This window comes from Zeaxanthinibacter enoshimensis (assembly GCF_004362865.1).
GTDB classification, from domain to species: domain Bacteria; phylum Bacteroidota; class Bacteroidia; order Flavobacteriales; family Flavobacteriaceae; genus Zeaxanthinibacter; species Zeaxanthinibacter enoshimensis.
Genome location: NZ_SNYI01000003.1, coordinates 57672 through 115342, shown reverse-complemented (window position 1 = coordinate 115342; position 57671 = coordinate 57672). Strand labels below are relative to the sequence as shown.

The 57671-nt window shown below is 46.7% G+C and carries 61 protein-coding genes (2 of these 61 cut by a window edge); 16 read left to right on the top strand and 45 right to left on the bottom strand.

Translation table 11 applies throughout. From position 1 onward, the window contains the following. The 3 genes from CLV82_RS12210 to CLV82_RS12200 form a co-directional block, all read left to right on the top strand. Positions 1-92: the end of an RNA polymerase sigma factor gene (locus CLV82_RS12210; protein ID WP_133644634.1), read on the top strand. The gene continues 427 nt to the left of window position 1, outside the view; 92 of the gene's 519 nt are visible here — the last part of the coding sequence; the start codon falls outside the window, past its left edge; it ends in the stop codon at positions 90-92. 177 nt (positions 93-269) lie between these two features. Then, positions 270-1199 (top strand): FecR family protein, encoded by a 930-nt coding sequence (locus CLV82_RS12205; protein WP_133644633.1) that lies wholly within the window; start codon positions 270-272, stop codon positions 1197-1199. A gap of 16 nt (positions 1200-1215) precedes the next feature. Beyond that, a complete protein-coding gene (locus tag CLV82_RS12200) occupies positions 1216-3738 on the top strand; it encodes a TonB-dependent receptor (RefSeq protein ID WP_243744213.1) in 2523 nt (840 codons plus the stop codon). Between the two features lie 153 nt (positions 3739-3891). On the opposite strand, the gene argS is transcribed toward CLV82_RS12200, so the two are convergent. After that, positions 3892-5673, bottom strand: coding sequence for an arginine--tRNA ligase (gene argS / locus CLV82_RS12195; RefSeq protein ID WP_133644631.1), 1782 nt, complete (start codon positions 5671-5673; stop codon positions 3892-3894). 114 nt (positions 5674-5787) lie between these two features. Here argS and CLV82_RS12190 point away from each other — a divergent pair, with 114 nt between their 5' ends. Together CLV82_RS12190 and CLV82_RS12185 are read left to right on the top strand one after the other, a co-directional pair. Next, positions 5788-6213, top strand: coding sequence for a hypothetical protein (locus CLV82_RS12190; protein WP_133644630.1), 426 nt, complete (start codon positions 5788-5790; stop codon positions 6211-6213). Positions 6214-6250: 37 nt separating this feature from the next. Beyond that, positions 6251-7702 carry an SDR family oxidoreductase gene (locus CLV82_RS12185; protein ID WP_133644629.1) on the top strand — a complete coding sequence of 484 codons (1452 nt, stop codon included), beginning with the start codon at positions 6251-6253 and terminating at the stop codon, positions 7700-7702. 30 nt (positions 7703-7732) lie between these two features. Here CLV82_RS12185 and ctlX read toward each other — a convergent pair whose 3' ends face one another. The 38 genes from ctlX to rpsL form a co-directional block, all read right to left on the bottom strand. After that, positions 7733-8668, bottom strand: coding sequence for a citrulline utilization hydrolase CtlX (ctlX, locus tag CLV82_RS12180; RefSeq protein ID WP_133644628.1), 936 nt, complete (start codon positions 8666-8668; stop codon positions 7733-7735). Between the two features lie 92 nt (positions 8669-8760). After that, on the bottom strand, positions 8761-9675 hold the full coding sequence (locus CLV82_RS12175) for a dimethylarginine dimethylaminohydrolase family protein (protein ID WP_133644627.1): 915 nt from the start codon (positions 9673-9675) through the stop codon (positions 8761-8763). Between the two features lie 14 nt (positions 9676-9689). Beyond that, positions 9690-10973: a citrate synthase gene (locus CLV82_RS12170; protein WP_133644626.1), complete on the bottom strand. Its 1284-nt coding sequence runs from the start codon at positions 10971-10973 to the stop codon at positions 9690-9692. Between the two features lie 119 nt (positions 10974-11092). Continuing rightward, positions 11093-12640: a glycogen synthase gene (locus tag CLV82_RS12165; protein ID WP_133644625.1), complete on the bottom strand. Its 1548-nt coding sequence runs from the start codon at positions 12638-12640 to the stop codon at positions 11093-11095. Between the two features lie 156 nt (positions 12641-12796). Further along, complete coding sequence (gene eno, locus CLV82_RS12160) at positions 12797-14089, bottom strand: phosphopyruvate hydratase (protein ID WP_133644624.1); 1293 nt, start codon at positions 14087-14089, stop codon at positions 12797-12799. Positions 14090-14189: 100 nt separating this feature from the next. Further along, positions 14190-15317, bottom strand: a complete 1128-nt coding sequence (gene carA / locus CLV82_RS12155; protein WP_133644623.1) for a glutamine-hydrolyzing carbamoyl-phosphate synthase small subunit — start codon at positions 15315-15317, stop codon at positions 14190-14192. Between the two features lie 95 nt (positions 15318-15412). Continuing rightward, positions 15413-15916: a 50S ribosomal protein L17 gene (rplQ, locus tag CLV82_RS12150; protein WP_133644622.1), complete on the bottom strand. Its 504-nt coding sequence runs from the start codon at positions 15914-15916 to the stop codon at positions 15413-15415. Between the two features lie 53 nt (positions 15917-15969). Continuing rightward, entirely contained in the window at positions 15970-16962 is a 993-nt protein-coding gene (locus tag CLV82_RS12145; protein WP_133644621.1) for a DNA-directed RNA polymerase subunit alpha, read from the bottom strand. A gap of 18 nt (positions 16963-16980) precedes the next feature. Further along, positions 16981-17586 carry a 30S ribosomal protein S4 gene (rpsD, locus tag CLV82_RS12140; RefSeq protein WP_133644620.1) on the bottom strand — a complete coding sequence of 202 codons (606 nt, stop codon included), beginning with the start codon at positions 17584-17586 and terminating at the stop codon, positions 16981-16983. A gap of 103 nt (positions 17587-17689) precedes the next feature. After that, entirely contained in the window at positions 17690-18094 is a 405-nt protein-coding gene (gene rpsK, locus CLV82_RS12135; protein ID WP_133644619.1) for a 30S ribosomal protein S11, read from the bottom strand. Between the two features lie 11 nt (positions 18095-18105). Further along, positions 18106-18480, bottom strand: coding sequence for a 30S ribosomal protein S13 (gene rpsM, locus CLV82_RS12130; protein WP_133644618.1), 375 nt, complete (start codon positions 18478-18480; stop codon positions 18106-18108). Positions 18481-18482: 2 nt separating this feature from the next. Continuing rightward, positions 18483-18599, bottom strand: a complete 117-nt coding sequence (gene ykgO / locus CLV82_RS12125) for a type B 50S ribosomal protein L36 (protein WP_013621733.1) — start codon at positions 18597-18599, stop codon at positions 18483-18485. Positions 18600-18611: 12 nt separating this feature from the next. After that, positions 18612-18827 (bottom strand): translation initiation factor IF-1, encoded by a 216-nt coding sequence (gene infA / locus CLV82_RS12120; RefSeq protein ID WP_088341556.1) that lies wholly within the window; start codon positions 18825-18827, stop codon positions 18612-18614. A gap of 4 nt (positions 18828-18831) precedes the next feature. After that, positions 18832-20175, bottom strand: a complete 1344-nt coding sequence (gene secY / locus CLV82_RS12115; protein ID WP_133644617.1) for a preprotein translocase subunit SecY — start codon at positions 20173-20175, stop codon at positions 18832-18834. An 11-nt stretch (positions 20176-20186) separates the two neighbouring features. Continuing rightward, the gene (gene rplO, locus CLV82_RS12110; RefSeq protein ID WP_133644616.1) at positions 20187-20639 is read right to left on the bottom strand and encodes a 50S ribosomal protein L15; all 453 of its coding nucleotides are present in this window, start codon (positions 20637-20639) and stop codon (positions 20187-20189) included. 13 nt (positions 20640-20652) lie between these two features. Beyond that, entirely contained in the window at positions 20653-20832 is a 180-nt protein-coding gene (gene rpmD / locus CLV82_RS12105) for a 50S ribosomal protein L30 (RefSeq protein WP_133644615.1), read from the bottom strand. Positions 20833-20843: 11 nt separating this feature from the next. Further along, positions 20844-21368 (bottom strand): 30S ribosomal protein S5, encoded by a 525-nt coding sequence (rpsE, locus tag CLV82_RS12100; protein WP_133644614.1) that lies wholly within the window; start codon positions 21366-21368, stop codon positions 20844-20846. Positions 21369-21376: 8 nt separating this feature from the next. Further along, entirely contained in the window at positions 21377-21730 is a 354-nt protein-coding gene (rplR, locus tag CLV82_RS12095) for a 50S ribosomal protein L18 (RefSeq protein WP_133644613.1), read from the bottom strand. Positions 21731-21740: 10 nt separating this feature from the next. Next, entirely contained in the window at positions 21741-22283 is a 543-nt protein-coding gene (gene rplF / locus CLV82_RS12090; RefSeq protein ID WP_133644612.1) for a 50S ribosomal protein L6, read from the bottom strand. Positions 22284-22304: 21 nt separating this feature from the next. Beyond that, entirely contained in the window at positions 22305-22703 is a 399-nt protein-coding gene (gene rpsH, locus CLV82_RS12085) for a 30S ribosomal protein S8 (RefSeq protein WP_133644611.1), read from the bottom strand. Positions 22704-22721: 18 nt separating this feature from the next. Continuing rightward, complete coding sequence (gene rpsN / locus CLV82_RS12080) at positions 22722-22991, bottom strand: 30S ribosomal protein S14 (RefSeq protein WP_133644610.1); 270 nt, start codon at positions 22989-22991, stop codon at positions 22722-22724. A gap of 1 nt (position 22992) precedes the next feature. Beyond that, positions 22993-23544: a 50S ribosomal protein L5 gene (gene rplE, locus CLV82_RS12075; protein WP_133644609.1), complete on the bottom strand. Its 552-nt coding sequence runs from the start codon at positions 23542-23544 to the stop codon at positions 22993-22995. A gap of 2 nt (positions 23545-23546) precedes the next feature. Beyond that, positions 23547-23858 carry a 50S ribosomal protein L24 gene (rplX, locus tag CLV82_RS12070; RefSeq protein WP_133644608.1) on the bottom strand — a complete coding sequence of 104 codons (312 nt, stop codon included), beginning with the start codon at positions 23856-23858 and terminating at the stop codon, positions 23547-23549. Between the two features lie 71 nt (positions 23859-23929). Next, positions 23930-24298 carry a 50S ribosomal protein L14 gene (rplN, locus tag CLV82_RS12065; protein WP_129605547.1) on the bottom strand — a complete coding sequence of 123 codons (369 nt, stop codon included), beginning with the start codon at positions 24296-24298 and terminating at the stop codon, positions 23930-23932. 1 nt (position 24299) lies between these two features. Beyond that, positions 24300-24557, bottom strand: a complete 258-nt coding sequence (rpsQ, locus tag CLV82_RS12060) for a 30S ribosomal protein S17 (RefSeq protein ID WP_133644607.1) — start codon at positions 24555-24557, stop codon at positions 24300-24302. A gap of 13 nt (positions 24558-24570) precedes the next feature. Further along, complete coding sequence (gene rpmC, locus CLV82_RS12055) at positions 24571-24762, bottom strand: 50S ribosomal protein L29 (RefSeq protein ID WP_133645065.1); 192 nt, start codon at positions 24760-24762, stop codon at positions 24571-24573. Positions 24763-24780: 18 nt separating this feature from the next. After that, a complete protein-coding gene (rplP, locus tag CLV82_RS12050) occupies positions 24781-25203 on the bottom strand; it encodes a 50S ribosomal protein L16 (RefSeq protein WP_133644606.1) in 423 nt (140 codons plus the stop codon). 20 nt (positions 25204-25223) lie between these two features. Beyond that, entirely contained in the window at positions 25224-25940 is a 717-nt protein-coding gene (rpsC, locus tag CLV82_RS12045; protein WP_133644605.1) for a 30S ribosomal protein S3, read from the bottom strand. 1 nt (position 25941) lies between these two features. Further along, a complete protein-coding gene (gene rplV, locus CLV82_RS12040) occupies positions 25942-26349 on the bottom strand; it encodes a 50S ribosomal protein L22 (protein ID WP_133644604.1) in 408 nt (135 codons plus the stop codon). Between the two features lie 3 nt (positions 26350-26352). After that, positions 26353-26631: a 30S ribosomal protein S19 gene (gene rpsS, locus CLV82_RS12035; protein WP_133644603.1), complete on the bottom strand. Its 279-nt coding sequence runs from the start codon at positions 26629-26631 to the stop codon at positions 26353-26355. A gap of 12 nt (positions 26632-26643) precedes the next feature. Continuing rightward, positions 26644-27468: a 50S ribosomal protein L2 gene (gene rplB / locus CLV82_RS12030; protein WP_133644602.1), complete on the bottom strand. Its 825-nt coding sequence runs from the start codon at positions 27466-27468 to the stop codon at positions 26644-26646. A 9-nt stretch (positions 27469-27477) separates the two neighbouring features. Then, positions 27478-27768, bottom strand: a complete 291-nt coding sequence (rplW, locus tag CLV82_RS12025; RefSeq protein ID WP_133644601.1) for a 50S ribosomal protein L23 — start codon at positions 27766-27768, stop codon at positions 27478-27480. Between the two features lie 4 nt (positions 27769-27772). Then, positions 27773-28405: a 50S ribosomal protein L4 gene (rplD, locus tag CLV82_RS12020; protein ID WP_133644600.1), complete on the bottom strand. Its 633-nt coding sequence runs from the start codon at positions 28403-28405 to the stop codon at positions 27773-27775. After that, a complete protein-coding gene (gene rplC / locus CLV82_RS12015) occupies positions 28405-29025 on the bottom strand; it encodes a 50S ribosomal protein L3 (protein WP_133644599.1) in 621 nt (206 codons plus the stop codon). The genes rplD and rplC overlap by 1 nt, the downstream gene beginning before the upstream one ends. 167 nt (positions 29026-29192) lie before the next feature. Then, the gene (gene rpsJ, locus CLV82_RS12010; RefSeq protein ID WP_013073266.1) at positions 29193-29498 is read right to left on the bottom strand and encodes a 30S ribosomal protein S10; all 306 of its coding nucleotides are present in this window, start codon (positions 29496-29498) and stop codon (positions 29193-29195) included. 11 nt (positions 29499-29509) lie between these two features. Beyond that, positions 29510-31636 carry an elongation factor G gene (fusA, locus tag CLV82_RS12005; protein ID WP_133644598.1) on the bottom strand — a complete coding sequence of 709 codons (2127 nt, stop codon included), beginning with the start codon at positions 31634-31636 and terminating at the stop codon, positions 29510-29512. A gap of 8 nt (positions 31637-31644) precedes the next feature. Next, positions 31645-32121: a 30S ribosomal protein S7 gene (gene rpsG / locus CLV82_RS12000; protein WP_133644597.1), complete on the bottom strand. Its 477-nt coding sequence runs from the start codon at positions 32119-32121 to the stop codon at positions 31645-31647. 22 nt (positions 32122-32143) lie between these two features. Further along, positions 32144-32518, bottom strand: coding sequence for a 30S ribosomal protein S12 (rpsL, locus tag CLV82_RS11995; protein ID WP_013305196.1), 375 nt, complete (start codon positions 32516-32518; stop codon positions 32144-32146). Between the two features lie 456 nt (positions 32519-32974). Here rpsL and CLV82_RS11990 point away from each other — a divergent pair, with 456 nt between their 5' ends. The 10 genes from CLV82_RS11990 (at position 32975) to rlmB (ending at position 51067) form a co-directional block, all read left to right on the top strand. Then, positions 32975-36124, top strand: a complete 3150-nt coding sequence (locus CLV82_RS11990; protein ID WP_133644596.1) for a SusC/RagA family TonB-linked outer membrane protein — start codon at positions 32975-32977, stop codon at positions 36122-36124. 11 nt (positions 36125-36135) lie between these two features. After that, positions 36136-37557, top strand: coding sequence for a SusD/RagB family nutrient-binding outer membrane lipoprotein (locus CLV82_RS11985; RefSeq protein WP_133644595.1), 1422 nt, complete (start codon positions 36136-36138; stop codon positions 37555-37557). Positions 37558-37569: 12 nt separating this feature from the next. Beyond that, on the top strand, positions 37570-38094 hold the full coding sequence (locus tag CLV82_RS11980) for a hypothetical protein (RefSeq protein ID WP_133644594.1): 525 nt from the start codon (positions 37570-37572) through the stop codon (positions 38092-38094). Between the two features lie 563 nt (positions 38095-38657). Next, positions 38658-41894 carry a SusC/RagA family TonB-linked outer membrane protein gene (locus tag CLV82_RS11975; protein ID WP_133644593.1) on the top strand — a complete coding sequence of 1079 codons (3237 nt, stop codon included), beginning with the start codon at positions 38658-38660 and terminating at the stop codon, positions 41892-41894. A gap of 27 nt (positions 41895-41921) precedes the next feature. Beyond that, positions 41922-43592 carry a SusD/RagB family nutrient-binding outer membrane lipoprotein gene (locus tag CLV82_RS11970; RefSeq protein WP_133644592.1) on the top strand — a complete coding sequence of 557 codons (1671 nt, stop codon included), beginning with the start codon at positions 41922-41924 and terminating at the stop codon, positions 43590-43592. A 15-nt stretch (positions 43593-43607) separates the two neighbouring features. Further along, positions 43608-44510, top strand: a complete 903-nt coding sequence (locus tag CLV82_RS11965) for a hypothetical protein (RefSeq protein WP_133644591.1) — start codon at positions 43608-43610, stop codon at positions 44508-44510. Between the two features lie 178 nt (positions 44511-44688). Further along, entirely contained in the window at positions 44689-48078 is a 3390-nt protein-coding gene (locus CLV82_RS11960) for a VCBS repeat-containing protein (protein ID WP_133644590.1), read from the top strand. Between the two features lie 6 nt (positions 48079-48084). Continuing rightward, positions 48085-48834 carry a hypothetical protein gene (locus CLV82_RS11955; protein ID WP_133644589.1) on the top strand — a complete coding sequence of 250 codons (750 nt, stop codon included), beginning with the start codon at positions 48085-48087 and terminating at the stop codon, positions 48832-48834. A gap of 26 nt (positions 48835-48860) precedes the next feature. After that, positions 48861-50195 (top strand): aryl-sulfate sulfotransferase, encoded by a 1335-nt coding sequence (locus CLV82_RS11950; protein WP_133644588.1) that lies wholly within the window; start codon positions 48861-48863, stop codon positions 50193-50195. Between the two features lie 134 nt (positions 50196-50329). Then, complete coding sequence (rlmB, locus tag CLV82_RS11945) at positions 50330-51067, top strand: 23S rRNA (guanosine(2251)-2'-O)-methyltransferase RlmB (RefSeq protein ID WP_133644587.1); 738 nt, start codon at positions 50330-50332, stop codon at positions 51065-51067. On the opposite strand, the gene CLV82_RS11940 is transcribed toward rlmB, so the two are convergent. Next, a complete protein-coding gene (locus tag CLV82_RS11940) occupies positions 51064-51813 on the bottom strand; it encodes a rhomboid family intramembrane serine protease (RefSeq protein ID WP_133644586.1) in 750 nt (249 codons plus the stop codon). The two genes, rlmB and CLV82_RS11940, sit on opposite strands and share 4 nt — an antisense overlap. A gap of 91 nt (positions 51814-51904) precedes the next feature. Here CLV82_RS11940 and CLV82_RS11935 point away from each other — a divergent pair, with 91 nt between their 5' ends. Further along, entirely contained in the window at positions 51905-53182 is a 1278-nt protein-coding gene (locus CLV82_RS11935; RefSeq protein WP_133644585.1) for a replication-associated recombination protein A, read from the top strand. Here CLV82_RS11935 and CLV82_RS11930 read toward each other — a convergent pair. The 5 genes from CLV82_RS11930 to CLV82_RS11910 all read right to left on the bottom strand — a co-directional run. Further along, entirely contained in the window at positions 53179-54030 is an 852-nt protein-coding gene (locus CLV82_RS11930) for a hypothetical protein (protein ID WP_133644584.1), read from the bottom strand. The genes CLV82_RS11935 and CLV82_RS11930 overlap by 4 nt on opposite strands. Before the next feature lie 9 nt (positions 54031-54039). Further along, on the bottom strand, positions 54040-55491 hold the full coding sequence (locus CLV82_RS11925) for a DUF5723 family protein (RefSeq protein ID WP_133644583.1): 1452 nt from the start codon (positions 55489-55491) through the stop codon (positions 54040-54042). Continuing rightward, a complete protein-coding gene (locus CLV82_RS11920; RefSeq protein WP_243744212.1) occupies positions 55488-56006 on the bottom strand; it encodes a hypothetical protein in 519 nt (172 codons plus the stop codon). The genes CLV82_RS11925 and CLV82_RS11920 overlap by 4 nt, the downstream gene beginning before the upstream one ends. 92 nt (positions 56007-56098) lie before the next feature. After that, positions 56099-56776, bottom strand: coding sequence for a YjjG family noncanonical pyrimidine nucleotidase (locus tag CLV82_RS11915; protein ID WP_317128290.1), 678 nt, complete (start codon positions 56774-56776; stop codon positions 56099-56101). Between the two features lie 4 nt (positions 56777-56780). Then, positions 56781-57671, bottom strand: the 3' portion of a protein-coding gene (locus tag CLV82_RS11910) for a polysaccharide deacetylase family protein (protein ID WP_317128289.1). Its footprint extends 357 nt past the window's final position; 891 of the gene's 1248 nt are visible here — the last part of the coding sequence; the start codon falls outside the window, past its right edge; its stop codon occupies positions 56781-56783.

Below are 57671 nucleotides of genomic sequence, written 5' to 3'. Positions count from 1 at the left end.
TTGCCGACCTGGAAGGGGTAAGTGTCAAAGCTATTGAAAAAAGGATGCACCTGGCACTGAAGACGTTGCGGGAAACTATTGATGGGATTTAGTGTGGTAAGTACATAGGTTAATAGGGACAAAGGAGACAGAGAAGCGGGTCTCGGGGAACCGCGAACTGCAAACCGCGAACCTCAAACCTCAAACCTCAAACCTCAAACCTCAAACCTCAAACCAAAAGGTAGGGTATTTTAAACCTCGGTTGTTATAAAGGTGTAAAGAAAGGAATCATGAAAGAAAATTATTTGGCAAAATGGTTGAACAACGAGCTGAGTGAGGCTGAGTTGGCAGCGTTCAAGGAAACTGCCGAATATGCCACATATAAGAAGATCGTTGATGCAAGCGCCAGGATAGAAGGCCCCGCGTATGACTCCGCCAAGGCTTATAAGAACCTCCAGGCCAGGCTTGCAGCTAAACAAACTGAGACTCCCGGGAAAGGTAAAGTCATTAATATGAAGCCGGTGCGGAAGCTGATGAAAATTGCTGCAGCGATCGTATTGCTCATTGCTGTTTCTTTCTGGTTCGCCAACTCCCAGGATGAAACGGTTAGCACCTTGTATGCAGAATCTACAACCCACACCCTGCCCGATGCTTCAGAAATTATACTGAATGCCGGATCGGAGATATCTTACAGTAAAAAGAAATGGAACAAGGAACGCGTGGTATCCCTTGAAGGGGAAGCGTTCTTCAAAGTTGCCAAAGGAGAAAAATTCAGTGTTGACACCGATCTTGGGGAAGTTTGGGTTCTCGGCACCCAGTTCAATGTAGAACAAAGGGGCGATTATTTCGAGGTCAGTTGTTACGAAGGCCTGGTACGCGTGATCTTTGATGGAGTTGAAAAAGAATTACCCGCAGGTAGTTCCTTCCTGGCGATCAACGGGAAAATAATTCCTGTAGAAGGGCCGGTGACTGATGGTCCTTCCTGGTTAAACCAGGAAAGTTCCTTTAAAAGTATCCCCCTGAAGTATGTTTTAGAAGAGTTTGAGCGTCAATTCAATATCGATGTAGAAACCCGGGACGTGGACCTCAACCAACTATTTACAGGGACATTCAGCAATACAAATAAAGAATTGGCGTTGCAGAGTATAAGTTCACCTTCCAGGTTAACCTATGACCTGGATGGGGAGAATGTGATATTCTATGCCGAGGAAACCCCTTAAAAAAATTTTCTGCTTAATGCTGTTCCTGGTCTGCGGCCTCTTGTCGTCTATGGCCCAGGAAGTAACCACCCAGGGTACGGTTAACATAATTACCTACCTGCAGGAATTAGAACGCCGGTACGATGTAAAATTCTCCTACGTGGATGAAGACCTGGAAGATGTCCGGGTACAACTGCCCGCAGAAGAGGACCTGGATACCATACTTGCCCGGCTTACAGACCAGACTCAACTTAAAGTCCAGAAACTGAGTGATCGGTATTATACCCTGTCGCGCAGCAGGCTGATCGATGTCTGCGGTACGGTGCTCGACAATTATGAGAAGAACACCATAACCGGGGCATCAGTAGAAGTACTGGGAAGCAGCATCAGCATGATCACCGATTTTGACGGGATGTTCAGGCTGGAACAGATTCCCCGCGGAGCCACCCTCCGGATCCGCCATATTGGATACAAGCCCTTATACATCAGTGCCTCCGCTTTGGTTCAAAGCAATCCGTGTACCCCTATCCCCCTGGCACTTCTCTATGAACAGCTGGACGAGGTTGTGGTATACAATATCCTGACCACGGGAATTTCCGAAATGCCCGATGGTAGCCTGCAACTTGACCTGGATAAATTTGGGATTCTTCCCGGCCTGAGTGAACCTGATATCCTGCAATCCGTACAGGCTCTGCCGGGGATAAGAAGTATTGATGAAACCGTTTCGGATATCAATATCCGGGGTGGAACAAACGACCAGAACCTTATCCTGTGGGATGGAATCAAAATGTACCAGTCCGGTCATTTCTTCGGGCTGATATCGGCCTTTAACCCTTACCTAACAGAAAAGGTAACCCTAATAAAGAACGGGACTTCTGCCCAGTATGGAGATGGGGTAAGCGGGATCATCCTTATGGAGACCCATGACCGTGTTGATGACAAAATATTCGGGGGCGCTGGGTTTAATCTTATCAGCGGCGATGCTTATGCTTATCTTCCGCTCTCAGAAAAACTGGGTTTCCAATGGTCTGCAAGGCGTTCTGTGACCGATTTTCTCAATACCCCGACCTATAAACAGTTTTTCAGCAGGGCCTTCCAGGATACAGAGGTAAAGAGTGATAATGGTGCGGATACTGATATATCACAGGAAGAGAATTTTTACTTCTATGATTTTACAGGGAAACTGTTGTATGATATTAACGAGCGTCATAAAGCAAGGTTAAGCTTTATCCATATCAATAACGACCTGGACTATACAGAGACCGCTAACCAGAGTGGCCGTGAAAACCGGAGCACCCTGGACCAGACCAACCTGTCTTTCGGGGCGGTACTGCACAGCGACTGGTCTGATGACTTCCACAGCACCATCAATACCTATTATACCCGTTATAACCTGGATGCGAGAACAAGTACTAATGACGAAGAACAACAGTTATTCCAGAATAACCGGGTACTGGAATCCTCCCTGAAGCTGAACACACGGTACAAGGTCTTGACAGAGCTCAACTGGCACAACGGCTACCAGTTCTCCGAAGTAGGAATCACCAATACCACCACGGTGACCCAACCGCCTTTTAACAGCAATGTAAAAGGGGTGATCCGGACCCACGCACCCTTCTCGGAACTGGAATACAGATCGGCCGATGGAGATATGATGGCCAGGGGTGGAGTGCGGGTTAATTTTATTGAAAACCTGGATACATTTTCAGAGATCATCGTAGAACCAAGGATCAACCTGAACTATGCCCTTACCGACAGCTGGCGGATTTCCGCCCTTGGAGAATTCAAGAACCAGACTACCAACCAGGTCATAGACCTGGAGCAGAATTTCCTTGGGATCGAGAAACGGAGGTGGATACTTTCCGACAACCAGGACCTGCCTGTGACTAAGAGCAAGCAGGGATCCATGGGACTGAATTATGACAAGAATAAATGGTACCTGGGTCTCGAAGCTTTTTATAAACAGGTGGATGGGATCAGTACAGCTACCCAGGGTTTCCAGAACCAGGACCAGTTCAACGGGGAGATTGGCAGTTACGATGTCAAGGGGATAGAATTCCTGTTGAATCACCAGGCAGACAGGATCAGCGCCTGGATCAGCTATACCTACAACGAGAACACCTACACTTTTGAAGACATTGATCCAAGCCGTTTTCCGAATAACCTGGATATCCGGCATGCAGCTACCCTGGCAGGTACTTACACTTATAATCGCTTAAAACTAGGGCTAGGGTTGCATTACAGGACGGGTAAACCGTATACTGAGCCGCAGGAAGGGAATAATATTATAAACCTGAATATATTCCCAAACCAGATCAACTACCAGGACCCAAACAGCAGCAGGCTGCCGGATTATCTCAGGGCAGATGCATCGGCCATATACGAATTCCGGATTAGCCCGGGTGTTAATGCTTCCGTGGGAGCATCTGTACTGAACCTGCTGAACAAAAAGAACCTCCTGAACGTTTATTACCGCATCAATGAACAGGATGAAGTAGAAAGGATAGAGAGCGCTTCTTTGGGACTCACCCCAAATGTCAGCGCCAGGATAAGGTTCTAAGAGGGGTTCAGTTTCCAGACTGAAAATCCTGGCAGCACGATCACCATAGAGGATGGAGATCTATCATTATTCCGTATCTAAGCCAAAAACCGGCAATCCCACGAGCCCGATGATCTTTGCAGATCTTTTTTTTAGATCGTGGGCAATCGGGTATTACATCCGCTCCGGAACATCAATACCGAGAAGTCCAAAGGCCGTCTGGATGACCTGTGCAACCTTATCCGCCAGCTGTATCCTGAAGATCTTGATGTTTTCATCGGCCTCACCCAGGATAGAGACCTGCTGGTAGAACGAATTAAACTCCTTCACGAGTTCGTAGGTATAATTCGCGATCAGGGCCGGGCTGTAATTCTCTGCCGCTTGCTGAACGGCTTCCGGGAATCCTTCTAACCATTTCAGTAATTCTTTCTCCTTGGGGTGCAGCTCCAGGTCTGTGGCAACGTCCTGCTGCATACCTTCTTCCGGGGCTTTCCTCAGGATAGACTGTATCCGTGCATAGGTATACTGGATAAAAGGACCCGTATTTCCCTGGAAATCCACCGATTCCTCCGGGTCAAATAAAATCCGTTTTTTAGGGTCTACCTTCAGGATATAATATTTGAGCGCTCCCAGCCCGATCATATGATAGAGCTGTTGTTTTTCCGCTTCCGAATAATCTTCCAGCTTGCCAAGCTCGCTGGCAATAGCTCCCGCAGTCTCGCTCATCTCGAGGACCAGGTCATCAGCATCAACAACGGTTCCTTCCCGGCTTTTCATCTTCCCGCTTGGAAGGTCGACCATCCCGTAACTGAGATGATAAAGATGATCTGCCCAGTCAAACCCCAGTTTTTTCAGGATGAGGAAAAGGACTTTAAAGTGGTAATCCTGTTCGTTCCCTACCGTGTATACCATTCCGTTTATATCAGGGAAATCTTTCACCCTTTGAATGGCAGTACCAATATCCTGGGTCATATAGACTGCAGTACCATCAGACCTGAGTACGATCTTTTCATCCAGTCCCTCTTCGGTAAGGTCTATCCAGACACTACCGTCATCTTTCCGGTAAAATACACCTTGCTCTAATCCTTGTTCTACAACATCTTTTCCAAGCAGGTAGGTATCACTCTCGTAATAGAGTGTATCAAAACTGACCCCCAGGCTCTTATAGGTCTCTTCGAACCCCTCGTATACCCATCCGTTCATGGTCTTCCAAAGCTGGACAACCTCCGGATCTCCTGCTTCCCATTTTCTAAGCATTTCCTGGGCTTCCTGAAGCAGTGAAGCTTCTTTTTCTGCTTTTTCCTTCGGAGTACCCGCGGCCACCATCTCGGCAACTTCTTGTTTATACGCCTTATCAAAGGCTACATAATAGTTACCTACCAGTTTATCGCCTTTCAGACCGGTGCTCTCCGGGGTTTCCCCGTTTCCGAAGCGTTTCCAGGCCAGCATGCTCTTGCAAATGTGGATCCCGCGGTCATTTATGATCTGGGTCTTATATACTTTTTTCCCTGCAGCTTCCAGGATAAGCGATACCGAATGACCGAGCAGGTTATTCCTGATATGCCCCAGGTGTAAGGGTTTGTTTGTATTGGGAGAAGAGTATTCCACCATCACCGCGTTATCATCCTTTTGCGCTACTTTACCATAGCCTTCCTGCCCACGTACCTTATTAAAAAACTCAAGGTAATACGCGTCGCTGATCACCAGGTTAAGGAAACCTTTGATCACGTTGAATCCTGAGACCTCGGCTACTTTCTCCTGCAGGAAAGTTCCGAGCTGTTCCCCTATCTTCTCAGGGTTGCCTTTCACATACCTCAGCATCGGGAAGATCACCACGGTGATATCTCCTTCAAAATCCTTCCGCGTGGGTTGTAATTCTACCGATGGCAGTTGAACTTCGTATAATTCCTGCAGGCCGGCTTTGACCTGCTCCTGTATAACGTCTTGCAAACTCATAAATAATGGGCGAATCAGGCTGCAAAACTAATGATTTTTTGCGCTTCTATTACATAGATTAGCCCGGTTTCCGATTGGCCTGGCTTTTGGTTATCTTTATAAGAAACAGGATTTATGCTCGCCAACGTATCGTACAACAACAAAAAAATCACGGCAGAAGTAGACTCCCTCGTAGGTAAACCTTTTGCACTGAAAGAGCGATGGGCCATGGGAGGGATTGGATCCCCTAAATTGTGGATCACCGAAACCAGTATCGAGATCAGGAACCTGCTTATTCTGGACAATAACCTGGATAGCTGCAATGTTGAGATCCGTCCTAAGGGTATCATTGTACGCTTCCGCTCTTTACTGGAAACTTTTGCCCTGGTAATCCCCTACTACAAACTCACGCTTTTTAAAGGAGATGCTTTTGTATACAGCATGTATATGGATCATCATTTTATCAAGGTAAAGGCTGATAGGCCAAACATTCAGAAATTCTTTAAAAAGGTAATGGAAATTAAAAGCAGGAACACCCCTACTGCCCTGGAAGACCTCTGATCTATCCTCACAGCGAATAATCTTAATCTGACAGTTCATGAAAATATTGCTCACAGGTGCTAACGGCTATATCGGGATGCGTTTATTGCCCAGACTCCTGGAACTGGGACATGAGGTAGTATGTGCAGTCAGGGATGAGAACCGGCTCTCCGTGGACGAAGAGACCCGGGCAAGGGTAAAGATCGTAGAGGTCGATTTTTTAAAAGAACCGGATCCAGCTATCCTTCCGGATGACATAGAAGCAGCTTATTACCTTATCCATTCCATGAGTTCTTCCACCAGCGATTTTGATGAACAGGAAGCGCTCTCTGCCCAGAATTTCAACACCATGGTCGCGGGTACCGGCATTAAGCAGGTGATCTACCTCAGCGGCATCGTCAACGAGGAAAAATTATCCAAGCACCTGAGCTCGCGTAAGAATGTTGAGGATATCCTGTACCAGGGGAATTACCATCTTACGGTATTAAGAGCAGGAATCATTGTCGGTTCGGGCAGTTCTTCTTTCGAAATTATCAGGGACCTGTGTGAAAAACTACCCATCATGATCACTCCCCGCTGGGTGCTTACAAAGACCCAGCCTATCGCGATCCGCGATGTGATCAATTTCCTGACAGGGGTTTTAGGGAGAGAAGACTGTTACGATCAATCTTTTGATATAGGGGGGCCCGATGTACTTACCTATAAGGAAATGCTGCACAGGTATGCCAAGGTAAGGGGATTTAAGAACTGGATCATTACAGTCCCGGTAATGACCCCGAAACTATCTTCGTACTGGCTGTATTTTGTCACTGCCACATCTTACAAACTGGCCGTCAACCTGGTAGACAGTATGAAAATGGAAGTAGTGGCCCGCGACAATAAACTTCAGGAGATTCTGGGAATTAAGACGCATACTTACGAGGAAGCCATAAAGATGGCTTTCCGCAAAATAGAGCAGAACCTGGTGATCAGCAGCTGGAAAGACAGCATGGTCAGTGGGCGTTTCCAGCGGAACCTCGAAAAATATATCCAGGTTCCTAAATACGGGGTACTTACCGATGCAAAAAAAATACAATTAGAAGATCCCAAAGCCGCATTGCAGAATATCTGGCAGATCGGGGGAGCCAGAGGGTGGTATTACGGCAATTGGATGTGGCAGTTCCGGGGTTTCATGGACAAACTTAACGGGGGCGTGGGCTTACGACGCGGTCGTACCCATCCCGATAAGATATTCCCGGGAGACTCGCTCGATTTCTGGCGAGTGCTGCTGGCGAGTAAAGAACATAAACGACTGCTGCTATTCGCGGAAATGCGGCTCCCGGGTGAAGCCTGGCTGGAATTCCGGATAGACGATAAGAATGTCCTCCACCAGACAGCGACGTTCAGGCCAAGAGGATTGTGGGGGCGACTTTACTGGTACGCTATGCTGCCCTTTCACTTCTTTATCTTTGAAGGCATGATCAATAATATCGCTAAATCCAAGCCGGCGTCCTTTCAACCGGTTCCGTAATCCTCGTCAGTTATTATGATTTACCCCGGCTTATTCTGCCTTAGGCAGGAATATTTCGGCCATCATGCAACGGGCACTCCCACCCCCGCATGTTTCTATGGTCTCTAAAGAACTGTGTAGAATAGGACAATGCTTTTCGATACGACTGACCTGCTCCCTGCTCAGGCTGTGGTAGGCGGCTGAACTCATTACCAGGTAAGGTTGGTCATCCTTTCCCTTTACCTGCAACATATTGCCCGCGAAGCTGTGCATTTGCTCCTCGCTGATCTCTATGATCTCCTTACCAGAGTTAACCAGCTGGGCGACTACGTTCTTACGCTCTTTCTTATCATCGATTGTATCAAGACATATTACCGAGAAATTCTGCCCGAGGCACATCATCACGTTAGTGTGGTAGATCGGCATTCTCTTTCCATCGACAGACTGGTATGCAGTAAAAATGACCGGCATATATTCAAAATCTTCGCAGAACTCTATAAACAGTTCTTCATCAGCACGATCAGACAATGCGCAATAGGCTATCCGGTGTTCCCTGTCCAGAACAATACTACCCGTTCCTTCCAGGAATAAACCGTCCTCTTCTGCCGAGGTATAATCCATGAAGTTCTTAATGATAAAGCCCTCTTCCTCCAGCTTTTCCATGATATCTTCACGGCGCTCCAATCTTCGGTTCTCTGCGAACATAGGGTATAGTCCTACCGTCCCGTCACTGTGAAAGGAAACCCAGTTGTTTGGAAATATAGAATCAGGGGTGTCCGGGTCCGGGGTGTCTTCCACAACGACCACATGTACTCCTTTAGTTCTCAGTACCTGTACAAAAGCGTCAAATTCTCGCTGCGCTTTATGATTGATCGCTTCTTTCTGTAATGCGAGGTCTTCCTGGAAGTAATTGTTCACCGCGGTCTGTTCGTTCATGCGGAAACCCACGGGTCTTACCATTAAGATGGCATTGGTAATCTGCTTCATAACTCCGTTCAATAATTTTTCGGCCCGCAAATTTAATTCTTTATTTCTCTTCTGCAGACAGTCTCCTGAGATTTATATGAAGTGGAACGAACTTATTCCCGGATCAGCGGTAGTGTACTACAGCGCAGCAGGCCTTCCTGCTTTGCTATTTCTGAATAGGGAATTTCTTCTACGGTAAAACCTTGTGCACGCAACCAGTCATTCAGCCTGGTAAAACTCTTTTCAGATACCACAACCTCCGGTGAAATGGAAAATACGTTGCTGAACATCTGGTACATCTCGTCCTTGGTAATCTCGAATATGTTTTCCTTCCCGAAGAAATTAACCAACCAGTCGTATTCTTCCTGTACGAGGAAACCATTCCGGTGCAGGATCGCCTTGTCTTTCCCTACTGGCTGGAAACAGCAGTCGAGATGCAAGGCATTCTCCTTGGCATTTATGTTGGACTTTCGCAGTTCAAAGCTTTTGACTTTCTTATCAGGGAATTGGCGCTGCAGGTATTCTACGGCAGCCTTATTCGTCCTGGCCGTTATATACTCCGGGTAATCCGGTTTCGTATACGTACCGACAAATAAATAATCGTTCCACGGCATTACGTCACCGCCTTCTACGTGTACTTCCTCCGGTGGGTACAATATGTTTTCCGGGGCTATAGCATCCAGTACATGCATGATGGCCTGGAATTCGTTCTCCCTGTCGGGCAGGATATTCGCTTTTACCAGTTTATTATCGATAACAAACGCTATATCCCTGGAAAATATCTGGTTACAGTCTTTAATGACTTCCGGCCGGTATACCTTGACCCCATGCTTCTTCAACACCTGGTCAAACGCATCCATCTCGCGGATCATATCCTCTTCGGTAGGGTAGGTTCCTGCCAGGATATGCTCCAGTGATTTTGGATCATAAGCTGATTCCGGCGTAGGCACAGGCCCGGGACTTTTCGCAGTACCAAGGACTACCGCCTTTAAACTGTCGGTCTCGTTAACTACGTTTAAATGTAGCATGTAATAAAGGGGGTTTAGCGTTTTTCTACAGGAACGAATGCGCGTTTTTTGGCACCGACATAGATCTGTCTTGGCCGTCCGATTGGCTCGTTATTTAAACGCATTTCTCTCCATTGAGCGATCCATCCGGGAAGTCTTCCCAGGGCGAACATCACGGTAAACATATCAGTGGGGATACCAAGTGCACGGTAAATTATCCCGGAATAGAAATCCACGTTAGGGTATAATTTCCTCTCTACGAAATACTGATCCTCGAGGGCTTCCTTTTCCAGTCCTTTGGCAATTTCAAGGATAGGATCCTCTATTCCCAGGTCTCCTAACACTTCATCTGCTGCCTTTTTGATGATCTTCGCTCTTGGGTCAAAGTTCTTGTAAACTCGGTGTCCGAAGCCCATAAGCCTGAACGGGTCATCCTTATCCTTGGCCTTGGCCATGTATTTTTTAGTATCTCCACCGTCAGCCTCAATGGCTTCGAGCATCTCCAGTACTGCCTGGTTTGCACCTCCATGCAATGGACCCCACAGGGCAGAAATACCGGCGGATAGTGAAGCGAACAACCCGGCATGTGACGAGCCTACGATTCTTACGGTAGAGGTTGAGCAGTTCTGCTCGTGGTCTGCATGAAGGATGAGTAATTTGTCCAGAGCTTCTATTACAATCTTATTGGTCTTATAGTCTTCGTTAGGTTTTTTGAACATCATTTTATGAATGTTCTCCACGTATCCTAAAGAATTATCCCCATAATCCAGCGGGAAACCTTTTTTCTTCCTTAGCGTCCAGGCTACAAGCACAGGGAATTTGGCAAGTATGCGGATAATAGCATGGTACATATCCTTTTCCGAGGATACGTTCACTGACATCGGGTTGAACGCGATCAAAGCTGAAGTCAACGATGACAGAACCCCCATCGGGTGTGCCGATTTAGGGAAGCTATCCAGGATCTTCTTCATATCCTCATCCACATGAGACTCGGCCTTGATGTCTTTATGGAATTTATCCAGCTGCTCTTTATTGGGAAGTTCCCCGAAGATCAGCAGGAAAGCTACTTCCAGGAATGATGCATGTTCTGCAAGTTCTTCAATAGAATAACCACGATATCTTAAAATACCTTTCTCACCGTCGAGGAATGTGATGGCACTCTCACAGGAACCGGTATTCTTATAACCGGGATCAAGGGTTACGATACCCGTTTTGGCTCGTAATTTCTTGATATCTATGCCTTTTTCATCTTCTGTTCCTTCAACGATAGGAAAATCATACTTCTTGCCTTGGTATTCCAGTGTAACTTTATCTGACATGTATCTTAATCTGTTTAATTTATTCGACCGTAAATTTAAGAAAAATAGACCCATCTTAACAATTGAAAAATGGATTTAAGGGTTTATTAACAAACGCTCGGAACTACCGAAAAAACGGTTTATTTGCGCACCGGGAGTGCATAAAGGTACTTGTAATAATCATCGACTGATTTCGCCCAGGTGAACCTCATTTTTTTTGCATTGGCCTGTATCTTTTTCCATTGTACGGGATCGTTGAAGAACAGGTGTAGAGCAAGGTCAAAACTTTCCAGCATACTCGCTCGTTTTTCCTCAAATGTTTCCCCGTCAAAAGCGAACCCGGTTTCCAGGTGGGTCACCGTATCCTTGAGTCCCCCGGTATGATGCACCAGGCAAGGGGTCCCACTTCTCATCGCCAGCATCTGGCTGATGCCACAGGGTTCAAACTGGCTGGGCATAATATAGAGGTCTGCTTCCAGGTAAATGGAATCGATCAGGTCTTCTGACTGACCATTGGTAAAAATGAAGTTGGGGTGTTTGTAACTCATCTCCCGGAACAGTTGCTCATAGCCGGGGTCCCCGGTACCCAGCAACATAAATATCCCCCCGACCTTGTCCAGCCGCTCCAGCATTTCAGCCAGTAATTCCGGGGATCTCTTAAAGAAATAAAACTTCTGCTCCGTCAGCCGGGCTACACTCGCACAGACAAACCGCGGGGGCTGGTTGAGCAGTCCCACGACCTTCTCGCCGGTATGGGCCAGGAAATCGGCCTTGTACTTCTTGGATTCTTCTTGTAACCATTGGAATATAGCGCGAATGGTATTCCTGTAGATATTCTTTTTCTGCGCGGTCCGGATATTTTTATAATTAGACCCGTTGAGGATTCCGAATAACCTGCCTTCCATATCGGCGTGTTTCAGATCCTCTTCCAGACTTTCACCTCCTATGAATTCCGGCGGCCTGCTGGGCTTCAGCACATCTTCCTTATACGAAGGAGATACAGTATGAACTGCATCTGCAAGACGTATACCCGTTGCCATCAGGTTGATACAATCCTGGTAACGGTAATCTTTAAGCGCATCCCGGTCATAATCTACCTCCGGGAACCAGTTTCTAAGTGATGAATAGTTGTCATCAAAGGGTCTTATCCCTTGTATGGCCAGGTTATGGATACTGTAAACAAAGCGGTGTTTCTTTAACGAGCTGTACTGGGGATGGTAGGTCTTGAGGAAAAGCAGCAAACTGGTATGCCAGTCGTGCAGGTGAATGACGTCCAGGGACCCGAATACCTCCTGCCTGACAGCTTCGGCCACTGCGGTACAAAAGACTATAAATTTGATGGCATCCGTATAGAACGGCTCCGCAGGATCATTATGATATATATGGCCTATTTCCCCGGCTGTTATTTCCGGGTGATGTATCACGTAATGGGTCAGGTTATCGAAAGCTTTTTTGGGCGTAACCTCGTATAATTCTGCCGTATATGCCTGCCCGCGTAGCTGAAAATCCAGGTTCATGATAAATTTACCCCCAACATGTAAACGGGAATAAGCAGGAACCACCACATGTGCTGTATCTCCCCGCTCCGAGATTTGCCTGGGTACGTCGCGCACCACATCACCCATTCCCCCGGCTTTACACTTGACAAGTCCGTCGTTTTCTGCTGCTACTATAAGAAAATTGTTCATAGGTTTTAATCTAATGGATAAGGGAATCAAAAGATACTTAATAAATTATTCTCCCTGCAAACCCCAGGTTAAAGAAAGCATAAAAAAAGCCGGGGAAGTTATTTCCCCGGCTTTGATCCAAATTTTTCCTGTCGCTGCTAGGCAGGAAAATTATTTTTATGCTTTTACTTTAAAAGCATTGCCTTGCGGATAATATGCTACATCGCCCAACTCTTCTTCTATTCGGAGCAGTTGATTGTATTTCGCCATACGGTCACTCCTGGAAGCAGATCCTGTTTTGATCTGCCCGGTATTTAGAGCTACTGCAAGATCGGCGATCGTATTGTCTTCCGTTTCACCGGAGCGGTGAGACATTACCGAGGTATAACCGGCATTCTTAGCCATATTCACGGCGGCTATGGTCTCTGTAAGCGTACCGATCTGGTTTACTTTGATAAGGATAGAATTGGCAATTCCGTTTTCTATTCCTCTTGACAGACGTTCCACATTGGTCACGAACAGATCGTCCCCTACCAATTGAACTTTATCCCCCACCTTATTGGTAAGGGCCTTCCAGCCATCCCAGTCATTCTCATCCATACCGTCTTCGATAGAGATAATAGGATATTTTGCACACAGGTCTGCCAGGTACTGGGCCTGCTCTTCAGAGGTTCGTACAGCACCATTGCTGCCTTCAAATTTCGTATAGTCGTACTTACCATCCACGTAGAACTCAGCTGCTGCACAATCCAGGGCGATCATTACATCATCACCAAGAGTATAGCCTGCATTCTTCACGGCTTTCCCGATAGTATCAAGAGCATCTTCGGTTCCGTCCAGGGTAGGTGCAAATCCACCTTCATCCCCTACGGCAGTACTAAGTCCACGGTCATGGAGCACCTTTTTCAGGTGGTGAAAGATCTCTGTCCCCATCTGCATAGCATGGGAAAAGTTTTTGGCTTTAACCGGCATTACCATGAATTCCTGGAAAGCGATAGGCGCATCTGAATGCGACCCCCCGTTAATGATGTTCATCATTGGGACAGGCAGCGTATTGGCGCTTACTCCGCCAACATAGCGATAAAGGGACTGGCCCAGTTCGTTCGCTGCGGCCTTTGCAACAGCCAGGGAAACCCCCAGGATTGCATTAGCACCTAATTTTGACTTATTCTTGGTACCGTCCAGGGCTATCATTGCCTGGTCTATCTGGTTCTGCTCATAGACCAACATACCGCGAATCTGGTCAGCGATAATATCGTTTACGTTATTTACGGCCTGGCTTACACCTTTGCCCATAAATTCCTTGCCCCCATCGCGGAGTTCAACAGCTTCATGCTCCCCGGTAGAAGCCCCGGAAGGAACTGCAGCTCTTCCCATTACCCCGTTCTCGGTGATCACATCTACTTCAACTGTTGGATTTCCGCGCGAATCCAGGATCTGTCGCGCATGTACGTCTATTATGATACTCATTTGTTTTCTGTTTTATCGTAAAAAGGTTAGCTCCAAATATACAAAAGACTGCCGATGATCCCTTTCGAAGGCGGGCTATTGCGAGGAATATAACAATTAGTTAAACCGTAGCTTTATTATTAACACGAGACTGTATCAGTTCAAAGAACTGGTCAAAGAGGTAATCCGCATCATGAGGCCCCGGGCTTGCTTCCGGATGGTACTGTACAGAAAATACCGGTTTCCCTTTCATTCGCATTCCCGCTACGGTATGATCGTTCAGGTGCACGTGGGTGATCTCCAGGTCCGGGTGTGATTCTGTTTCCTCCCTGTTCACTGAAAACCCGTGGTTCTGGGAAGTGATCTCGCCCTTGCCTGTTTCCAGGTTCAGTACCGGGTGGTTGATCCCGCGGTGCCCGTGGTGCATTTTATAAGTGCTGACCCCGTTGGCGAGGGCTATAACCTGGTGTCCGAGACAGATACCGAAAAGGGGCTTGTCTTCTGCTATTATATTCTTCGCCACTTCTATAGCGCTTTTGAGGGGCTTAGGATCCCCAGGGCCGTTGGAAATAAAATAACCGTCAGGGTTCCAGGATTTCATTTCCTCATAGGTCGCGTCGTAGGGGAATACTTTTACGTAAGCGTCCCTTTTTACCAGGTTCCTCAGGATATTCTTCTTGATCCCGATATCGAGGGCTGCGATCCGGACCGGCGCATTTTCATCGCCAACGTAATACGCTTCCTTGGTCGATACTTGGGAAGCCAGTTCCAGGCCATCCATGTCCGGCACCTTTTTCAATTCCTCTTTCAGGGCATCGATCTCATCAATCCTTGTAGAGATAACTGCATTCATCGCCCCGTGTTCACGGATGTACGCTACCAGCGCACGTGTATCCACGTCAGAGACCGCGAAAAGGTTATTCTCTTCAAGGAATTGCTGCAGGCTCTTGTCTGCTGCCGGGCGGGAATAGGTGTAGCTGAAATTCTTGCAGATCAGACCCGAGATCTTTACCGAATCCGATTCTACTTCATCCTCGTTGGTACCGTAATTCCCGATATGGGCGTTAGTGGTGACCATCATCTGCCCGTAATAGGACGGATCTGTGAAGATCTCCTGGTAACCGGTCATCCCGGTATTAAAACAAACTTCGCCAAAGGCGGTTCCTTCCTTCTCTCCTACGGCCTTACCATAAAAAATGGTGCCGTCTGCCAATAATACTAGTGCTTTTTTCCTGGTAATGTACTTCATCAGTCTTCTTGCTATAAAAGTTTCACAAAGAAACACAAAAAAAGGATAAGCTTTTAGGCCTATCCTTTTTCCGTATTTTAAAAGTTCTCAACATCTTATTCTTCTGAATCGTCAGTTTTCGTCTCTTTTGTTGCTTCCGGTGCCGGAGCGGTTTCTGTCTTCTTGCTTCGGCTTCGACGGGTAGATTTCTTCTTCTTGGTCTCCCCGGCGTTGTAAAGCTCGTTAAAATCTACCAGCTCTATCATCGCCATATCAGCGTTATCTCCCATCCGGTTACCCAACTTGATAATTCGGGTATATCCTCCCGGGCGATCTGCTACTTTCTCAGCAACGGTATCGAAAAGCTCGCTAACCGCGTGCTTGTCTCTGAGGTTCCTGAAAACGATACGCCTGTTGTGGGTACCTTTTTCTGCAGTCTTATTGTTTTCTGCCTTTGATTTTGTGATCAGAGGTTCAATGAACTGCTTCAACGCTTTGGCCTTGGCCACAGTGGTATTAATTCGCTTATGTTCAATCAGGGAACAAGCCATGTTGGCCAGCATTGCCTTTCTGTGAGCTGTCTGTCTTCCTAAGTGATTGATCTTTTTTCCGTGTCTCATCGTTCTATTCTATAATAATCCCTACTCCGTCGGTAACGGGCTCAGGGCCAAATTTAATCTTTATCCAATTTATACTTTGACAGGTCCATGCCGAAGTTAAGGCCTTTGTTGATGACCAGCTCTTCTAACTCGGTCAGGGACTTCTTACCGAAGTTCCTGAATTTCATCAGGTCGTTCTTGTTGAAAGATACAAGGTCTCCCAGGGTGTCTACCTCGGCTGCCTTCAGGCAGTTAAGGGCACGTACGGAAAGATCCATATCTACCAACTTGGTCTTCAGCAACTGGCGCATATGCAGTGACTCTTCGTCATAGGTCTCTGTCTGGGCGATCTCGTCTGCTTCCAGGGTGATACGCTCGTCAGAGAAGAGCATGAAGTGGTGGATCAGCACCTTGGCCGCTTCTGTAAGCGCATCCTTAGGGTGGATAGATCCGTCTGTCATGATCTCAAAAACCAACTTTTCGTAATCGGTCTTTTGCTCTACACGGAAGTTCTCAATGCTGTACTTCACGTTCTTCACAGGAGTGAAGATAGAATCAACAGCGATACTACCGATTGGTGCATTAGACTTCTTGTTCTCTTCTGCAGGAACATATCCCCTACCTTTTTCAATGATCAACTCCATGTTGATATTGACCTTAGGATCCATGTTACAGATCACCAGGTCAGGGTTCAGTACCTGGTACCCGGAAATGAATTTCTGGAAGTCACCGGCGGTAAGCTGTTCTTTCCCGCTTACGGAGATGGAAACAGTTTCTTCGTTCACATCTTCGATCTGCCTTTTAAAGCGAACCTGCTTCAGGTTCAGGATCATTTCGGTTACATCTTCTACAACACCTTCAATGACCGAAAACTCGTGCTCTACTTTATCGATTCGAACAGAAGTGATAGCAAAACCTTCCAGAGAGGAAAGCAGAACTCTTCTGAGCGCGTTCCCGACAGTCAGACCGTATCCTGGTTCCAAAGGGCGAAATTCAAATTTCCCTTCGAAATCGGAAGAATCAATCATTATAACTTTGTCGGGCTTCTGAAAATTAAATAATGCCATAGTCAGATCTGTGTTGTTTTATTTCGAGTATAACTCAACGATTAATTGTTCTTTGATGTTCTCCGGAATCTGAATACGTTCTGGAACCGCAACAAAGGTACCTTGCATTTTTTCTGAATTCCAGCTCAGCCATTCGTAAACACTGCTGTTAGCAGCTAAAGCATCCTGGATAGTCTGCAGGGATTTGGATTTCTCCCTAACTCCTACAACGTCTCCTGCTTTCAATGAATAAGAAGGAATATTTACTACTTCACCGTTAACGGTGATATGCCTGTGAGAAACCAACTGGCGTGCTCCCCTCCTGGAAGTAGAGATTCCGAAACGGAATACTACGTTGTCCAGTCGTGATTCACACATCTGTAACAGAACCTCACCGGTAACTCCTTTACTACGGTTTGCACGTGCAAAGATGTTACGGAATTGGCGCTCAAGAATACCGTAGGTATACTTCGCTTTCTGCTTCTCCATCAGCTGGATAGCATATTCTGATTTCTTACCACGACGACGGTTGTTACCGTGCTGTCCCGGTGGATAGTTTTTCTTTTCAAAAGACTTATCGTCTCCGAATATCGCTTCGCCGAATTTACGAGCGATCTTAGTTTTTGGTCCTGTGTATCTTGCCATCTTCTATAAATTTGGAAGTGTGATTATGAATTAAGGCTAATCCTTCGATAATCGTAACTACACCCCCGGTGAAAAATTAATTATTCAGGTTTATTATATGTAATTATACTCTCCTTCTTTTTGGAGGCCTGCAGCCATTGTGTGGCAGCGGAGTAACATCGATGATCTCGGTAACCTCGATCCCGGAATTGTGGATAGAGCGGATAGCGGATTCACGTCCGTTACCTGGTCCTTTTACATAGACCTTCACTTTCCTGAGTCCGGCTTCATGCGCAATCTTTGCACATTCTTCGGAAGCAACCTGGGCAGCGTAAGGAGTATTCTTCTTAGAGCCCCTGAAACCCATTTTACCAGCGGATGACCAGGATATCACATCCCCCTTCTTGTTGGTCAGGGAAATGATGATATTGTTGAAAGAGGCAGTGATATGCGCCTCCCCGGTAGACTCTACAATTACTTTACGCTTTTTTGCGGCTTTTGTGCCTGCTTTTGCACCTGTCTTTGCCATACTTCTATTTATTATTTAGTTGCTTTCTTCTTGTTAGCAACCGTTTTTCTCTTTCCTTTCCTCGTCCTAGAGTTATTCTTGGTACGTTGTCCTCTTAATGGAAGTCCAGAACGGTGACGGATCCCACGGTAACAACCAATATCCATCAAACGCTTGATATTAAGCTGTGTTTCAGAACGTAATTCACCTTCAATCTTGTATGAAGATACTGCATCACGAATGCTACCGATCTCGTCATCAGACCAATCAGAAACAGTCTTGTCCTGGTCTACTCCGGCTTTCTCCAGAATTTCCTGGGCCCTGCTTTTACCGATACCAAAAATATAGGTAAGGGCGATGACCCCTCTTTTTTGCTTTGGTATATCTACCCCTGCTATTCTTGCCATAATTACCCTTGTCTTTGTTTAAATCTAGGATTCTTTTTGTTAATCACGTAAAGCCTGCCCTTTCTGCGTACAATCTTGCATTCAGCGCTTCGCTTCTTAATGGATGCTCTTACTTTCATCGTTCTAAAGTCTTAATATCTATATGTAATTCTTGCCTTGCTTAAATCATACGGACTCATCTCAAGTTTTACCTTATCACCGGGTAACAACTTAATGTAATGCATTCGCATTTTCCCGGAAATGTGAGCCGTAACCACGTGTCCATTTTCCAGTTCCACTCGGAACATGGCATTAGACAACGCTTCTATAATAGAGCCGTCTTGTTCTATGGGTGCTTGTTTGGCCATATTATTATGCTACTTTTCTGTTTTTTCCAGTTTTCATTAATCCGTCGTAATGCCTGTTCAGCAGGTACGAGTTCACTTGTTGTACAGTGTCTATTGCCACCCCGACCATAATCAGCAGGGAAGTACCACCGTAAAACAATGCCCATCCGGGCTGTATGTCCATCAGTTTCACTACCACGGCAGGTAATACGGCAAGCAATGCCAGGAATACCGCACCGGGCAGGGTTATCAGAGACATCACCTTATCCAGGAAATTCGCTGTCTCTTTTCCGGGTCTGATCCCGGGGATAAATCCGCCACTTCTCTTCAGGTCATCTGCCATCTTATTCGTTGGCACGGTGATGGCCGTATAGAAGTAGGTGAATATGATAATCAGCAGGGCGAACAAGATGTTGTAAGCCAGGCCAAATATATCCTGAAACTGTACTTCCATCCATTGACCCACGGCGGTATCGTTGAATGTACGCCCCAGTAAGCCGGGTGCGAACATGATCGCCTGGGCAAAGATGATTGGCATTACCCCTGAAGCGTTAAGCTTTAAAGGGATGTACTGCCTGGAACCGATAACGTTCTTCTCGTATCCTCCGGATGCTGTTCTCCTCGCGTACTGTACCGGTATACGCCTTGTAGCCATTACCAGTAATACGCTTGCAAGGATGACCAGGAACCAAAGAATTACTTCGATCAACATGAACATCAGTCCCCCGTTGTTATTTGTTGTCCTGGAAATGAATTCCTGGACAAAAGACTGGGGCATAGTGGCGATGATACCGATCATGATCAGGAGAGAAATTCCATTCCCGATCCCTTTATCCGTAATACGCTCTCCCAACCACATGGCAAATACGGTTCCTGTAACCAGGATAATTACCGCGGGAACCATGAAGTTAAGTCCTTTCCCCAACAGGAATGCACTGTCCGGCACTCCCAGCGCACTAAGGCTGTAAAGGTAAGCCGGAGCCTGTACAATACAGATCCCGATGGTCAGCCATCGGGTGATCTGGTTTTTAGTTTTTCTACCGCTCTCACCTTCCTTGTCCAGTTTCTGCAGGTAAGGAACCGCGATTCCCATCAGCTGCACAACAATAGAGGCCGAAATATAGGGCATGATCCCTAAGGCGAAAACAGAAGCATTGGCAAAGGCGCCTCCTGTGAATGCATTCAGAATTCCCAGGATACCTTGCTCGGTATTGGAAGATAACTCTGCCAATTGTGAGGTATCTATACCCGGAAGAACTATCTGCGCACCAAAACGGTACACCAACAGGAGCCCCAGAGTAACCAAAATCCTTGCCCTCAGCTCATCAATCTTCCAGATATTGGATATAATCTCAAAAAACTTCTTCATAGTTTGTCTTCTTATAAATTTATAGCCTCACCACCTGCTGCTTCAATAGCCTTCTTTGCGGTAGCTGTAAATTTATGAACAGTGACTTTCAACGGAGCTTTCAACTCCCCGTTGCCTAATATTTTTACAAGGTCGTTCTTACCAGCCAGGTTGTTGGCGATAAGGTCCTCCAGGGTAACGCTGTCCTTGATGGCCTTATCATCTACCAGTTGCTGCAGGGTAGCCAGGTTGATTCCCCTGTACTCTACACGGTTGATGTTGGTAAAACCAAATTTAGGAACTCGGCGCTGTAATGGCATCTGGCCCCCTTCAAATCCGATCTTCTTAGAGTAACCGGATCTTGATTTGGCACCTTTATGACCACGAGTAGCAGTACCGCCTTTTCCTGAACCTTGTCCACGACCTACGATTTTCCCTGCTTTATGAGTAGCACCTTTTGCTGGTTTCAAATTGCTTAATTTCATCACACTGTATTTTTTAAGCTTCCTCTGTGGAAACCAAGTGTTTTACTTTATTGATCATGCCAAGAATCGCGGGCGTGTTTTCATGTTCCACGACCTGACCTATTTTTCGCAAGCCCAGGGCTTCCAAAGTTCGTTTCTGGTTCTGTGGTCTTTTAATCCCACTCTTCACCTGTGTTACTTTTATCTTTGCCATTTGATTCTCGCTTATCCTTTAAATACTTTTTCTAAAGAGACACCTCGTTGCTGTGCTACAGTCTGTGCATCCCTTAATTGTAAGAGTGCATCAAAGGTAGCCTTTACTACGTTGTGCGGGTTAGAAGATCCCTGGGATTTAGAAAGTACATCCTGTACTCCTACTGCCTCCAATACCGCACGTACGGCTCCACCGGCAATAACCCCGGTACCGTGAGATGCAGGCTGGATATATACCCTGGCTCCACCAAATTTCCCTTTTTGCTCGTGTGGCAGTGTTCCCTTGTTCAGGGGAATCCTGATCAGGTTTTTCTTGGCGTCTTCGATTGCCTTAGCGATCGCGGTTGCCACTTCCTTAGATTTTCCTAAACCGTGGCCAACGACACCATTTTCATCACCTACGACAACGATCGCAGAGAAACCGAAGGCTCTACCACCTTTGGTTACCTTTGTTACACGTTGTACTCCCACCAAGCGATCTTTCAGTTCAAGACCTCCGGGTTTCACAGTTTCTACATTTTTGTATTTCCCGTACATACCTTTAATTAAAATTTTAATCCAGCTTCCCTGGCACCTTCGGCCAACGATTTAACCCTTCCGTGATATAAATTACCTCCACGGTCAAAGGCAACCTTTTCGATTCCGGCTTCCTTCGCTTTTTCAGCGATGGCCTTCCCTACTTGGTTGGCAACTTCCATTTTGGTCCCTTCTGCTTTAACTTCCTTGTCCCTGGAAGAAGCAGCTGCAAGGGTTACCCCCTTGTTATCGTCTATCAACTGGGCATAGATTTCCTTGTTACTCCTGTAGACAGCCAGACGAGGCTTCTCAGCGGTTCCAAAGGATACCTTTCTAATTCTTCTTTTGATGCGTAGTCTACGCTCGGTCTTTGATAATCCCATGATTCAGTTATTAAGCTGATTTACCTGCTTTTCTTCTTAATATTTCGCCTTTGAACTTGATTCCTTTTCCTTTGTAAGGCTCTGGCTTACGGAAGGAACGAATTTTAGCGGCGATCTGCCCTACAAGCTGCTTGTCGTGAGACGTCAGTTTGATCGTTGGGTTCTTTCCTTTTTCAGAAGTGGTCTCGATCTTTACTTCCGGGGCCAGTTCCAGAACAATGTTGTGGGAAAAGCCTAAGGCAAGATCCAATTTTTGTCCCTGGTTACTGGCACGGTATCCAACTCCGACCAATTCTAATTCCTTTGTCCAACCTTCAGATACACCCAGTACCATGTTGTTGACAAGGGAGCGGTACAGTCCGTGCTTAGTCTTGTGCTCAATACTATCAGAAGGACGGTTAACGATGATCTCGTTGTCCTCTATCCGGATGCTCACCCCGTCAAAGTTCTGGGTCAGTTCTCCCAGCTTTCCTTTAACAGTGATCACGTTATCCGTGATGGTTGCTGTAGTACCCTCGGGCATTACGATTGGATTATTCCCTATTCTAGACATTTTTCTATCCTTTAATTCTCATTAATAAACATAGCACAATACCTCGCCGCCAACATTTTCCTGCTTGGCACGCTTGCTGGTCATCACCCCGTGAGAGGTAGACACTATGGCTATTCCCAACCCGTTCAATACTCGTGGCATCTCGTCAGAAGACGCGTACTTTCTAAGACCGGGCTTACTGATACGTTGTATTTTCTTGATGACAGGCTCTTTAGTCTGCTTGTCATACTTCAAGGCAATCTTGATGGTACCCTGTACCTCGTCCTCTTCAAATTTGTAGCTAAGGATATACCCCTGATCAAAAAGGATCTTGGTTACCTCTTTCTTCAAATTGGAAGCAGGGATCTCTACTACCCTGTGGCCCGCCCTACTGGCGTTCCGTACTCTTGTTAAATAATCTGCTATAGGATCTGTAAACATGTTCTTCCCTTTTATCTTTTACCAACTTGCTTTTTTAACCCCTGGAATCAGCCCGTTGTTCGCCATTTCGCGAAACATGACTCTGGAGATACCAAACGTTCTCATATATCCCTTAGGTCTTCCCGTAAGTTTGCAACGGTTGTGCATACGTACCGGGGAGGCATTTCTGGGTAATTTCTGTAGGGCTTCGTAATCTCCCGCTTCCTTCAGCTCCCTGCGCTTCTCAGCGTACTTTGCTACTGTCTTTGCCCTTTTTCTTTCACGGGCTTTCATTGATTCTTTAGCCATACTAGTTCTTTTTAAAAGGTAAACCTAATTCGGTTAACAATGATTTTGCTTCCTTATCTGTTTCCGCAGTGGTAACGAAAGTGATATCCATTCCGTTAATACGGTTTATCTTATCGATATTCACTTCAGGGAAAATGATCTGCTCGGTAATCCCGAGGTTGTAGTTCCCCCTTCCGTCAAATCCTGTAGCGCGGATTCCCTGGAAATCCCTTACCCTTGGAAGTGCAGTAGTTACCAGACGATCCAAGAATTCATACATCTTTTCTCCCCTGAGCGTAACCTTGGCACCGATAGGCATTCCCTTACGCAGTTTAAACGCCGCGACATCTTTTTTGGAAATGGTAGCTACCGCTTTCTGACCGGTGATCATGGTAAGTTCGTCTACTGCATGGTCGATAAGTTTCTTATCAGCCACAGCAGCACCAACTCCCCTGCTCACAACAATCTTCTCCAATTTAGGTACCTGCATTACATTGCTGTACCCAAACTCTTCCTTAAGCGCCTTGATTACGCGCTCTCTATACTCTTGTTTTAATCTTGGAACGTACCCCATAACTAAATTACTTCGTTGGATTTCTTAGAAAACCTTACTTTCTTGCCATCCCTTACCTCGTATCCTACCCTTGTAGTATCCCCGGATTTCGGATCAACCAACGCCAGGTTAGAAATATGGATAAACGCCTCTTTCTTTACGATTCCCCCCTGCGGGTTCTTCGCGCTTGGCTTCTCATGCTTGGAAACCATATTGACGCCTTCGACAATCGCTTTGTTCTTCTCACGGTCTACCTGTACCACTTTACCTTCTGAACCTTTGTGGTCCCCGGCAGTGACTTTTACGGTATCCCCTGTTTTTATTTTTAATTTCATCTTGTTGATGCTTAATATCTGTTATCTGTTGCAAGCTTCCGGCTTCTGATCACCGGTTTCCTCACATTTATTTACAGTACCTCAGGTGCTAGTGAGACAATCTTCATGAACTGCTTATCGCGAAGTTCCCTGGCAACCGGTCCAAAGACACGTGTTCCCCTCATCTCCCCTGTCGGGTTTAACAACACACAAGCGTTGTCATCAAAACGGATGTATGATCCGTCCGGTCTGCGCACCTCTTTCTTCGTGCGAACTACTACGGCCGTTGAAACTGCACCTTTCTTGATGGTTCCGTTCGGGGTAGCTTCTTTTACCGATACCACGATCTTGTCTCCAACAGAAGCATACCTTCTCTTGGTACCACCTAGCACTCGGATGGTAAGAACTTCCTTAGCCCCGGTGTTGTCGGCCACTTTTAATCTGGATTCTTGCTGTAACATATTATTTGGCTCTTTCTAGGATTTCAACCAGTCTCCAACATTTGGTTTTACTCAATGGACGTGTCTCCATGATCTTTACAGTATCACCAATATTGCAGTCGTTGGTCTCATCGTGTGCAACATATTTTTTTGTTCGCAGTACGAATTTACCGTACATAGGATGCTTAACCCGCTTAACTTCTGAAACCACGATAGATTTCTCCATTCTGTTGCTGGTTACAACGCCTACTCTCTCTTTTCTTAAATTTCTTTTTTCCATAAAGCAGAACCAATTATTGGTTTTCCCTTTTTGTTAATTCAGTTGCCAATCGGGCTACAGTTCTTCGCGCGCTTCTCAATTGAAGCGGGTTTTCCAGCGGGGTTACGGAATGGGCCACTTTCATTTCGGCATATTGCTTCTTAAACTCGGCCATCTTATCCCTCAGTTCCTCTACCGATAATTCTTTTATCTCTGATTGTTTCATGGTCATTCTCAGTATAAATTATGCGGCCTCGTAATCCCTAGCCACTACAAACTTTGTTCTCACGGGTAATTTCTGTGCAGCAAGGCGTAATGCTTCCTTTGCAATGTCCATTGGTACCCCGGCAACCTCAAAAAGGATCCTACCTGGTTTTACCGTAGCGACAAAATATTCCGGCGCACCTTTACCTTTACCCATACGTACTTCCAAAGGCTTCTTGGTGATAGGCTTGTCCGGGAAGATCTTGATCCACAACTGACCCTGCCTTTTCATATATCGCGTTGCCGCAATACGGGCAGCTTCTATCTGCCTCGAGGTCACAAAGCTGGTATCCATAGATTTGATACCGAACATACCGTTAGACAGCTGATGCCCTCTTCCGGCATTTCCTTTCATCCGGCCTTTCTGCGCTTTACGAAACTTAGTTCTTTTTGGCTGTAACATTTTCTTACTGCTTCTTTAAATTACTTTCTGCGACGTTTTTTAGCGCCATCCTGTTTTCCTTTCCCACCTTGGCCTTTATTTGACATTCCAACCAGGGGAGACAATTCTCTCTTGCCGTATACTTCACCTTTCATGATCCAAACTTTGATACCAAGCCTACCGTAGGTAGTGTGTGCTTCGTGCAAAGCATAGTCGATGTCGGCTCTGAAAGTAGACAACGGAATACGCCCGTCTTTATACGATTCGGAACGCGCCATCTCTGCACCGTTCAAACGGCCGGAGATCTGTATCTTGATGCCCTCTGCATTCATTCTCATGGCCGCAGCGATCGCCATCTTGATAGCACGTCGGTAAGAGATCCTGTTCTCGATCTGTCTGGCTACACTGGCAGCGACTAGATTGGCGTCGACTTCCGGCCTCTTGATCTCGAAAATATTGATCTGTACCTCCTTATCGGTGATCTTCTTTAACTCTTCTTTCAGCTTATCTACCTCTTGCCCGCCTTTCCCGATAATGATACCAGGACGTGCAGTGGTAATGGTGACAGTGATAAGTTTCAGGGTACGTTCTATGATAACCCTGGATACACTGGCTTTCGCCAGACGTGCATGCACGTATTTTCTTATCTTGTCGTCTTCGGCCAGTTTATCTCCATAATCATTTCCTCCGTACCAGTTAGACTCCCAGCCTCTGATAATCCCAAGACGATTTCCTATCGGATTAGTTTTCTGTCCCATACTAAGCTTGTGTATTATTGTTAGATCCCAAAACCAGTGTTACGTGGTTGGAACGCTTTCTTATTCTGTGAGCCCTACCCTGAGGAGCAGGTCGCAAACGTTTCAGCATACGCCCACTGTCTACTTTAATTTCCTTAACGATCAACTCTGCATCTTCGATGTTCGCATCTTCGTTCTTTGCCTGCCAGTTAGCGATAGCAGAAAGCAACAGTTTTTCTACTCTCCTGGAAGCTTCCTTAGGACTGAATCTCAAGATAGCCAGCGCTTTCTCAACTTCCTTACCTCTTACCAGGTCTGCGACCAAACGCATTTTCCTTGGTGATGTAGGGCAATTATTCAGTTTTGCAAATGCAAGCTCCTGCTTCTCTGCCTTAATTCTTTCGGCCATTTGTCTTTTTCGAACTCCCATAGCTTACTTTTTTCCTTTGTTTTTAGCTCCAGCGTGACCCCTGAAAGAGCGTGTCGGAGAAAACTCTCCTAACTTATGCCCTACCATGTTCTCTGTTACATATACAGGTACAAACTGTCGTCCGTTGTGGACCGCGATCGTCTGACCCACGAAGTCCGGTGTGATCATGGAAGCTCTTGACCAGGTCTTGATGACGGTCTTCTTTCCGCTTTCCACGTTTTTCTGGACTTTATTCTCCAGGCTGTAATGAACGTAAGGTCCTTTTTTTAGTGAACGTGCCATTTCTAATTCTTTTTATTTCTTTCTACGTTCTATGATATATCTGTTGGTGTCCTTGGTCTTGGAACGGGTTCTGAATCCTTTTGCAGGAATACCGTTTCTAGATCTTGGATGACCTCCGGAAGCTCTACCTTCCCCACCACCCATCGGGTGATCTACGGGGTTCATGGCTACCGGCCTAGTTCTTGGTCTTCTACCTAACCAGCGACTTCTACCCGCTTTACCGGATACGATCAACTGGTGATCAGAGTTAGATACAGCTCCTATAGTAGCAAGACACTGTGCAAGGATCAACCTTGTTTCCCCGGATGGTAACTTAATAGTTACAAACTTCCCGTCACGAGCCATAAGCTGCGCGAAAGTTCCGGCGCTACGAGCCATTACCGCTCCCTGTCCGGGACGTAACTCGATGCAGGAAATGATTGTTCCCAACGGAATATCACTTAACGGAAGTGCATTCCCGATTTCCGGAGCAGCACCCGATCCGGCAGTGATCTGCTGACCGACCTCCAGGCCGTTCTGTGCGATCACGTAACGCTTTTCCCCGTCTGTATACTCTACAAGAGCAATAAATGCAGATCGGTTCGGATCGTACTGTATTGATTTCACCTCGGCAGCAACTCCTTGCTTATCCCTTTTAAAATCAATAAGACGGTATCTCCTCTTGTGACCACCACCTCTGTGGCGCATGGTCATCTTTCCCTTGCTGTTCCTACCTCCTGATTTTTTCAGGGGCGCTAACAAGCTTTTCTCCGGTTTGTCGGTAGTAATAGCATCAAAGCCATTTACTATCTTGAAACGCTGTCCCGGAGTGATCGGTTTTAATTTTCTAACTGACATTTCGTGTCTTTATAGATTACTGTAAAAATCAATAACATCACCTTCCTCAACATCTACAATAGCCTTCTTGTAGGCATTGGTCTTTCCGTGCTGCACACCAGTCTTGGTGAAACGCGTTTTGCGCTGAGGACCGTAGTTCATAGTTCTGACCTTGGTCACTGATACACCATAGGCTGCCTCCACGGCGTCCTTGATCTGTATTTTGTTTGCCCTGGGATTTACAACAAAACCGTAGCGGTTGTTCAACTCGCCTTCAGCTGTCATTTTTTCCGTTATAATTGGCTTAATCAATACACTCATCTCCTTACGATTTGCTAAGATTCGATTCTATTCCTTCCAGGGAACCCTCGAGAAGCACTACATTCTGAGCATTCAGAATTTTGTAAGTGCTTAATTCTGAGTTGGTTACAACTTCAGTGCGGGTTAAATTGCGCGACGACAAATATACGTTATTATTTGAATCGCCCAATACTATAAGGGACTTTTTATCCTCCAGTCCCAGGGACTTAAGCACCTGGATGAAATCTTTGGTCTTCGGGGCCTCAAAATTGAAATCCTCGATCACCATCAGAGAGTTCTCCTGGGCTTTGATGCTAAGGGCAGATCTCCTGGCAAGACGCTTAACGTTCTTGTTCAGTTTCTGGCTGTAATCCTTGCTTCTCGGACCAAAAATTCGACCCCCACCCCTGAAGATAGGCGACTTGATACTACCGGCCCTTGCGGTACCTGTACCTTTTTGTTTTTTGATCTTCCTGGTACTACCCGCGATGGCTCCACGCTCTTTAGCCTGGTGAGTTCCTTGACGCTGGTGCGCCAGGTACTGCTTTACATCCAGGTAAATGGCATGCTCATTGGGCTCTATCTTGAAAACAGCATCGGAAAGGTCTACCTTTCTCCCTGTCTCTTTTCCTTTGATATCTAAAACTGCTACCTTCATTATTTCTCGATCGTTATGTAAGCGTTCTTATGACCGGGCACACAACCCTTTAAAACCAAAAGGTTCTTCTCTGGAACCACTTTCAGTACCCTGAGGTTCTGAACTGTGACGCGTTCACCACCCATACGGCCGGCCATCTTCATTCCTTTAAATACCCTTGATGGTGTAGATGCAGCACCGATAGATCCTGGTGCACGCAGACGGTTATGCTGACCGTGAGTGGCCTGCCCGACTCCGCCGAATCCGTGGCGTTTAACAACACCCTGGAAACCTTTTCCTTTAGATGTAGCACATACGTCTACAAAATCACCTTCCTGGAAAAGATCAACGCTTATTGTTTCTCCCAGTTTAAACCTACCCTCTTCAAAATACTTGAATTCCTCGACCTTTTTCTTGGGAGAAACGCCTGCTTTCTTATAATGCCCTTTCTCGGCATTGTTAGCACGCTTTTCTGCCTTGTCATCGAAACCAAGCTGAAGGGCAAAATACCCGTCTACCTCTTCGGTTCTGACTTGGGTAACTACACATGGTCCAGCTTCGATCACAGTACATGGAATGTTCTTTCCATTTTCATCGAAAATGCTGGTCATGCCTACTTTTCTTCCTATTAACCCAGACATACTTTAATTAATTAATTGATTACATTTATTTATAACTGCTTCTCTTTGAAGCAAAAAAACAGGGTCAAAAATAATTCGACCCCGAATTTATTTTTGTTACCGTTTTTCCCTCGCGAAACGCTCAGGACATGTTTGGAAAGACTATCGTCTTTCACCAGCTGTCAGCCTCACACCTTGATCTCGACCTCTACACCACTGGGAAGCTCTAACTTCATCAGTGCGTCGATGGTCTTGGAAGAAGAGCTGTAGATATCGAGCAGCCTTTTGTAAGAACTAAGCTCGAATTGCTCCCTACTCTTCTTGTTCACGTGAGGTGAACGGAGCACCGTAAAGATCTTCTTGTGTGTTGGAAGAGGGATTGGACCCGTAACCACTGCACCGGTAGTCTTTACCGTTTTCACGATCTTCTCTGCAGACTTGTCTACCAGGTTGTGATCGTAAGATTTCAGTTTTATTCTAATTTTTTGACTCATCTACCTAAATTTTAAGCGGTTACGCCTTTAGCTGCCTTAATAACTTCTTCTGCAATATTGGAAGGGGTCTCTGCGTAGTGAGAGAACTCCATGGTTGAAGTCGCCCTACCTGAGGATAGTGTACGTAACGAAGTTACATAACCAAACATTTCAGATAATGGCACATCAGCCTTGATCACTTTAGCACCGGCACGGTCAGACATGTTGTTTACCTGTCCGCGACGACGGTTAAGGTCTCCAACGATATCCCCCATGTTCTCTTCCGGGGTAAGCACTTCCAATTTCATGATCGGCTCCATCAATACTGCTCCCGCAGCTTTAGCCGCCTCCTTATATCCCAGCTTGGCCGCCAGCTCAAATGATAACTGGTCAGAATCCACAGGGTGGAAAGATCCGTCCTTCAGGGTAACTTTCATGGCGTCCATTTCAAATCCGGCCAATGGCCCGTTCTTCATGGCTTCCTTGAAACCTTTCTCTACAGATGGTACAAATTCCTTAGGAATGTTACCACCTTTAATTACGTTGACAAATTCCAGTCCTGACTTACCTTCTTCAGCAGGCTCAAGGGTAAATACGATATCTGCGAATTTACCTCGACCACCGGTCTGCTTCTTATACACCTCGCGATGGTTAGCAGCTTTGGTAATAGCCTCCTTGTATTCCACCTGTGGTTGTCCCTGGTTTAACTCAACCTTGAACTCCCTACGCATACGGTCTACAATAATGTCCAGGTGCAACTCTCCCATTCCTGAGATGATCGTCTGTCCTGAAGCCTCATCGGTCTTAACCTGGAAAGTAGGATCCTCTTCTGCCAGTTTGGCAAGAGCCATACCCATCTTATCCACATCAGCCTTAGTCTTAGGCTCTACTGCAATACCGATTACCGGGTCCGGGAAATCCATACTCTCTAATACAAGAGGATGTTTTTCGTCTGTCAGGGTATCCCCTGTCTTAATATCTTTAAATCCTACAGCAGCACCAATATCACCAGCGTTGATAAAATCAACAGCATTCTGTTTATTGGAGTGCATCTGGTAGATCCTGGAGATACGCTCTTTGTTACCTGAACGGTTGTTCAGCACGTAAGAACCGGCATCAAGTCTTCCGGAATATGCTCTGAAGAATGCAAGACGACCAACGAACGGGTCAGTTGCGATCTTGAAAGCAAGGGCCGCGAAAGGCTCTTTAGGATCAGGATTTCTCTTTTCTTCTTTCCCTGTGTCAGGGTTTACTCCTACGATCGCATCCTTATCGATTGGCGAAGGCAGGTAGCGACATACAGCATCCAATAAGAACTGTACACCTTTATTCTTGAACGAAGAACCACAGATCATCGGAATGATGCTCATGTCCATAACCGCAGCACGTAGTGCAGCGTGTACTTCGTCTTCTGTGATAGAGTCTTCATCTTCGAAGAACTTCTCCATCAGGGTTTCATCGTATTCAGCAACTGCCTCGATCAGGTGAGCACGGTATTCTTTTACTTCATCTACCATATCCGCTGGGATATCGATCTCGTCGAATGTAGATCCGTAATTGTCCTCATGCCATACGATCGCGCGGTTCTTCACCAGGTCAACGATTCCACGGAAATCCGCTTCATCACCAATTGGAAGAACGATTGGCACTGCATTAGACTTCAACATTTCACGAACCTGCTTACACACGTTCAAGAAGTTTGATCCCTGGCGGTCCATTTTGTTAACGAACCCGATACGTGGCACCTTGTAGTTATCAGCAAGCCTCCAGTTGGTCTCAGACTGAGGCTCAACCCCGTCTACAGCACTGAAAAGGAATACCAATCCGTCAAGTACACGTAAAGAGCGGTTTACCTCTACGGTAAAGTCAACGTGACCGGGGGTATCAATAATGTTAAAGTTATACGGCTTGGTCTCATCAACGACCTGTCCGTTCTTCATCGGGAAATTCCAGGTACAGGTAGTAGCAGCCGAAGTAATGGTAATACCACGCTCCTGCTCTTGCTCCATCCAGTCCATGGTCGCAGCACCATCGTGAACTTCTCCTATCTTGTGGCTAACACCAGTATAGAAAAGGATACGTTCCGTAGTCGTCGTTTTACCGGCATCAATATGCGCCGCGATCCCTATGTTTCTTGTATATTTTAAATCTCTTGCCATTTCAGTAATTAAAATCTAAAGTGGGAAAATGCTTTGTTCGCTTCTGCCATCTTATGAGTATCCACACGTTTTTTAACGGCAGCACCTTCTTCTTTGGCAGCTGCAAGGATCTCGTTAGCCAACCTGAGGGCCATCGATTTCTCGTTTCTTTTACGCGCATAAAGGATCAACCATTTCATCGCAGTAGAAATCTTCCTGTCCGGACGGATCTGCATCGGGATCTGGAAGGTAGCACCACCTACACGGCGGCTTCGCACTTCTACGTGAGGCATCACGTTAGACAACGCTTCTTTCCAATGTTCCAGGGCCGACTTCTCGTCGTCCGTCTTTTTTTCCTCCACGATATCCATTGCATCGTAGAACACTTTAAAGGCTACGGATTTTTTACCGTCCCACATCATCATATTCACAAACCTAGTTACCAACTGGTCATTGAATCTTGGATCCGGTAAAAGAGGCCGCTTCTTTGCCTGTCTTTTTCTCATCTCTTCAACTTAAAAGTTCAAATTACTTTTTAGGGCGTTTTGCTCCGTACTTAGATCGTCGTTGGGTTCTCCCGGCAACTCCTGCCGTATCCAAAGCACCTCTAACGATGTGGTATCTAACTCCTGGCAAATCTTTCACCCTTCCGCCTCTAACCAATACTATCGAGTGCTCCTGCAGATTGTGTCCCTCACCCGGGATGTACGCGTTAACCTCTTTACCGTTGGTCAACCTTACCCTTGCTACTTTACGCATAGCAGAGTTTGGTTTCTTAGGCGTAGTGGTATACACACGTGTACACACCCCTCTTCGCTGGGGGCACGAATCTAAAGCAGCCGATTTACTCTTCTTGGTAATTGTGGCCCTTCCTTTTCGTACTAATTGTGAAATTGTTGGCATACTATAATTTATGTCTAATATAATCCCCTCTTTTAAGGGCTGGCAAATGTAGGAATAATTCATTATAATTCAAATGCTAAGCCATTAAATTTCTCATTTTTTTACTCGCCCATGGATTTAGGATGAAACCGCCTACAAAAAAGAAGAGTGTTACCTATATATATAAGGTATTGATCCCGGGAAGAGATCAGCAGGCTGCACCTGCAAAAAATCCCTCTTCACTACCTATACATATTCTGGATAAACTTTAATGACTGAACGCCGCGTTGCCACCCCGCCCGTGCTTATCCCAGATAATAGCTATTTATTTCTTTAACACTATTGGTCAAATATCAGGAAGATGAAGGCATTCCTTTCTGATATGCGCTTAAACTATTCATAATAATTTGTGAAAAATCCCTTGGTTTATTAACGGATTATTAAGATTTTGCGGCTACTAATTCAAAAACCATATAAATGAAATCTAAATTAACTTGGATGCTGATGCCTTTACTGGCGTTAGCAATGAGTTTCTCCTATGCCCAGGAGAAAACGATTTCGGGTACGGTCACGGACCAGTCCGGCGAACCACTACCTGGAGTTAACGTGATCGTAGCGGGTACGGTCACCGGAACACAAACGGATTTTGATGGTAACTACACCATCATGGCCAATACCGGCCAGACCCTGCGCTTCACTTACCTGGGTCAGAAAACCGTGGAGAGAACTGTCGGCGCCTCTAACACCATAGATGTGCAGATGGAAGAAGATGCTGAAGCACTGGAAGAGGTTGTCGTAACCGCACTGGGTATCCAGCGGGAGACCAGGACCCTTGGTTACGGTACAGACATCGTAAAAGGTGAAGAACTTGTAAAAGCAAGGGAAACCAACATCGTTAACTCGCTCCAGGGAAAAGTAACCGGGGTACAGATCACCAATACCGGTGGTAACCTGGGCGGATCATCCAAGATCATCATTCGTGGAGTATCTTCCTTATCAGGACGTAACAACCCACTTTGGGTTGTAGACGGGGTACTGATCAACGACGCACAGACTCCTGGTAACGGGAGCAGGATCTCTGGAACCAGGGATTTTGCCAACGGGGCATCCGTTATCAACCCTGATGACGTAGAATCTATCAACGTACTTAAAGGTGCGGCTGCGACAGCACTTTACGGATCAAGGGCTGCCGGTGGAGCCATTATCGTTACCACCAAGAGAGGAGCTTCCGGCGAAGGCGGGGGAGCTCAGGTAACCATAAATTCCACTACCAGGTTTGAAAACCTGTTCAGGACGCCTGATTACCAGCAGGAATACGCCATGGGATCTAACGGCCAGTACGACGCCGGTTCCGTCGGATTCGACTGGGGACCAAAGATCGTCGGCCAGACCGTAGACAATCTGCCGATCACCGGCGAACGAGGACAACTCAGAGCAGTAGACAATAATGGTATAGATGATTTCTTCCAGACAGGGATCACCCGTATCAACAACTTTGCAGTAGCAGACGCCAACCAGCGATTTGATTACAGGCTTAGTTTAACTTCGACCAACCAGACCGGTATCCTCCCTGGATCCAGCCTGGACAGGATCACTATCGGACTTAATGCCGGAGTAAAGCATAACGAGAAACTTGAATCCAGGTTCAGCGTACAGTACACCACCACCCAGAGTCGCGGTACAGGTGCTACAGGAGCAAACGACCCAAACATTATCAGCTACAGCTCATTCAGCAGCACGCTGGATCAGAGACTGTTCCGCCCATGGATCGATGAAAGCGGAAACCAGATCAACCTGGTAACAGCAAACAACGGGAACCAAACCAACAACCCATTCTGGATCAGGAACGAAAATTCGAACGACAGGGATGATGACCGTATCTTCGGTAACTTCCAGGTCACTTTTAAGCCCTGGGAAAAATTCAGCCTTACCGCGAGGGTAGGTGCCGACTTGCAGGACGACCGACGACTGATCGAGAACAGTAAAGGAACTGTAGGAAGGTTATTCGGAGACTTTATCTCTGATAACATCCGTCGGAACGAACTTACCTCTGATGTGATCGCCACGTACGACACAGACCTTGGAGAAGATTTCAGCCTGAATATCCTTGGAGGTATGCAGTACAACTCCAGGATCTTTGAAAGACAGCAGATCCAGGGTGTAGATCTTTTGATCCCTGAACTCTTCAGCCCTGCAAACGCAGCTCAGACCATCCCGGTCCGTGATTTTGCAGAGTCAAGGCTGTTTGGTATCTACGGATCCGCAGAACTTCGTTATAAGAGCTGGGCAACTTTAACGCTCACCGCGAGGAATGACTACTCTTCCACATTACCGGAAGACAACAATTCTTACTTCTATCCTTCAGCAAGTTTAGCACTGGTATTCACCGATGCACTTGGGATAGACAGCGACTTCCTGACCTTTGGTAAGATCAGGGCCAGTTGGGCGCAGGTTGGTAACGATACCAACCCATACCTGCTGAACTTTAACTTTAACCCGGTAACCACCGCTACAGGACAGTATGGATTAAACCTTAACTTCCCATTCAACGGGGCGTTAGCCTATTCGGCATCCAACACTATCCCGGCAGAGAACCTGGTTCCCGAGGAGCAGACCTCTTATGAATTTGGTCTGGACCTGAAACTGTTCAACGGAAGACTGGGAATAGATATGGCTTACTTTAAGAACCAGAACGAAAACCAGATCCTGAACATCCCGATCCCAGAATCCACAGGCTTTGCGTTTAGGACACAGAATGTTGGTCGTGTAGACCAGGAAGGTTTTGAGATCGCCATAGATGCGACCCCGATAGTTGCGGGCGACTTTTCATGGAACACTGCACTGAATTTCTCCAGGGTTGAATCTGAAGTAGTTTCCCTTACTGAAGGATTAGAGCGAGTAGTAATCGCTTCCGCCTTTAACAGTGTACAGGTTGTTGCTGTACCCGGGGAAGAGTTCCAGCTTTACGCTTTCCCTCATTTGAGAGACGAGGAGACAGGACGCCCGATCATTGATCCCAATACAGGACGCCGGCAAGCCGGTGAAGCTACAACGCTTGGTTCCGTACTTCCTGACTGGACAGCAGGCTGGGTAAACAGCTTCTCTTACAAGGGATGGAGCTTTTACGCCACTGCCGATGTCAAGTGGGGCGGTGTCATCAAGTCTTCTACTGTAGAGGCTTTACAGACCGGAGGTCTGGTAAAAGAAACTTTACAGAATCGTGAGGGAACCTTTATCGACACAGAAGGTGTAATCGTAACCAGGGATGGTGACGGAAACATTATCGACCGAAGAGACAATGATGTACCTTTGCTGAACGCCCAGGATTTCTGGACGTCGCTTAATGACAACAGTGTAGCCGAGCCTTACGTATACGATGCCTCTTATATCAAACTGAGAGAAGCGGGATTATCTTATACCTTCCCTTCAAGATTACTGGGAGACGGCTTTATCAAAGGCCTGTCTGTAGGTATAGAAGGACGTAACCTGCTCCTGATCTATTCTGAAGTACCACACATTGATCCTGAAGCAACACTTTTCGGGTCCGGTGCAGACGGTTTTGGTGTAGAAAGAGCAAGTATTCCTTCAACCAGGAGTGCCGGTTTCAATGTTAAGTTAACGTTCTAAAAAAAATAGAGATGAAAAGATTAAAATATATATTACTTTCATTTGTATTCGCTTTCGGCGCTCTGTCCTCTTGTGACGAGAAGCTCGATATCAATACAGATCCGTTGGCAGCGACGTCTGCCGACCCTAACGCGGTACTTCCGTTCGTGTTCGTACAGTACTCGTCCAGGAAGGTGACCGAATTAGGCACCAGGATTCCTGATGTTTCCCAATACATTTCGGACACCTTTAACAGTCCGAAGAATGGAAACACCTCTATCTTCCTTACAGGGAACACCTGGGGAATGATGTACAACCAGATCCTGGGTAACCTGTCCCTGGTTAAGGCTGATGCGGAAGCAGCAGGCCCGACCAGCAACAACGTAAATGCCATTGCTACTATCCTTAGTGCGCATATCTTTTACGAGCTTACCAGCCTCTGGGAAGAAGTTCCTTTTACCCAGGCTTTGAACGGGCAGGAGTTTCCTTCACCGGAATTCGATGACCAGCAAACCGTTCTGAACGGGATTGTAGCCATGTACGATGAGGCCATTGCCCTAATCGACAATATGCCAGCCGAAGGAAATTTCTCCATTACCGCAAACAGTGATATGTTCTACGGGGGCGATATGGCCAGCTGGAGGATTTTGGCGAATTCACTTAAATTGAGAGCTCTGATGATGCTGAGGAGCGGAGGCGCCAATGTGGATGCACAGATCAATGCCACGCTGAACCAGCCACTGATGGAGAGCAATGGTCAGGCAGCATACCTGGAATATTCCGGCCAGCCCGGGGCACAGAATGGTATGTTAACGATCATTACCGCCTTCTTCGGACCGGATAACGAAAGTCAGAATGTATTCGGACCTGGAGATCCTATTGACGAATTGCTAAGGGGCTCAGGGGATCCAAGGTACGACCTGTGGGTGGCCAGGAATGATCTGCCTGCACCGGGTATCGACCAGTTTCCCGATCCGTCAACCTCTGTTTTGAGCAACAACATCATTAGAGCCACTTTGCCTGATATGTTTATGTTGCCATCGGAGATCGACCTTTACAAAGCAGAACTTGCCCTTGATGGGTTTGCCGCTGCAGGGTCTGCCGATGAGAACTACAGGAATGGTGTAAGGAACAATATCAAGTGGTGGGGTCAGGATATCCCGGGAGTCATTACAACGGTTGGTGATGCCGAGATAGATGCCTATGTTGCCAGCCTGGCACCTCCTACCGCCAACGATGTTTTCGAGCAGCAATACCTGGCTTCTTTCCTGATGCCCGTGAGAGCCTGGAATGAAGTAAGAAGGAACCAGTTCCCGGTTCTTGAGACACCTCCGGCGTCTACAATTTCTACCATCCTGAAGCGATTCAACTATCCTCCGGATGAAGTTGGTAGTAATCCTAACACCCCGGCAAACAAGAATACAGACGTACCCATGTGGTTTGAAAACTTATAAAAATTGAAAAAGATGAGAAATATACTTTATACAGTAATCGCAATGGCCCTGGTCTTTACCGGGTGTACCGAAGATTACGACCTTGATGAGAGAGGCCTTTCGGTCGAGGAATTACCGGCTTATGTCGCGTTCAGCGCTCCTGGAGCCAGCTCCTCCATCGCCCCTGTGGATACCGCGGAGGATGCCGGAAGTGTCAGCCTTAATGTAGAGATTCCCGGCGGAACAGTGAGTAATGTCACCGTTACTTATGGTTTCAGCGGCTCTGCAGTCTTCGGGGAAGACTTTACTGTTGACGGAGCTGACAGCGCAGGTGGTACCGTGATCATCAGCAAGCCCGGTCCTGAAGCTAACCTGGATGGTTTACCGCCAAACGCGGATATCGACATCACCTTGTTAACTGATGGAGTTGCGGATGGCGCCAAGACCTTGGAGGTTACGCTACTGAGCGCGTCCAATGGACAGGGAACTGTAGAGGTTGGCCGTGGTGGTACAGCTTCTCTACGGAGCCAGACCGTCAATATTGCTGACGTAGATTAAATAAGCTATAGCCGGATCCGGATTCAGGATCAGCTGTATTAAATAGTAAAGTGGGGTTTGCATAAAAATGCAGACCTCACTTTTTTTGTTCACATCCCTGCAAGATTGAACTCCTAAATAATACTTCCAAGGCAGATTTTAACCTGCAGCAAGCTTTAATTACCCTTTTCTTAAAAATTATAATGCCTGAAAAAGGGGTGAAAATTTGATGATCTCAAAGGATTAACGAGGGCATATACCCCATATGTTAATTTTTTATGAACTTATCAGCTGCCCCCCCCTGCCCTGCCCTGTTTCTACCTAATTGAAGCATAAACCTGATAATCTGAACTTTATGCATTTTATACATATAATACCGCAATTAACCTTCTTATTTACAGTGATTTATGAGTATAACAACAGTATCCGCAAAGGTTTTAACATATATCCTTAAGGATATGTCATCAGACCCCTGCTTACAATGCTAGATTCGCACTCCAAACCATAAAATTTTATTAAAATTAGTTTGGATTATTAACACAGAATTAAGATTTTAGCGGCTAGCTAATTCAAATAATCATACAATGAGAACAAGTTTTAATGGAATCTTAACGCTATTATTAGCGTTTGTTGTGCATCTATCGTTTGCACAAGAAAAGACGATTTCAGGTACGGTTACAGACCAAGATGGCCTGCCCTTACCTGGCGTTAACATCGTTGTCAGCGGGACCACAGTGGGTACCCAGACCGATTTTGACGGTAACTACTCGATCAGTGCAGCTGAGGGGCAGACCCTGCTTTTCACTTACATTGGACAAAAAGAGGAGACCCGGACTGTCGGCGCAGGCAACACTATTAATGTGCAGATGACCGAAGACGCACAAGCCCTGGAAGAAGTGGTTGTGACCGCACAGGGTATCAAGCGTGAGAAGAAAGCACTGGGATATGCGGTAACTTCCGTAGGCCAGGAACAGCTGGAATCACGCTCTGAAGGTGATGTTGCGAGGGTACTATCTGGTAAAGCTGCCGGGGTAAACATTACCTCTGCCGGTGGTGCTTCCGGATCTGCGACCAACGTAACCATCCGGGGTCTTAGTTCATTCAGTGGTAGTAACCAGGCTTTATTCATTGTAGACGGCGTTCCGTTCAGTAACGACACCAACGCCACTGGAAACTTTATCGGTGGTAACACCGGTTCTTCCCGTTTCCTTGATATTGACCCTAACAACATCGCGAGTGTTGAGGTACTTAAAGGACTTGCTGCTGCAACCCTTTACGGAACCCAGGGTAAGAACGGTGTTATCCTGATCACCACGAAAGCAGGTGCTGCTTCCGGGGGAAAGAAAAAGACCGAGATCACCGTGAACCAATCTTTCTACACTAACGAGATGGCTTCAATGCCTGATTACCAGGATTCTTATGGTAACGGATTTGACCAGTCTTTCGGATGGTTCTTCTCTAACTGGGGACCTAGCTTTGACCGAGGCGGTACCGCAGGATGGGGAGCGCAACCAGCAATCGATGACAATGGAACACTGGAGCATCCATACTCCACAACAGCAGTAGCCTCTACAAGGGCCGCTTTTCCTGAGTTACAGGGAGCGCGTTATGACTGGAAACCTTACAACTCTGTAGAAGAGTTCTTTCGTCCTGGTCATGTGACCAACACCTCTATCAACATTGCCGGGGGTAGCGAAAATGGAAAAACAACCTATAATGTGAACCTTGGTCACCTTGATGATGTCGGGTTTACCCCGGGTAACTCCCTGAAGCGTACCAACCTTTCTATTGGTGGTCGTTCAGAACTGACAAACAAGTTTACCGTGAGTGGTGCAATGAACTACTCCAGGACAGATTACAGAACGCCTCCTATCGCCTCCTCAAGGGGTAACGGTACTGACGGACTTTCTGTTTACGGTAACGTACTTTTTACACCACGTTCTGTGGACCTGATGGGACTTCCGTTCCAGAATCCAATTGACGGATCCAGTGTTTACTACCGTAACGGTAACGACATCATCAACCCACGTTGGACTGCGGCAAACGTAACTTACCGCCAGTTGACCAACCGTATCTTCTGGAACGCACAGTTGAGCTACAACATCAACGACAACCTGAACCTTAACTGGAGAACAGGTCTTGATTTCTACAACGAGCGTAACGTAAACGGTGGTAACAAAGGTGGGGTAGAATTTACTCAGGCTATCTTTGGATTCCTTCAGACTTATGATAACAACAACACTATCTGGGAGCATTTCCTGTCATTGAATGGTGATTATGAATTATCAGAGAAGTTAGGGATGACTTTCACAGTAGGTGCAACTTCCCGTTCTGATGAATTTGACCGTTCAGGGGTTTCCTCTACCGGACAGATCGTTTACGGGATCAAAAGGCACTTCAACTACGCGAACCAGACTCCATTACAGTTCACTCAGAAGAGGAACATTGTAGGGATACTTGGACAAGCAACTCTTGATTATGACGATTTCCTTTACCTGAACGTTTCAGCGAGGACTGACTGGGTTTCTAACCTTACCAGCGAGAACAACAATAAAACGTATCCTGGAGTAAGTTTATCTTTCCTTCCAACCACTGCCTTTAACGGGCTGCGCAGCGAAGGCGGACTTAACTTCCTTAAGTTACGTGCCAGCTACGGTACCTCGGCTACCTTCCCAACAGGGTATCCTACAGTTAACGTAGTTCAGCAGAATACACTAGTATACAATGACCCGATCACAGGTGGATCGATCACGACCAACCAGACGGATAACTTCCGTGCGAACCCCGACCTGAAGCCTGAACTTCTGGAGGAGTACGAAATAGGTCTTGAATCACGTATCCTGAGAAACAGGGTTTCTATTGACCTTACTTATTTTGACAGGAGAACAAATGACCTGATCGTTACCGAGCCTCTTTCTCCTTCTACCGGATTCTCTTTCACCCAGAGTAACATCGGGGAGATAAAGAACAGCGGTTTTGAAGCAGATCTTGGGGTTGATATCTTCAAAGGACAGAACTTCAGCTGGAACTCCAGGGTGAACTTCTTCACCAACAACGAGATCGTTACAGAGCAGGAGCAGGATTTCATCGCTTACGCCGGTAGTTTGGCCGTAGGAGGAGGACTGTTCAGAGGTTCTAACGCGGCGATCAAAGGAGAGTCACTTGGTACCATTGTAGGTACTGCTATCGGTAGAGATGCAGACGGTAACTTCCTGGTAAACTCATCAGGTAGCTATGTTGTAGTTGAGCAGGATCTTGACGGAAATGTACCGATCGTAGGGGATGCTGTTCCTGATTACACAATGAACTTCATTAACACGCTTAAGTATAAGAACTGGAACCTTGGGTTCCAGGTGAACCACACCAAAGGAGGGGATATCCTATCCAGTACCATCGGGGTGCTTCTGGGTCGTGGTCTTATCGTTGAGACGGAAGATCGTCTGGCAACGTACATCCTTCCGGGAGTACAGGAGTCTACTGGTCAGCCAAACAACGTACAGATCAATAACTCTACTTACTACTTCAGCAACCTGTTATTCGGACCAACCGAGACCAGGATATATGACGCTTCTGTGATCCGTTTACAGGAAGTTTCGCTGGGATACACTTTCCCATCTAAATTCCTTGACAGAACACCATTTGGGTCACTGAGCATCACAGCTCAAGGATTTAACCTATGGTACGATGCATACAACACTCCTGACGGGGCCAACTTTGACCCTAACGTACAAGGTGTTGGTATTGGTAACGGGCGAGGATTCGACTTTATCAACGGACCTAGCTCCAGGAGATACGGAGTCAGCATCAAAGCCTCTTTCTAATAAAAAATTGTTAATGATATAGAAATTATGAAAAAACTATTTAAATATATTACGATTGTCCTTGTCACAGGAGGGTTATTCCAGGCCTGTGAGACGACAGATTTGGACTTACGTGTAAGTCCGAACGACCTTGCCTCTGACCAGGCAGACCCTAACCTGTTGTTGAACTCGATTCAGTTGGCCTATGCCTCTAACCAGAGTTCTATCAGTGATATCGGGGCACAGGTAACGCGAATTGACTATATGTTTGGTCGTAACTACTTTAATAACTATTCAGGAGCTACTTTTAATGGCATCTGGGAACGTTTTTATAGTAGCGGCACAAACATTCCTGGTCGACCAGTCGATGTAGGTATACTGACAAACATCCAGAATCTTGAATCTATCGACGCTCAAACCGACGTGGATTATTCCTTCCATATCGGGGTCGGAAAAGTTCTTGCAGCTCATGTACTGTTCCAGTTGGCAGATTACCTTGGGCAGGCAGTTTGGAGCGAGGCTCTGCAGCCCGCAGAATTCCCTGCTCCTACCCTGGACGACGGACCTGCTATCTACGCAGCTGCCCAGGGCTTACTGAACGAAGGAGAAGCTTTATTAGCCTCCGGACCTGCAACCCAGGGAGCTACTGATATGTTCTACGGGGGTGACACTGATAAGTGGATCAAACTGATCAACACCCTTCGTTTAAGAGCAGCTGTTCTTACTGGCGATACTGCCACTTTTAACAGTATTATCGCCGGCGGTGATTTTATCGCTGAGAATGATGATGATTTCCAGTTCGCTTACGGAACAAGTGAGTTACAGCCTGACGATCGCCACCCGGATTACGCAGCAGATTACACTCCATCAGGAGCCAATATCTACCAGTCTAACTGGTTGATGGAAACTATGCTTGATAAAGGAGATCCAAGGATCCGTTATTACTTCTACCGACAGGTAGATGCTACTCCAGGGGCTGATGCTCCTGCCAACGAGGAAGACCTTGCTTGTTCTCTGGCTGTGCCACCACAGCACTTCCAGGACGGAGGCTATACTTACTGTAGTGTTCCAAACGGATACTGGGGTAGAACTCACGGAAACGACGAAGGAACTCCTCCGGATAACTTCAAAAGGGTCGCTGTAGGGGTTTACCCGGCAGGTGGTCGTTTTGATGACAGCAGCTTTGGAAACGTAGGATTAGGACTTGGTGGCGGTGGAGCCGGAATTGAGCCAATCATCCTTGCCTCTTACGTAGATTTCTGGAGAGGTATCATGGCCACTAGTCCTGCACAGAAAGCCGCCTTTATGGAGGCCGGACTTGAAAAGCACATTGCAAAGGTTCAGAGCTTTGGTTCTCTTGATGGTAATGCAGATGCATCTGTAGCTCCAACCGAGACAGAAGTTGAGACCTATATCTCTGACACGGTAGCAGCATATTTAGCTGCCAGTGGAGACGATCAGCAGAACATATTTGCAGAGCAGTATTTTATCACCCTATTTGGTGGTGCGACCGAAGCCTACAACTATTACAGGCTTACAGGTTTCCCAACCACATTAGTTCCTAACTGGGAACCAGATCCGGGAGCATTCCCTAGATCATTCCTGTACGCCCAGAACGAGGTGATCACTAACCCAAATATCCAGCAAAAGACAACATTGACTGAGCAGGTATTCTGGGACACCAACCCTGCGAGCCCAACATTCCCACCTGCTAATTAATAACTAAGAAGAAAAATGAAAAAGTTTCAAAATAAACTATTAGGAAGTATACTAGCTGGGATCGTTTTGGTATTCGCAGCTTGTGAAGACAGTAATGAGATCGTTGACCAGATCGTTTCTGGTACTGAACGTGGCGCTGTCTTAAGAACTCTAAACGTACTCTCTAACGAGATCGCCATCCAGTCTGATGGTAGTATAGCTCCCGGCCAAAGTTTTGGGGTCGAGCTGGAATACCAAGATCATGAAGATGGAGACCTCTTAGCAGAAGTCGAAGTATATGTCGGTTACCGTGACAACACGGCCGGCGGAACAGACAATGATAAGGCACAGGTTTTAGCTACCACTATTCCTGCCTCCTCGTTCAGCACAGGAGAGCGTGGTTTACCGGTAGTATCCTACTCTATTAGCGGAGATGAGATGCTTAGTGCTCTTGGCCTGCCTTCCAGTGAAGTAGAAGGGGGAGACCAGTTCGAGATCCGTTTTGAAGCGGTCCTGACAGACGGAAGAAGGTATTCTTTCGCCGATAACTCAGGTACCATTACCGGGTCTTATTTCAGTTCTCCATTCCTGTACACTGCCACTGTGGTATGTGCACCTTCTAAGCCGACTGCCGGTGTATGGTCTCTGGCCATGCAGGATTCTTACGGAGACGGATGGAACGGAGCAGCAGTACTGGTAACTATTGATGGTGAGACCACTGCTTATTCCCTGGATAGTATCGGGGAAGCCGTTGCCGGAGTAGCTACATTTGTAGTGGATGCCGATGACGAAGTGATCTCAGTACAGTACCAGTCAGGAGATTGGGATTCTGAAGTTACCTTCCAGTTAACTTCAGCCAATGGTAACACCGTTGTTGATGCAGGACCAAGTCCTTCAGCAGGTGTTGAATTGTTAGATTACTGTCCTGACAACCTGTAATAAGGTTCAGATTCAATAATTATCAAACCCGGGCAATTGCCCGGGTTTTTTTTATTATCTATATTCTTACCCTACCCCAACATCTATGCCTATTTCTTAATATCTTAACACAGGACAGCTTCCTGATTCACACTAAAAATTGTATTTTTAGGGCGCTTACACCATCAATCAAAACTTCATGCACGAGTATAGATTAACGAAGACCTGTCTTCCCTGTACCCTAATCACAAAATACATCCCGGCAATTTTACTACTGGCCTGGCTGGGCAGTTGTCAACAGGATAAACAGACTGACAACTCAGCAACAGAAAGCACCCGGAGCACCGTATTTAAAAGGGTTGATCCCGCCTCCAGCGGACTTTGGTTCAGCAATGACATCAAAGAGGATCTCAACACCCTCGAAAATCTCTTTAATTTTGACTACTTCTATAATGGCGCCGGGGTTGGCGTAGAAGACCTCAATAATGACGGGCTGCTGGATGTGGTTTTCTGCGGGAACCAGGTGGCCAACAAGATATTCCTCAATAAAGGAGACCTGCAGTTCACAGACATCACCGAAAGCTCGGGGATCAATAAAGGGAAGAACTGGTCTAATGGGATCACCTTCGCCGATATCAACAACGACGGATGGATGGATATCTACATCTCCCAGGGGGGACCTAACCCAAGGCTAGCACGCAAAAACCTGCTCTATATTAACCAGAAGGACGGAACTTTTACCGAGGAAGCTGAGACTTACGGCCTGGCAGATATGGGCATCAGCACCCAGTCCGCATTCTTTGACATGGATAATGACGGCGACCTGGACTGTATAGTGATGAACGAGAACGAATTGTACGGTGTAGACCCGGTCAACCTTTACAAAATGATCGATGGCAACAGCGAGGCAGAGTACTTTAACAGTGCTCACCTTTATCGCAATGACGGGGGGAAATTCACCGACATCTCCCGGGAGGCCGGGATTCTCCGCCCGATCTTCGGCCTTGGCCTGATGGTTTCGGACATCAATACAGACGGTCTTCTCGACATCTATATAGCCAGTGATTATTACATTCCCGATGCCCTCTTCATCAACCAGGGCGATGGAACCTTTGCTGACAAGATAAAAGAATATACCCAGCAGATCTCCTATTACGGGATGGGTATTGATAAGGCAGATATCAACAATGACGGTCTGGAAGATATCTTTGTCCTGGATATGGCTTCCAGTGACCACGTCAGGGCCAAAACCCTTATGGCCTCCATGAATACGGACCGTTTTGATTACCTGGTCAAGACCGCCGGTTTCCACTACCAGTATATGTTCAATTCCCTGCAGTTAAACCTGGGAAACAACCATTATAATAATGTTGCCCAACTTTTGGATATGGGAAGTTCTGACTGGAGCTGGACGGTTCTTATGAACGACCTGGACCTGGATGGAGCTAAAGACATCTACATTACCAACGGCTACCGGCGCTATGCCCTCGATAACGACCTGCAGCAACAGGTATTTTCCGCAAGGCAGCGATATGGGAACAATGTGCCATTGGAAGAAAAGAAAAGATTGTACGACGCCATGCCCTCGGAGAAACTACCTAACCTGGTATACCAAAATACAGGCAGGCTTGAGTTTGAGGAGAAAGGGTCTGAGTGGGGTCTAGGAGATCTTTCCTTCAGTAACGGGGCAGCTATGGCAGACCTGGACAATGACGGGGATCTGGACCTGGTCGTCAATAACATGGATGAGAATGCTTTTCTGTACAAAAACCTGTCCCGGGAAAATACGGCAGCAAACTACCTGAAAGTAAAGATCGAGGCTCCCGGAACTGAATCATTTGCTACGGTCCGGGTGAAGATGGGTAACCAATTACAATTTTCAGAAATCAAAAGGGTACGAGGCTATATGTCTGCCCAGGAAAACAATGCTCTTTTCGGGCTCGGCAACGCAACTTCGGTCGACACCTTAACCATCGAATGGCCGGATGGCAGTATCCTTGAAGAATACAATGTACCTGCCAACACTACTTTTGTTGCAGCCAAAAGTAAAGCGGTTAAAAAAGAATTCACAGAAGCTGACACCCCACTATTTACATCGGTGGACCCAAAACAAAGCGGGCTGAATCACAGGCACCGCGAAAACAATTATGACGACTTCCGCACCGAAATACTATTGCCTTACAAACAGTCCGTAACCGGCCCGGCCATGGCCTCAGGTGATGTCAACAATGATGGATTGCAGGACCTGTACCTTGGGGGTGCTTCGGGACAAGGCGGGGTCCTCTACCTGCAGACAGCAACGGGATACAGAAAACAAACAACTCCGGCATTCGCAAAAGATGAAGGTCACGAGGACACAGCTGCGGTCTTCTTTGATCTTGAAGGCGATGGAGACATGGACCTGTATGTTGTCAGTGGGGGGAATGAATACGAACAACACTCCTCCTATTATTCAGATCGTATTTACCTGAACAATGGACAGGGTATGTTTACAAAGGCCGATATCCCGGTATTGAATAGTTTCCCTCAAAGCGGGCAGTCCGTAGCTACGCTGGACTTTGACGGGGACGGAGACCAGGACCTTTTGATCGGCAACCGCATCATTCCCCGCAACTACCCGCGACACGCCCCTTCCCTGCTCTACAGGAATGATAATGGCAAGCTCACGGATGTTACCGGGCAAGTTGCTCCCGGACTGCCAGATTTCGGGATCATCAACGATCTGCTGGTTACCGATTTCAACGGAGACGGACAACCCGATTTTATTGCTGTGGGCGAATGGTCAGAAATCGGCTTTTTCACAAATAAAGACGGGCGTTTTGTACAGACAAAGGACAGTAAGAATCATTCGGGTACCCGGGGTTGGTGGTTTTCCGTGACCGAAACTGATGTCAATAATGACGGGCTCCCGGATTATGTTTTAGGGAATGCCGGTGAAAACATCAAATTCAAGGCCAGCGAGGAGAAGCCATTCAAGGTATTCGCTTCTGACTTTGATAAGAATGGCACCAATGATGTTGTCCTCAGTAAAAAATACCACGGGGAATATGTACCTGTCAGGGGCCGGGAGTGTTCGTCCCAGCAAATGCCGTTTATCAAGGAGAAGTTCAAGAGTTACCGCGAATTTGCGGGTGCTACCCTGGACGAGGTATACGGGGAAGAACTCGAAAAATCGTATTCAAAGGAAGTGACAGAATTCCGATCGATGGTTCTTCTCAACAAAGGGAATATGGTCTTTGACAAATTCTATCTTCCCAAAGAAGCCCAGCAATTCCCGCTGATGTCTGTTGCAGCCGGTGACCTGAACAATGACGGCCATGAAGACCTGGTTCTCGGTGGAAACATTTATGACACAGAAGTTGAGACCCCCAGGCTCGATGCTATTTCCGGACTTGTGTTGTTATCGGATAAAGCAGGCGGGTACACACCACTGGCTTATTCAGAATCAGGTATTTATCCCCGGGGCGATGTCAGGAAGCTCGCATGGCTGCCCGGCGAAAAAAATAACAGGCTGATGTTCGTCAGAAACGATGATTTTCCTTTACTTTATGAGCTTAACAGATCTCATTCCCCTATAACCCAGAAATAATAAACATTGAAAAAGATCATTTTATTCGCAACTACGTTCTGTGCCGCGGCGGCCATGAGCGCACAAACTTCGGGACAGATCCCGACCAACCTCTCCAGCGGTGGCTCAAGTTTCGGTGGCAATGCGGCCCAGATACAAGGACTACTGGGGAATATCAATGAAGCCCAACGGAAACGTACGTTTGAGAAAGACGATTTTAAAGGGTCCCCTTATACCGCCGATATATTTCTCCCTACTACTTTGTTTTACGGGGAAGAGAAGATGGGAGATTTGTTCTATCGCTACAACGCGTTGAACGAAGAGATCGAGATCAAAGTAAATAACCTGCCAGACGAACCTATACAAGGTCTTGCCAGGGACAAGAAAATTCGCGTAATGGTAGGCGATTACCCCCTGTCTTTCAAGACATTCATAGACAAGACCGGCAAGACCATGAATGGTTACCTTCTCACCCTGGTTGACAATGGCGATTATAAACTTTACCGCCGGACACGTGTCAAATATACAGAGGGTATGAAAGCCCAGAATTCATTTGTAAAGGCAGTGCCCAGTAAATTCACTCAATTCACGGAGTACTTCTTACAAGTGGAAGGGATCGACCGTATAGACGAGATCAGGAATAAGAACAATGCTTTACTCGGCAGGGTGAAAAATGATGATAAGGCAGCACTAAAAGCCTTTTTAAAAGAGAAGAACCTGAACGTAAAGAACGAGGAAGAATTTATCATCGCTGTTCAGCACCTTAATTTAAATTAAGTCACTGTATTTTAAAGATCATCACAATGAAAGCCTCCAAACTGACGATTCTAATTATACTAAGCATAAGCTGTGTTTTCTTGCTTTCATGTGAAAAAGATGATGCGGTCGTAAAAGAGGAAATTGCCGTGCCGGAAGAGCCCGTTCTCGAAGAAGAGGAGGAAGAGGAAGAAGAACAGGGAGAAGATGATAGTCCGGAAAGCCCTGTAACATTCTTTTACCCCGACCTGGTCATGGACCATTATATACTGATAAATAATGCAGCCTCTAACGAAGTATATCTAATCAATAAACAGGGCGAAAGGGTATTCGATTGGTCTTTAAGCAACAATATAGGTAATGACGTATATCTTTTGCCCGACGGCAGGCTGTTAGCTTCCCTGGAAGCAGACGATGTAAAAATGGCTTTAGGAGGGCAGGGAGGTAAATTACAATTCGTGGCGGCTGACGGTACTATCGAGTGGAATTTTGATTATTCTTCTGAAGAAGCAGAGCTGCACCACGATGCGGAATTACTGCCTAATGGAAATGTGATCGCCATGGTCTGGGAAAAAGTTCCGCAACTAGATGCAGAGGAAGCAGGTTCTGGTCATGGAATGGATATTTTCGTGGAAGGTATAATTGAAGTTAATCCCGAGACTAACGAAATTGTCTGGGAATGGCATTCTATGGATCACCTCGTACAGGATCAGAATCCTGACAAACAAAATTTCGGCAGTGTAGCAGAGAACCCGAATAAAATTGATCTCAATTATGTCACCCATGAAAAAGGGGATATTATGCACGCTAACGGGATATCCTATGACCCGGTAAATGACCTGATCTTCCTGAGTGTTAATTTCTATTCCGAAGTATGGGTAATAGACCATAGCACCACCACGGAAGAAGCAGCCGGAAGTAATGGCGGCAATTTTAACAAGGGAGGTGACCTGGTATACCGCTTCGGTAACCCGGAGGCCTATCAAAACCCTGCAGGTACCCGCTTATTCAACAACAATCATTATCCGAATCTCCTTACGGGGGATGACAGCGGGAAAATGCTGATATTTTCTAACGGGATATCGCAATCCACTGTTTATGAGCTGGAACTCCCTGCAACTTACGACCTGGTCCAGGGAATTGATAATGAACCTGTAGTCAGCTGGAGTTTTACGGATCCTGAACTATATTCACCAAAAGTTTCCGGTGCTGTTCCATTACCCAACGGGAATGTCCTTATCACCGAAGGTGATTTTGGATTATGGGAAGTTACCAGGGATGGGAAAGTAGTGTGGCAGTATCAAAGCCCCGGTTTCTACTGGAGAGCCTACCACTATGATAAAGATTCCCCGGAGATCAACGCCCTGGGCCTGAGTGAATAATAGTTTTGGCGAAGAATCCATAGACCTCTATTTAATTGAACAGCCTGTGAATTTCACAGGCTTTTTTGTTCTCATGAAGATGGAATCTGTGCCAGGTTATTAAAATAAGATGACAATTTACATACCTTTGCGGCATGGAAAAAAATACCGAGATCTATGGCCTTCGTGCGGTTATAGAAGCTATACAGGCAAATGAACCTATTGACAAGGTTTACCTTCAGAAAGGATTACAGGGCGCACTTTACAAGGAACTTGAGACCCTTATAAGAAAGAATGGAATCAGTGCGTCTTACGTGCCTTTACCCAGGTTGAATCGATTTACGCAAGGGAATCACCAGGGTGTCGTTGCATTAACTTCCCCTATCACGTTTCATACCTTTGAAACCCTTGTAGAGCAACTGGGAGAACGGGAAACCCCTCCCCTGCTCCTGTTACTGGACCAGATCTCGGATGTTCGTAATTTCGGGGCCATCATCAGGACGGCCGAGTGTACCGGGGTGGATGCCATAGTGATCCAGAAAAAAGGAGCTGCTCCTGTTTCAGCAGACACTATTAAAACTTCGGCCGGTGCCGCTTTCCGCGTACCTATTGCCAAAGTAGACCATTTAAAAGATGCTGTTTTTTACCTGCAGGCTTCGGGATACAGGGTCATAGCGGCTACAGAAAAGACCAACCAGTCCCTCTATGAGGTTTCCTTTACAGGACCTGCAGCCATCATAATGGGATCCGAGGATACCGGTATCAGTCCGTCTATCCTGAAAAGTGCGGATGAACTGGCGAAGCTGCCACTCAAAGGAGAAATTGGCTCGTTGAATGTATCCGTGGCCTGCGGTGTTTTCTTATATGAAGCTTTAAGACAAAGGCAGGGCTAATCCTCCTTTCCCTTCTCCTTCTCTGAAGTTTTATAGGTATAATGATAACGGACCTGCGGGGGTTCTTCCTCAGCGTCCTCTTCAGCGCGTTCTATAAAATTGCCATCCTCATCAAATTGACGCATGAATTCGTCAGACGATTCATCGTAATCTTCTGCTTCCCATGCGTATTTCCTGCTTTCCGGCACCCTGGCTTTTAATACCATAGCCAGGAGAAGCCCGCTGAGAAAACCTCCGAGGTGGCCTTCCCAGGACATCTCCTCTTTTAACGGGAAGATGTACCAAAGGAGTCCGCCGTAGATAAATACCACAGCTAAGGAAAGGGCTACCAGCCGGTAATGCCTGGTGCGTATTCCTTTAAAAAAGATAAAACTTGCAAGGACATAGATAAGCCCGCTCGCTCCGATGTGGTAAGAAGGTCTGCCAATGCCCCAGGTGATCAGCCCGGACAGTATTATTCCCCAAAACAGCACTTTAAAGGAAATATCCCTGTAGAAATAGAACAGGGAGGACAGCAGGATGATCACGGGAAAGGTATTGTTGTAGAGATGCCTGGCAGAGCCATGGATAAAGGGACTGAACAGCACTCCCTTCAGGCCGGAAAGCGTACGGGGGTAGACACCGTATTCATTCAGGTTAAGACCAAAGCGCACTTCGATGTAAAACACCGTCCACATAAGCAGAACCATGACCATTGGGACAAGGATCACTGCCGGAGTATATTGGAACTGGGTCTTCACTGCCATGGGCTGAAGTTACATTTTTTCAACAAAATTCTTAAGTTCTAACGGTAAAGCCCAGCATTTTTTGTCGGGCTATTTATGTTATTTTTGCCCTATGAATAAACCTCTTGCAGAACGGGTCAGGCCAAGGAACCTGGACGACTATATTAGCCAACAACACCTGGTGGGGCCCACCGGTGCCCTGAGCACACAGATCAAAAGCGGCATGTTGCCATCCCTCATACTATGGGGACCACCCGGCACCGGGAAAACCACCCTGGCCCAGATCATGGCCGAAGAGAGCAAGCGCCCGTTCTATACACTCAGTGCGATCAACAGTGGCGTAAAGGACATCAGGGAGGTCATAGAGAAAGCGAAGAAAGGAGAAGGGCTCTTTACCACCAAAAACCCAATTCTATTTATAGACGAGATTCACCGTTTTAGCAAGTCACAGCAGGACTCTCTTTTAGGCGCGGTCGAAAAAGGCTGGGTCACACTTATCGGCGCCACCACCGAAAACCCAAGTTTTGAGGTAATCCCGGCCCTTTTATCCAGGTGCCAGGTATATATCCTTAAAGCCTTCGGAAAAGAAGACCTGGTAGCGCTCCTGGACAGGGCGATGGCGAAAGACGACTACTTGAGGAAAAGGCAGATAGAACTCAAGGAGACCAAGGCTTTGCTGAGGCTCTCCGGGGGCGACGGTCGTAAGCTGCTGAACATCTTTGAACTGCTGGTAACCTCCGAAGCCGAGGACCCCGTAATGATCACAGACGAATTGGTCCTGAGCAAGATCCAGAAGAATACTGTGCTGTATGACAAGACCGGGGAACAGCATTATGATATCGTTTCCGCATTTATAAAATCGATCCGGGGAAGCGATCCCAATGCCGCGGTTTACTGGTTAGCGAGAATGATAGAGGGCGGTGAGGATGTGAAGTTCATTGCCAGGAGAATGCTTATTGCCGCGTCAGAAGACATCGGTTTGGCCAATCCTACGGCCCTTGTAATGGCCAATACTACCTTCCAGGCCGTAACTACTATAGGATACCCGGAAGCAAGGATCATCCTCAGCCAGTGCGCCATTTATTTAGCAACCTCTCCAAAGAGCAATGCGAGTTACATGGCGATCAATCGCGCCCAGCAAGTCGTGAAAGCCACCGGGGACCTGTCTGTACCTCTGGCCCTCAGAAACGCTCCAACCCAGTTAATGAAAGACCTGGAATACGGTAAAGAATACAAATATGCCCATGATCACCCCAATAATTTTGTAGACGCAGAGTACATGCCGGATGATCTGGCCGGGAAATCACTGTACGAGCCAGGTAATAATCCCCGGGAAGAGGGTATTAAGACCTTCTTAAAGAACCGCTGGAAAGATAAGTATAAGCTTTAGAACTTGATGTTTAGTTCTTTGGTAACTAAAGTATCGCCGGTATAATATTCCCAGGTCCAGGTCCCGTCCTTCTCATAGACCAATCCCTGGAGTTCTCCATAAGTGGCCAGGTATACCTGGGGCATAGAGGTCTTAAAAAGCCTGACGCGGATTGCAGGAGTGCTGTCCACCAGCTGGTAACCGGTATCTGTGGTTTGCGCATACAAAACTTCCGAAGAAAGATCATCAGCTTCCCTGGAAGAACCCGTGGCAATACCCCCTGCTTTGGTATAAGTAGAGGGAACCGGCCTTTTATCTTCATAACGCTGAGCTTCGGGTGTAGCTTCCTGTATCACTGCCTTATCCCCGGCAGTCTTTTCCTCCACACTTCTAACATCGTCCTTAAAACTCACCGTAACCCCTTTATCTTTGTCCTCTGCCGCGGGCTGGTACTGATAGCCCAGGGCACTTACAGACTGCAGTGCTTCCCGTATCGCAGCGGCATAAGCTTCTTTATAATCTTTTATTTTATTGGAACCCGTTTTGGTGGTAAACACCTCAGCCCCGTTGCAATCCCTGAAGATAAACCTGACCTTGGTACTGAACATGCCGGAATTATCCTCCATCTTCAGCTTGAGACCCAAACAGCGGTTAGATGCTAAATCGGCCGGCAGGTCATTGTCATATGCGACTAGTATTCCTTCCTGCTGCAAGAGATATTTTACCAGGGTACTGCTCGAATACTTGTTAGTTTGGTCAAAAGCTTCGAACTGGACCGGTACGATCACATATTTATAAGGATTCAATTGGGCTGATATTGAGCCACACACCGTCAGCATTATTATAAAAGACAGGAGATTTCTGATCATGGGGTACCTTTAATTATTGCGTCCCCAAGATATGATATTTAAGCCTAACTGGAAAGAGGCATATTGCGCTCCACTGACATCCCGTAATGCCAGCAGGTTGTCTGCCATCAGGTAAAAATTCACCGGTCCTGCCTGCGCAGAGATTCCGGCACCGAGATTAGTATACGTAAACTTACTCGCCGTATAGGTCGCTTTAAGGGTAAGGGTGTTTCCAAAACGACGTTGGTAGAAAGCTGTAAGCGCCGCTTGTGGCCCACGGGGCCTGTTGATCATATAGAGCTGCCCGCCCACGGCATTGCGATAATAGATTGCCGCTTTCCTGCCCGGGTTCCGGTAATCACAATCACAGGATCCCAGGCCCTCCCCTGGCTGCCCGAAATCATACCGCAGAGAAGCGTATAACTGCGTAGGGCGGAAACTGATGTAGGAATTCCGGTTATCTCCGAAGGGAACGATCCCTTCTATATCGTCGACAAGGTTCTGCCAGAAATCAGCATCGGGATCTAACAAAGCATCCGGGAGGATCACTTCTATTCCTTCTACCGTAGCACTTCCCTTTAACGTGTAACTAAAGGGATCTCCGGCATGGTACATCAGGCCGATATCCAGGATACTGCCGGTTATTGTTGTTTGCGGGTTCAGGTTATAGGAAAAACCTAGATCCAGTCCCACCCCCAGGTCGCCTCCCAGGAAGGCTCTTTTGATCAGGTGCTGCCGGATACCGGTTAAATCATCTATGCTGTCATCATCCAGGACTTCCCTGATCCTGTCCCAGCCCGACGTTCTCAAAGCCATATCAGCAACAATGGTATTAGCCCTCAGGTTGTTCTGCCCTTGTTCTGTTACGAAGTACCCAGAATTGCCTATACTAGAATAACTGAGCATTCCCGAGTACAACTTCCCCCTGACGCCTATACTCAATTCTTCGTTTACCGTCCTGTTCAGACCAATATGGAACACATTGAGGAAATCCCCCCGTGTCTTAAGGTGTTCTAAACTGAAACGCCTTCCCAGCTGGTCTGCGTTACCTTCAAAGGCGAGAATTGCCAGGTCCTGCGGCCAGTAGAGTATAAATCCCCCTTCGTGGTAGAGGCCCATGGAATAAAAATTCTGCGGCCTGTTCCTCCCACGCCATCCCAGGTTAAACACCTCGACCTGGTAGGTAGAACTGAATTCATCCCTTTTTGTTAGATTGTATACTGCATTATCGCGGATCTTAGTAGTGAAATCCAACCCATCCGCAGCAAAAATATCATTCACCGCAATGCCGCTTGAGCCACCATACGCAGAGATCCCGGATAGCATGGGTATCCCGGCATACCATTGAAAATCATGCTGCATCCCCGGGTTCAGTAACAGGGCCTGGGGCACAGACCTGAGATCGTACAACAATTGCTTTTGTTGGCAAAACGCATGCACAGTCCCGAGAAGGATCAGTATGAGAAACAGTTGCTTTCTCATAGAATGCTAAGCCTGAATTTTGCGCTGGAGCGGAAGATGATTTTCGGATCCGGAAGTGAAGATACACTAGAAGTATCCCCCTCGTTATCCGCAGTAACCCTGAAACCAGAGGTATTCCGGATAATATTGATATCCTGCCCGGAAGGGGTGCCAAAAAATACTTCCCTGTAAAGAATGGCGGTGGGGGCAGCATCCAGCTCAAACACCTGTGTAAAGAGGGTGTTACCACCTTCATCCAGGAATTCAAGAGTGATGGTAAATGGCTTGCTGGTGGTATTCTCCAGTTCAAAAGCGATCATCCCGTCGATCAGGTTCTCAGATACGAATTTTTCTCCGAAAGCGTCAAAATTGAAGTCGTATGTAAAACTGGTAAAGTCAGATTCATTGATCACCTCTTCCGGGGATTCGATATACAGGATACTGGCCTCAACGACAGGCTCGAGCATAAGGTCGTCTGCCTGGTTAAAATCCGTTGGCTCCGAACAAGCGGTCAGGAGCATTAGAAGAAGGATCATGAATCCTTTTATATCCCCGGTAGTGCGCATCATGAGAGGCCGATATTTAAATTAGAACAGGGTATTTCCTGCCTCTTTCCTATTGGATAACTCTATAAATATGATTTTATTTCACTGAGACTGTGAATCATATAGCCGTGATCATGCAGGGGATCATTATGCACATTCAGGTGGATGGTGTGAAACCCTAAGGCCTTGGCTCCCAGGATGTCCGCTTCCAGGTTATCCCCGATCATCATTGACTGCCTGGGATTTGCCCCTGTTCGTTTCAGGGCGAGCTGGAAGATCCATGGATTAGGCTTCTTAACGCCTGCCATCTCCGAGTTGATCATATGTTCAAAATAGTCGAAGATCTTAGACTGCCTCATCTTACGCTCCTGAACTTCCTGGAAACCATTGGTGATGATATGCATCCGGTAGTGCGGTTTCAGGTATTCCAGGATATCCTGGGTATGGGGAAGTAAGTGGTTAAAGGACGCCAGGTGTTCTATATACTGGTCAGATAAGCGGTAGATCAGGTCTTTTTTTGCCGGGTACTTCAGAGCTTTAAAGGTCTTTTTAAGGCGTTGGTAACGAAGATCTGCCTTCCCTATACGCTCTTCCCTATACTTCTTCCATAACGCCATATTAATAGGCGCATAGGTCCTCATAAACTCGGAGGTATCTATCTGCACCTGGTTCTCGGCAAGTATTTTCTCGAAGGTCAGGGCAGAATTCTTCTCGAAGTCCCAAAGGGTATGATCCAGGTCAAAAAATATATCTTTTATCATTTCTCTATACATGGTATCGTTTAATGACTTTGCCATACAACCGCAGCCAGTCAACCTGGTGGCTGCCGCCTAACAGTTCGTTAGAAAAAATGGTATTGAACTGACCGTCCACATTCTTTACCTCTGTCCAGAGTTTATCCATTTCGCTGAGAATCTCAGCCTCTGTCAGCATATTCTGGAAGGCGTAATCGTGGAAGGCAAAGGGATGGATCTTTATGGGTTGCTGTACTTCAAGTGGAATGTCATAAAAATAAAAAGGAGTACAGGTTCCTGCTCGGAACCCTGGTTCATGGGTATATCCCATGGTAAAATCATCGGTAAATTCCGCTTCTACCAGGTTCCGGTAAGTTACCGGGATATCCACCCTGTTATAACGTAACCTGGAGTAATTCACCGGCCTGTGGATCACGTTGCTCAGGCTCATTTTCTCAGCTTTCAGTAACTGAATATCCATGAAGGAACTGTATGAGGCCGCCAGGGCTACTTTGCTGTAATCCGCCACCGATTTTATGAGGTGGCGGAACTTATTATTATTGGGTGATACGTTCTTGTCATAGGTGGAGTACTCCGCAAACTGGAAAAAGAACATGCTCTTTACCTTATGAACCTTGTGCAACGCCAGCAAGGCAGAGAAATTATCGAAGGGATCCCTGCGCAGGCGCATCCAGACTGACAGCCGTTGAATCACCCGTCGGAACCGGAAATAGCCGAGATCGAGGAAGAAACCAGCAATACTCCTGATCAGCCCCCGGTGTGCATAACTATGAGAGGTGGTCACATCAATAATGCTGGTATGCTGGTATTTTCTTTCCTTACTTTCCAATTCCGGGAATCGCTCTTTCAGGGCTTTGTGGATTTTCCTGGCCCAAATATCGACTACCGGCAGATGGAGGAA

Excerpts from the sequence above, each read along its gene's own strand:
- CLV82_RS12205 (WP_133644633.1), top strand. The coding sequence starts at position 270 with ATGAAAGAAAATTATTTGGCAAAATGGTTGAACAACGAGCTGAGTGAG.
- CLV82_RS12200 (WP_243744213.1), top strand. The coding sequence starts at position 1,216 with ATGCTGTTCCTGGTCTGCGGCCTCTTGTCGTCTATGGCCCAGGAAGTA.
- argS (WP_133644631.1), bottom strand. The coding sequence starts at position 5,673 with ATGAGTTTGCAAGACGTTATACAGGAGCAGGTCAAAGCCGGCCTGCAG.
- CLV82_RS12190 (WP_133644630.1), top strand. The coding sequence starts at position 5,788 with ATGCTCGCCAACGTATCGTACAACAACAAAAAAATCACGGCAGAAGTA.
- CLV82_RS12185 (WP_133644629.1), top strand. The coding sequence starts at position 6,251 with ATGAAAATATTGCTCACAGGTGCTAACGGCTATATCGGGATGCGTTTA.
- ctlX (WP_133644628.1), bottom strand. The coding sequence starts at position 8,668 with ATGAAGCAGATTACCAATGCCATCTTAATGGTAAGACCCGTGGGTTTC.
- CLV82_RS12175 (WP_133644627.1), bottom strand. The coding sequence starts at position 9,675 with ATGCTACATTTAAACGTAGTTAACGAGACCGACAGTTTAAAGGCGGTA.
- CLV82_RS12170 (WP_133644626.1), bottom strand. The coding sequence starts at position 10,973 with ATGTCAGATAAAGTTACACTGGAATACCAAGGCAAGAAGTATGATTTT.
- CLV82_RS12165 (WP_133644625.1), bottom strand. The coding sequence starts at position 12,640 with ATGAACAATTTTCTTATAGTAGCAGCAGAAAACGACGGACTTGTCAAG.
- eno (WP_133644624.1), bottom strand. The coding sequence starts at position 14,089 with ATGAGTATCATAATAGACGTACATGCGCGACAGATCCTGGATTCGCGC.
- carA (WP_133644623.1), bottom strand. The coding sequence starts at position 15,317 with ATGAAGTACATTACCAGGAAAAAAGCACTAGTATTATTGGCAGACGGC.
- rplQ (WP_133644622.1), bottom strand. The coding sequence starts at position 15,916 with ATGAGACACGGAAAAAAGATCAATCACTTAGGAAGACAGACAGCTCAC.
- CLV82_RS12145 (WP_133644621.1), bottom strand. The coding sequence starts at position 16,962 with ATGGCATTATTTAATTTTCAGAAGCCCGACAAAGTTATAATGATTGAT.
- rpsD (WP_133644620.1), bottom strand. The coding sequence starts at position 17,586 with ATGGCAAGATACACAGGACCAAAAACTAAGATCGCTCGTAAATTCGGC.
- rpsK (WP_133644619.1), bottom strand. The coding sequence starts at position 18,094 with ATGGCAAAGACAGGTGCAAAAGCAGGCACAAAAGCCGCAAAAAAGCGT.
- rpsM (WP_133644618.1), bottom strand. The coding sequence starts at position 18,480 with ATGGCAAGAATAGCAGGGGTAGATATACCAAAGCAAAAAAGAGGGGTC.
- ykgO (WP_013621733.1), bottom strand. The coding sequence starts at position 18,599 with ATGAAAGTAAGAGCATCCATTAAGAAGCGAAGCGCTGAATGCAAGATT.
- infA (WP_088341556.1), bottom strand. The coding sequence starts at position 18,827 with ATGGCCAAACAAGCACCCATAGAACAAGACGGCTCTATTATAGAAGCG.
- secY (WP_133644617.1), bottom strand. The coding sequence starts at position 20,175 with ATGAAGAAGTTTTTTGAGATTATATCCAATATCTGGAAGATTGATGAG.
- rplO (WP_133644616.1), bottom strand. The coding sequence starts at position 20,639 with ATGAAATTAAGCAATTTGAAACCAGCAAAAGGTGCTACTCATAAAGCA.
- rpmD (WP_133644615.1), bottom strand. The coding sequence starts at position 20,832 with ATGGCAAAGATAAAAGTAACACAGGTGAAGAGTGGGATTAAAAGACCA.
- rpsE (WP_133644614.1), bottom strand. The coding sequence starts at position 21,368 with ATGTACGGGAAATACAAAAATGTAGAAACTGTGAAACCCGGAGGTCTT.
- rplR (WP_133644613.1), bottom strand. The coding sequence starts at position 21,730 with ATGGGATTATCAAAGACCGAGCGTAGACTACGCATCAAAAGAAGAATT.
- rplF (WP_133644612.1), bottom strand. The coding sequence starts at position 22,283 with ATGTCTAGAATAGGGAATAATCCAATCGTAATGCCCGAGGGTACTACA.
- rpsH (WP_133644611.1), bottom strand. The coding sequence starts at position 22,703 with ATGTTTACAGATCCTATAGCAGATTATTTAACAAGAGTACGGAACGCC.
- rpsN (WP_133644610.1), bottom strand. The coding sequence starts at position 22,991 with ATGGCTAAAGAATCAATGAAAGCCCGTGAAAGAAAAAGGGCAAAGACA.
- rplE (WP_133644609.1), bottom strand. The coding sequence starts at position 23,544 with ATGGGGTACGTTCCAAGATTAAAACAAGAGTATAGAGAGCGCGTAATC.
- rplX (WP_133644608.1), bottom strand. The coding sequence starts at position 23,858 with ATGAAATTAAAAATAAAAACAGGGGATACCGTAAAAGTCACTGCCGGG.
- rplN (WP_129605547.1), bottom strand. The coding sequence starts at position 24,298 with ATGTTACAGCAAGAATCCAGATTAAAAGTGGCCGACAACACCGGGGCT.
- rpsQ (WP_133644607.1), bottom strand. The coding sequence starts at position 24,557 with ATGGAAAAAAGAAATTTAAGAAAAGAGAGAGTAGGCGTTGTAACCAGC.
- rpmC (WP_133645065.1), bottom strand. The coding sequence starts at position 24,762 with ATGAAACAATCAGAGATAAAAGAATTATCGGTAGAGGAACTGAGGGAT.
- rplP (WP_133644606.1), bottom strand. The coding sequence starts at position 25,203 with ATGTTACAGCCAAAAAGAACTAAGTTTCGTAAAGCGCAGAAAGGCCGG.
- rpsC (WP_133644605.1), bottom strand. The coding sequence starts at position 25,940 with ATGGGACAGAAAACTAATCCGATAGGAAATCGTCTTGGGATTATCAGA.
- rplV (WP_133644604.1), bottom strand. The coding sequence starts at position 26,349 with ATGGGAGTTCGAAAAAGACAAATGGCCGAAAGAATTAAGGCAGAGAAG.
- rpsS (WP_133644603.1), bottom strand. The coding sequence starts at position 26,631 with ATGGCACGTTCACTAAAAAAAGGACCTTACGTTCATTACAGCCTGGAG.
- rplB (WP_133644602.1), bottom strand. The coding sequence starts at position 27,468 with ATGTCAGTTAGAAAATTAAAACCGATCACTCCGGGACAGCGTTTCAAG.
- rplW (WP_133644601.1), bottom strand. The coding sequence starts at position 27,768 with ATGAGTGTATTGATTAAGCCAATTATAACGGAAAAAATGACAGCTGAA.
- rplD (WP_133644600.1), bottom strand. The coding sequence starts at position 28,405 with ATGAAGGTAGCAGTTTTAGATATCAAAGGAAAAGAGACAGGGAGAAAG.
- rplC (WP_133644599.1), bottom strand. The coding sequence starts at position 29,025 with ATGTCTGGGTTAATAGGAAGAAAAGTAGGCATGACCAGCATTTTCGAT.
- rpsJ (WP_013073266.1), bottom strand. The coding sequence starts at position 29,498 with ATGAGTCAAAAAATTAGAATAAAACTGAAATCTTACGATCACAACCTG.
- fusA (WP_133644598.1), bottom strand. The coding sequence starts at position 31,636 with ATGGCAAGAGATTTAAAATATACAAGAAACATAGGGATCGCGGCGCAT.
- rpsG (WP_133644597.1), bottom strand. The coding sequence starts at position 32,121 with ATGAGAAAAAGACAGGCAAAGAAGCGGCCTCTTTTACCGGATCCAAGA.
- rpsL (WP_013305196.1), bottom strand. The coding sequence starts at position 32,518 with ATGCCAACAATTTCACAATTAGTACGAAAAGGAAGGGCCACAATTACC.
- CLV82_RS11990 (WP_133644596.1), top strand. The coding sequence starts at position 32,975 with ATGAAATCTAAATTAACTTGGATGCTGATGCCTTTACTGGCGTTAGCA.
- CLV82_RS11985 (WP_133644595.1), top strand. The coding sequence starts at position 36,136 with ATGAAAAGATTAAAATATATATTACTTTCATTTGTATTCGCTTTCGGC.
- CLV82_RS11980 (WP_133644594.1), top strand. The coding sequence starts at position 37,570 with ATGAGAAATATACTTTATACAGTAATCGCAATGGCCCTGGTCTTTACC.
- CLV82_RS11975 (WP_133644593.1), top strand. The coding sequence starts at position 38,658 with ATGAGAACAAGTTTTAATGGAATCTTAACGCTATTATTAGCGTTTGTT.
- CLV82_RS11970 (WP_133644592.1), top strand. The coding sequence starts at position 41,922 with ATGAAAAAACTATTTAAATATATTACGATTGTCCTTGTCACAGGAGGG.
- CLV82_RS11965 (WP_133644591.1), top strand. The coding sequence starts at position 43,608 with ATGAAAAAGTTTCAAAATAAACTATTAGGAAGTATACTAGCTGGGATC.
- CLV82_RS11960 (WP_133644590.1), top strand. The coding sequence starts at position 44,689 with ATGCACGAGTATAGATTAACGAAGACCTGTCTTCCCTGTACCCTAATC.
- CLV82_RS11950 (WP_133644588.1), top strand. The coding sequence starts at position 48,861 with ATGAAAGCCTCCAAACTGACGATTCTAATTATACTAAGCATAAGCTGT.
- rlmB (WP_133644587.1), top strand. The coding sequence starts at position 50,330 with ATGGAAAAAAATACCGAGATCTATGGCCTTCGTGCGGTTATAGAAGCT.
- CLV82_RS11940 (WP_133644586.1), bottom strand. The coding sequence starts at position 51,813 with ATGGCAGTGAAGACCCAGTTCCAATATACTCCGGCAGTGATCCTTGTC.
- CLV82_RS11935 (WP_133644585.1), top strand. The coding sequence starts at position 51,905 with ATGAATAAACCTCTTGCAGAACGGGTCAGGCCAAGGAACCTGGACGAC.
- CLV82_RS11930 (WP_133644584.1), bottom strand. The coding sequence starts at position 54,030 with ATGATCAGAAATCTCCTGTCTTTTATAATAATGCTGACGGTGTGTGGC.
- CLV82_RS11925 (WP_133644583.1), bottom strand. The coding sequence starts at position 55,491 with ATGAGAAAGCAACTGTTTCTCATACTGATCCTTCTCGGGACTGTGCAT.
- CLV82_RS11920 (WP_243744212.1), bottom strand. The coding sequence starts at position 56,006 with ATGATCCTTCTTCTAATGCTCCTGACCGCTTGTTCGGAGCCAACGGAT.
- CLV82_RS11915 (WP_317128290.1), bottom strand. The coding sequence starts at position 56,776 with ATGATAAAAGATATATTTTTTGACCTGGATCATACCCTTTGGGACTTC.